The 57,671-nt window shown below is 68.6% G+C and carries 50 protein-coding genes (2 of these 50 cut by a window edge); 14 read left to right on the forward strand and 36 right to left on the reverse strand.

The genetic code is table 11. The annotated features are described in order from the left end of the window. From K338_RS0113945 to K338_RS22790, 7 genes are all read right to left on the reverse strand, one after another. On the reverse strand, positions 1 to 157 hold the 5' end (the start) of the coding sequence (locus K338_RS0113945; protein WP_022918788.1) for an SPW repeat protein. 218 nt of this gene lie to the left of the window's left edge; only the first 157 of its 375 coding nucleotides appear in the window; it begins with the start codon at positions 155 to 157; the stop codon falls past the left edge of the window. A gap of 285 nt (positions 158 to 442) precedes the next feature. Continuing rightward, entirely contained in the window at positions 443 to 3,037 is a 2,595-nt protein-coding gene (locus tag K338_RS0113950; RefSeq protein WP_022918789.1) for a polysaccharide lyase family 8 super-sandwich domain-containing protein, read from the reverse strand. 131 nt (positions 3,038 to 3,168) lie between these two features. After that, positions 3,169 to 5,613 carry a glycosyl hydrolase 53 family protein gene (locus K338_RS26445; protein WP_027286847.1) on the reverse strand — a complete coding sequence of 815 codons (2,445 nt, stop codon included), beginning with the start codon at positions 5,611 to 5,613 and terminating at the stop codon, positions 3,169 to 3,171. 155 nt (positions 5,614 to 5,768) lie between these two features. Continuing rightward, entirely contained in the window at positions 5,769 to 6,656 is an 888-nt protein-coding gene (locus K338_RS0113965; RefSeq protein ID WP_022918791.1) for a sugar ABC transporter permease, read from the reverse strand. Position 6,657: 1 nt separating this feature from the next. Further along, positions 6,658 to 8,157: an ABC transporter permease subunit gene (locus K338_RS0113970; protein WP_342662732.1), complete on the reverse strand. Its 1,500-nt coding sequence runs from the start codon at positions 8,155 to 8,157 to the stop codon at positions 6,658 to 6,660. 282 nt (positions 8,158 to 8,439) lie between these two features. Continuing rightward, the gene (locus tag K338_RS0113975; RefSeq protein WP_022918793.1) at positions 8,440 to 9,708 is read right to left on the reverse strand and encodes a sugar ABC transporter substrate-binding protein; all 1,269 of its coding nucleotides are present in this window, start codon (positions 9,706 to 9,708) and stop codon (positions 8,440 to 8,442) included. Next, a complete protein-coding gene (locus K338_RS22790) occupies positions 9,701 to 11,758 on the reverse strand; it encodes a beta-galactosidase (RefSeq protein WP_022918794.1) in 2,058 nt (685 codons plus the stop codon). The genes K338_RS0113975 and K338_RS22790 overlap by 8 nt, the downstream gene beginning before the upstream one ends. Before the next feature lie 269 nt (positions 11,759 to 12,027). On the opposite strand from K338_RS22790, the gene K338_RS0113985 reads away from it, so the two are divergent. Both K338_RS0113985 and K338_RS22795 read left to right on the forward strand, forming a co-directional pair. Beyond that, entirely contained in the window at positions 12,028 to 13,071 is a 1,044-nt protein-coding gene (locus tag K338_RS0113985; RefSeq protein WP_022918795.1) for a LacI family DNA-binding transcriptional regulator, read from the forward strand. A 119-nt stretch (positions 13,072 to 13,190) separates the two neighbouring features. After that, a complete protein-coding gene (locus K338_RS22795; RefSeq protein ID WP_245542972.1) occupies positions 13,191 to 13,868 on the forward strand; it encodes a GNAT family N-acetyltransferase in 678 nt (225 codons plus the stop codon). Here K338_RS22795 and K338_RS0113995 read toward each other — a convergent pair. Continuing rightward, the gene (locus tag K338_RS0113995; RefSeq protein WP_022918796.1) at positions 13,856 to 14,299 is read right to left on the reverse strand and encodes a CBS domain-containing protein; all 444 of its coding nucleotides are present in this window, start codon (positions 14,297 to 14,299) and stop codon (positions 13,856 to 13,858) included. The genes K338_RS22795 and K338_RS0113995 overlap by 13 nt on opposite strands. Before the next feature lie 204 nt (positions 14,300 to 14,503). Between K338_RS0113995 and K338_RS0114000 the strand changes: the two genes are divergently transcribed. From K338_RS0114000 to K338_RS0114025, 6 genes are all read left to right on the forward strand, one after another. Beyond that, the gene (locus K338_RS0114000) at positions 14,504 to 15,841 is read left to right on the forward strand and encodes an ABC transporter substrate-binding protein (protein WP_022918797.1); all 1,338 of its coding nucleotides are present in this window, start codon (positions 14,504 to 14,506) and stop codon (positions 15,839 to 15,841) included. Between the two features lie 75 nt (positions 15,842 to 15,916). After that, positions 15,917 to 17,275, forward strand: a complete 1,359-nt coding sequence (locus K338_RS0114005; RefSeq protein ID WP_022918798.1) for an ABC transporter permease — start codon at positions 15,917 to 15,919, stop codon at positions 17,273 to 17,275. After that, the gene (locus tag K338_RS0114010; protein ID WP_022918799.1) at positions 17,272 to 18,174 is read left to right on the forward strand and encodes a carbohydrate ABC transporter permease; all 903 of its coding nucleotides are present in this window, start codon (positions 17,272 to 17,274) and stop codon (positions 18,172 to 18,174) included. The genes K338_RS0114005 and K338_RS0114010 overlap by 4 nt, the downstream gene beginning before the upstream one ends. Positions 18,175 to 18,252: 78 nt before the next feature. Then, positions 18,253 to 19,668, forward strand: coding sequence for a flavin-containing monooxygenase (locus K338_RS22800; RefSeq protein ID WP_022918800.1), 1,416 nt, complete (start codon positions 18,253 to 18,255; stop codon positions 19,666 to 19,668). Beyond that, positions 19,658 to 20,650, forward strand: coding sequence for a bile acid:sodium symporter family protein (locus K338_RS22805; RefSeq protein ID WP_022918801.1), 993 nt, complete (start codon positions 19,658 to 19,660; stop codon positions 20,648 to 20,650). The genes K338_RS22800 and K338_RS22805 overlap by 11 nt, the downstream gene beginning before the upstream one ends. Continuing rightward, positions 20,651 to 21,610, forward strand: coding sequence for an SDR family oxidoreductase (locus K338_RS0114025; RefSeq protein ID WP_022918802.1), 960 nt, complete (start codon positions 20,651 to 20,653; stop codon positions 21,608 to 21,610). It begins immediately after the preceding gene. 116 nt (positions 21,611 to 21,726) lie between these two features. On the opposite strand, the gene K338_RS22810 is transcribed toward K338_RS0114025, so the two are convergent. The 5 genes from K338_RS22810 to K338_RS25665 form a co-directional block, all read right to left on the reverse strand. Continuing rightward, positions 21,727 to 23,193 (reverse strand): DHA2 family efflux MFS transporter permease subunit, encoded by a 1,467-nt coding sequence (locus K338_RS22810; RefSeq protein WP_245542973.1) that lies wholly within the window; start codon positions 23,191 to 23,193, stop codon positions 21,727 to 21,729. 237 nt (positions 23,194 to 23,430) lie between these two features. Then, positions 23,431 to 24,312 (reverse strand): polysaccharide deacetylase family protein, encoded by an 882-nt coding sequence (locus K338_RS0114035; protein WP_022918803.1) that lies wholly within the window; start codon positions 24,310 to 24,312, stop codon positions 23,431 to 23,433. Between the two features lie 14 nt (positions 24,313 to 24,326). Beyond that, positions 24,327 to 25,754 (reverse strand): purine-cytosine permease family protein, encoded by a 1,428-nt coding sequence (locus K338_RS22815; RefSeq protein WP_022918804.1) that lies wholly within the window; start codon positions 25,752 to 25,754, stop codon positions 24,327 to 24,329. 172 nt (positions 25,755 to 25,926) lie between these two features. Continuing rightward, positions 25,927 to 27,060 carry an FUSC family protein gene (locus K338_RS0114045; protein WP_022918805.1) on the reverse strand — a complete coding sequence of 378 codons (1,134 nt, stop codon included), beginning with the start codon at positions 27,058 to 27,060 and terminating at the stop codon, positions 25,927 to 25,929. A 115-nt stretch (positions 27,061 to 27,175) separates the two neighbouring features. Continuing rightward, the gene (locus tag K338_RS25665) at positions 27,176 to 27,841 is read right to left on the reverse strand and encodes an ANTAR domain-containing protein (RefSeq protein ID WP_022918806.1); all 666 of its coding nucleotides are present in this window, start codon (positions 27,839 to 27,841) and stop codon (positions 27,176 to 27,178) included. A 212-nt stretch (positions 27,842 to 28,053) separates the two neighbouring features. Here K338_RS25665 and K338_RS0114055 point away from each other — a divergent pair, with 212 nt between their 5' ends. Beyond that, positions 28,054 to 28,353 (forward strand): STAS domain-containing protein, encoded by a 300-nt coding sequence (locus K338_RS0114055; protein ID WP_169579557.1) that lies wholly within the window; start codon positions 28,054 to 28,056, stop codon positions 28,351 to 28,353. 27 nt (positions 28,354 to 28,380) lie between these two features. Here the strand turns inward: K338_RS0114055 and K338_RS22825 are convergent, their stop codons facing one another. Both K338_RS22825 and K338_RS22830 read right to left on the reverse strand, forming a co-directional pair. Then, positions 28,381 to 29,658, reverse strand: coding sequence for an NAD(P)/FAD-dependent oxidoreductase (locus K338_RS22825; protein ID WP_022918808.1), 1,278 nt, complete (start codon positions 29,656 to 29,658; stop codon positions 28,381 to 28,383). Positions 29,659 to 29,942: 284 nt separating this feature from the next. Continuing rightward, complete coding sequence (locus K338_RS22830; protein ID WP_211218239.1) at positions 29,943 to 30,968, reverse strand: Lrp/AsnC family transcriptional regulator; 1,026 nt, start codon at positions 30,966 to 30,968, stop codon at positions 29,943 to 29,945. A 115-nt stretch (positions 30,969 to 31,083) separates the two neighbouring features. Here K338_RS22830 and K338_RS0114070 point away from each other — a divergent pair, with 115 nt between their 5' ends. Together K338_RS0114070 and K338_RS0114075 are read left to right on the forward strand one after the other, a co-directional pair. Next, the gene (locus tag K338_RS0114070; RefSeq protein ID WP_027286851.1) at positions 31,084 to 32,445 is read left to right on the forward strand and encodes a Gfo/Idh/MocA family protein; all 1,362 of its coding nucleotides are present in this window, start codon (positions 31,084 to 31,086) and stop codon (positions 32,443 to 32,445) included. After that, positions 32,442 to 34,679 (forward strand): alpha-N-acetylglucosaminidase, encoded by a 2,238-nt coding sequence (locus tag K338_RS0114075; protein WP_022918811.1) that lies wholly within the window; start codon positions 32,442 to 32,444, stop codon positions 34,677 to 34,679. Before K338_RS0114070 ends, K338_RS0114075 begins: the two co-directional genes overlap by 4 nt. A gap of 27 nt (positions 34,680 to 34,706) precedes the next feature. On the opposite strand, the gene K338_RS0114080 is transcribed toward K338_RS0114075, so the two are convergent. The 11 genes from K338_RS0114080 to K338_RS0114130 form a co-directional block, all read right to left on the reverse strand. Then, positions 34,707 to 35,132, reverse strand: coding sequence for a type II toxin-antitoxin system VapC family toxin (locus tag K338_RS0114080; protein WP_022918812.1), 426 nt, complete (start codon positions 35,130 to 35,132; stop codon positions 34,707 to 34,709). Continuing rightward, positions 35,129 to 35,383 (reverse strand): type II toxin-antitoxin system Phd/YefM family antitoxin, encoded by a 255-nt coding sequence (locus K338_RS0114085; protein ID WP_022918813.1) that lies wholly within the window; start codon positions 35,381 to 35,383, stop codon positions 35,129 to 35,131. Before K338_RS0114085 ends, K338_RS0114080 begins: the two co-directional genes overlap by 4 nt. A gap of 114 nt (positions 35,384 to 35,497) precedes the next feature. Then, on the reverse strand, positions 35,498 to 35,806 hold the full coding sequence (locus K338_RS24600) for a HepT-like ribonuclease domain-containing protein (RefSeq protein ID WP_157612471.1): 309 nt from the start codon (positions 35,804 to 35,806) through the stop codon (positions 35,498 to 35,500). Positions 35,807 to 35,841: 35 nt separating this feature from the next. Further along, complete coding sequence (locus K338_RS0114095; RefSeq protein ID WP_022918815.1) at positions 35,842 to 36,258, reverse strand: XRE family transcriptional regulator; 417 nt, start codon at positions 36,256 to 36,258, stop codon at positions 35,842 to 35,844. A 71-nt stretch (positions 36,259 to 36,329) separates the two neighbouring features. Beyond that, entirely contained in the window at positions 36,330 to 37,217 is an 888-nt protein-coding gene (locus K338_RS0114100) for an N-acetylmuramic acid 6-phosphate etherase (RefSeq protein WP_022918816.1), read from the reverse strand. Positions 37,218 to 37,224: 7 nt separating this feature from the next. Then, on the reverse strand, positions 37,225 to 38,082 hold the full coding sequence (locus K338_RS0114105; protein WP_022918817.1) for a carbohydrate ABC transporter permease: 858 nt from the start codon (positions 38,080 to 38,082) through the stop codon (positions 37,225 to 37,227). After that, entirely contained in the window at positions 38,079 to 39,023 is a 945-nt protein-coding gene (locus tag K338_RS0114110; RefSeq protein ID WP_022918818.1) for a carbohydrate ABC transporter permease, read from the reverse strand. Before K338_RS0114110 ends, K338_RS0114105 begins: the two co-directional genes overlap by 4 nt. An 18-nt stretch (positions 39,024 to 39,041) precedes the next feature. Beyond that, entirely contained in the window at positions 39,042 to 40,421 is a 1,380-nt protein-coding gene (locus K338_RS22840) for an ABC transporter substrate-binding protein (RefSeq protein ID WP_022918819.1), read from the reverse strand. A gap of 48 nt (positions 40,422 to 40,469) precedes the next feature. After that, positions 40,470 to 41,885 (reverse strand): sulfatase family protein, encoded by a 1,416-nt coding sequence (locus K338_RS0114120; protein WP_022918820.1) that lies wholly within the window; start codon positions 41,883 to 41,885, stop codon positions 40,470 to 40,472. A 163-nt stretch (positions 41,886 to 42,048) separates the two neighbouring features. After that, on the reverse strand, positions 42,049 to 43,683 hold the full coding sequence (locus tag K338_RS22845) for an alpha-amylase family glycosyl hydrolase (RefSeq protein ID WP_022918821.1): 1,635 nt from the start codon (positions 43,681 to 43,683) through the stop codon (positions 42,049 to 42,051). Between the two features lie 30 nt (positions 43,684 to 43,713). Continuing rightward, on the reverse strand, positions 43,714 to 43,926 hold the full coding sequence (locus K338_RS0114130) for a hypervirulence associated TUDOR domain-containing protein (RefSeq protein ID WP_022918822.1): 213 nt from the start codon (positions 43,924 to 43,926) through the stop codon (positions 43,714 to 43,716). Between the two features lie 179 nt (positions 43,927 to 44,105). Here K338_RS0114130 and K338_RS22850 point away from each other — a divergent pair, with 179 nt between their 5' ends. The 3 genes from K338_RS22850 to K338_RS0114145 all read left to right on the forward strand — a co-directional run bounded on the left by K338_RS22850 (position 44,106) and on the right by K338_RS0114145 (position 48,870). Continuing rightward, positions 44,106 to 45,629, forward strand: a complete 1,524-nt coding sequence (locus K338_RS22850; RefSeq protein ID WP_022918823.1) for a xylulokinase — start codon at positions 44,106 to 44,108, stop codon at positions 45,627 to 45,629. Between the two features lie 332 nt (positions 45,630 to 45,961). Further along, a complete protein-coding gene (locus K338_RS0114140; protein ID WP_169579558.1) occupies positions 45,962 to 48,166 on the forward strand; it encodes an outer membrane protein assembly factor BamB family protein in 2,205 nt (734 codons plus the stop codon). Positions 48,167 to 48,207: 41 nt separating this feature from the next. Continuing rightward, positions 48,208 to 48,870: a hypothetical protein gene (locus tag K338_RS0114145; protein ID WP_022918825.1), complete on the forward strand. Its 663-nt coding sequence runs from the start codon at positions 48,208 to 48,210 to the stop codon at positions 48,868 to 48,870. 63 nt (positions 48,871 to 48,933) lie between these two features. Here K338_RS0114145 and K338_RS24605 read toward each other — a convergent pair whose 3' ends face one another. From K338_RS24605 to K338_RS0114195, 10 genes are all read right to left on the reverse strand, one after another. Beyond that, the gene (locus K338_RS24605; RefSeq protein WP_022918826.1) at positions 48,934 to 49,281 is read right to left on the reverse strand and encodes a HepT-like ribonuclease domain-containing protein; all 348 of its coding nucleotides are present in this window, start codon (positions 49,279 to 49,281) and stop codon (positions 48,934 to 48,936) included. Next, the gene (locus tag K338_RS25220) at positions 49,278 to 49,709 is read right to left on the reverse strand and encodes a helix-turn-helix domain-containing protein (protein ID WP_027286855.1); all 432 of its coding nucleotides are present in this window, start codon (positions 49,707 to 49,709) and stop codon (positions 49,278 to 49,280) included. The genes K338_RS24605 and K338_RS25220 overlap by 4 nt, the downstream gene beginning before the upstream one ends. 108 nt (positions 49,710 to 49,817) lie before the next feature. After that, positions 49,818 to 50,765: a hypothetical protein gene (locus tag K338_RS0114160; RefSeq protein WP_022918828.1), complete on the reverse strand. Its 948-nt coding sequence runs from the start codon at positions 50,763 to 50,765 to the stop codon at positions 49,818 to 49,820. Positions 50,766 to 50,927: 162 nt separating this feature from the next. After that, positions 50,928 to 51,650 carry a glycerophosphodiester phosphodiesterase gene (locus tag K338_RS24615; RefSeq protein ID WP_169579559.1) on the reverse strand — a complete coding sequence of 241 codons (723 nt, stop codon included), beginning with the start codon at positions 51,648 to 51,650 and terminating at the stop codon, positions 50,928 to 50,930. Between the two features lie 130 nt (positions 51,651 to 51,780). Continuing rightward, positions 51,781 to 53,175 carry an FAD-dependent oxidoreductase gene (locus tag K338_RS0114170; protein ID WP_022918830.1) on the reverse strand — a complete coding sequence of 465 codons (1,395 nt, stop codon included), beginning with the start codon at positions 53,173 to 53,175 and terminating at the stop codon, positions 51,781 to 51,783. 50 nt (positions 53,176 to 53,225) lie between these two features. Further along, a complete protein-coding gene (locus K338_RS25670; protein ID WP_157612473.1) occupies positions 53,226 to 53,993 on the reverse strand; it encodes an endonuclease/exonuclease/phosphatase family protein in 768 nt (255 codons plus the stop codon). A gap of 14 nt (positions 53,994 to 54,007) precedes the next feature. Next, positions 54,008 to 54,766, reverse strand: coding sequence for a histidine phosphatase family protein (locus K338_RS0114180; RefSeq protein WP_084481213.1), 759 nt, complete (start codon positions 54,764 to 54,766; stop codon positions 54,008 to 54,010). A gap of 96 nt (positions 54,767 to 54,862) precedes the next feature. Then, a complete protein-coding gene (locus tag K338_RS0114185; RefSeq protein ID WP_022918833.1) occupies positions 54,863 to 55,768 on the reverse strand; it encodes a carbohydrate ABC transporter permease in 906 nt (301 codons plus the stop codon). Then, positions 55,765 to 56,682 (reverse strand): carbohydrate ABC transporter permease, encoded by a 918-nt coding sequence (locus K338_RS0114190; protein ID WP_022918834.1) that lies wholly within the window; start codon positions 56,680 to 56,682, stop codon positions 55,765 to 55,767. Before K338_RS0114190 ends, K338_RS0114185 begins: the two co-directional genes overlap by 4 nt. A gap of 36 nt (positions 56,683 to 56,718) precedes the next feature. After that, a protein-coding gene (locus K338_RS0114195) for an extracellular solute-binding protein (RefSeq protein WP_022918835.1) crosses the window boundary here: on the reverse strand, positions 56,719 to 57,671 show its 3' portion. The gene runs 448 nt beyond the window's last position; 953 of the gene's 1,401 nt are visible here — the last part of the coding sequence; its start codon lies off the right edge, out of view; the stop codon is at positions 56,719 to 56,721.

The raw sequence follows: 57,671 nt of genomic DNA on the forward strand, positions 1-57,671 counted from the left end.
CCAGGCTCCACACCCCCGCAGCAGTCATCAGCACACCGAGCACGATGAGCAGGGAGATCGTCGCGCCCGTGCGTGGGATCGTCCAGATGCTCGCCAGCGCTGCGTACAGTCCGGCAGCTACTGCTACCCAGTCCTGCCAGCGTGTCCACCTCTTCATCGAACTCATCCTCCTTCTCATCAGATGGCTCCCGAATCGGGGGTCACTTCCCAGTATGAAACTGACTGACCGACCGACCGGTTAATTGCACCGATGCTGCTGCGAGTAGGGCCGGGCGGCGGCGCCGGAACGCAGCGCCAATGAGGCACTTTTCGAACTGTGAGGCAGCAAAACTCACCTCGAATGCCGAAAAGTGCCTCAGTCGGCGGAGAGTGCGCGAGACGGGTGGTGGGTGCTGCGGAGAGTGCGCGAGGTGGGTGGTGGGTGCCTCAGTGCGTCGCCCGGTCAGGCGATGCCGTGCCCCCGGATCGTGGCGGTGAACGTCTTGCCGTATGCCTCGTGGGTGGGGAACTCCAGCCGGGTGCCCCCGCGCACCCGTCGCACGGTCACACCGTCGTCGGTCTGAAGCACCGGGCGGCGTCCGCGGATGGTGATGGTCACCGTCTCTCGGGAGAACGTCGGGTCGGATACGGCGAGCACTGTGCGCCCGCGGTCAGCGTCCTGCACCAGCACTGAGGCCCGGCCGTGCACGGTGAGGTTGCCGATCCGGTGCTCGCCGTCGGTGAAGGAGTTCGCGCCGAGCAGTCCGAGCCCGGCATGCCGGACCGCATGCACCTCGTCGCCGTGCTCGAGTACCTCCGGCCCGGAACGGCGGTAGCCGGCCAGGGCGCGGCTGGTGGCGCCGGGGACGATGGCATAGGCGAGCGACCCGCTGCCGTTACCGGTCGGGTGCGTGTGTGACACGTCGAAGACCTGCTGGGTGATCGGGGTGTCACTGTTCGAGGTGCGCACGTAGCTAGGCGCTCGCTCCACCCGGTCCAACCGCACGTCGATGTCGCCCTCGGTGTAGAAGACGTACCCGATCGAGGTGCCACGGGTGCTGTTCTCGTAGTGCACCCACGCTGGGTCGTGCACGGTGCCGGTCTCCGTAACCGCCCGGCCATAGCGGTTCTGACCGGTCACCTGCACGGTGTCGCCCGGGTCGCAGGTGCGGGCGTCGATCGTGCTGATCACCGCGCGGTCGTGCTCGTCCCGGATACCGGAGGCGAGCACCACGATCTCGTCGTCGAACATGAACCACGACTTCGAGGAGCGGCAGTTCGGGTACGCCACGAAATCCTCTGGCAGCTCACCGGCCTGCTGCGCCACGTACGCGGCGTCGTCGGACTGCTGCATCCCCGCGACCGCATAGGTGCCCAGCGTGGTCCCGCCGGAGTAGCTGTTCGTGCCCAGCGGGAAGTACACGTACAGGTTCTGCTTGACCGAGGAGGAGGTGAAACCCGCGTCCGGGTTCTCGTAGTACGGCTGGCCGTACAGCTCGGGGATGGTCTGGCGCTCCTCGTCGGGTGCGCTCACCCCGGCGAGCCGGTTGGCGTCGACGGCGGTGAAGTAGTCGACCCCGAACGCGTCCGTCTGGTCATCGCCGGCCAGGTACAGGTAGTGCGCACCGTCGCCCTGGAACCAGGGCCGCAGGTTCTCCCCGTTCATGTACTCGTACTTGCTCACTCGCTCCGAGCTGCGGGCCAGGGCGAAGGTGTACTCGGCACGGTGGTGCACGTGCCGGTCCATGGCGTTGTAGGCGAAGGTGGCGGCCGAGGGCACCAGGTCCGCCGGGGTGATGTCCGGGCTGGCGATGATCTCGTCGTAGCGGACGATGTTCGCCGGGTCGGCGAACGAGGCCGGCGAGATGTCCATCTGCTCGATGCCGTGCAGGTAGGCGACGTAGGCCTCCAGGCCTGCGGCCGACTCCGGGGTGGTGTGCGCCGTCATTGCGACCACCGACTCCACCACGCTGGTGGCGTTCGTGTACCCGGTGGCGGTGCGAGAGACGGCGCGGCCCTTGACGATCTCCATCATCCAGCCCTCGACGATCACCGGAGCGAACGTGGTGGCCAGCCAGGTGTTGATCTGGTCGGTCAGCTCCGGGTCGGTCGCATGCTCGGTGCCGGCCAGCATGGCGATCGTGGTGGTGACCCGCTCCAGCAGGCCGATGCCGTAGCTGCCGGTGTAGGGCACCGAGGAGTGCATGATGAACGACCCGTCGGCGTAGAAGCCATCGGTGACACCGTGCTGCAGGTGGTAGGGGTCGATGATCTGGTAGACGGTGAGCTGGTCGGAGATGGCCTTGGTGATCCGGTCGGTGTCGCCGAGCACGGCGCCCTGCACGATCCGGTTGGTGGTGATGTCGGCGAGGTTCGCGCCGGTGTGGAACCGGGAGTCCAGGTCCACGTCGCCGTCCTTGCCCTCGCGCAGGTAGGCGTCCATGGACTGCACGTACTGCTCGGCCAGGTCCGGGTCGGCCTCGGCCACTGCGTCGCGCAGCAGCGCCAGAGTGCGGCTGACGTGCGTAGGGATGCCGATCTCCCAGTTGTACCAGTTGCCGTAGTAGCCGGACTCCTGGTCGGCGAAGTAGTGCTCATGCACCCAGCGCAGCGCGTCGATCACCTGCTCCTGCACTTCGGTGTTGCCGCTCAGGTCCGTGGGGACCGTGGCCCCGGCGGGCAGCGGCATGACGGTGGCGACGGCGATCTCGTAGAGCTTCTTGTAGGTCGTCTCCAAGTTGCTATCGCTGCTGCCCAACGGCCGGCCCGGGAACAGCTCAGTGGTGGGGTCGGCGATCAGGTCGGCGAGGTTCTTGGTGGCCTGTTCGTACAGGTCGCTCAGCTTGTCCTGGACGGCGGGGGCTGCGTTGGTCTGCTCCGTTCCGGCCAGGCTGCCGACGATGGTGGCGAGCAGGGCGTCGGCGCTGTCGGAGGGCTCCCGGCCGGCGGTGTGCGTGCCGGCGCTGGCGGCGGAGGCGATCTGTGGCCGAGGCAGTGCCGCGGCCACAGCAGTCACCCCTGCTGCGGTGAGGACGGTTCGGCGGCCGATGCTGCGCATGCGCACTCCTTCGTTGCTGCGTCACCCGGACTCGTACAGCCTACGCGACCCACCACCCCCCTTCTCCGGGTCGTCCTGCTGGGCGTGCGCTAGAGCGCACCCCTGGCAGGACGACCCGGAGAAGGGGGGGGTCAGGGGGTGGTGCGGCGTCGGAGGAGCAGGAGGATGGCACCAGCCGCCAGCAGCCCGCCGGCCACCAGTAGCCGGGCAGGCGGCAACGTTGCACCGGTGCGGCTGAGCTCGGCCGCACCGGCCGGGTCGTCTGCGGGCTCGCCGGTGCTCGTGGTCTCATCGGCCCCGGCGCCCGCCGCTGCTGTGCTCGGTGTGTCCGTCGGCGCGGCCCCGTCGGTCGGCTCCGGCGTTGGCGTGGGCTCAGCAGTAGGCGTAGGCGTCGGCTGCTCCACCAGCGCAGCCAGCGCCGCATCCAGCTCCTCGACCGCCGCGTCCACGCTGGCCTGCCCCGGCTCCGGCGACCCAAGCACGAACTGGGCGCGCACCAGCGCCGCGTCCACGGCCGCCAGCGAGGAGTCGGTGTACACCGCCCGGTCCAGGCCTTCGGCCCGGTCCACCAGGGCCGCCAGCTCGTCGGTGGAGACCTCCGACGAGGCGGCCACCGGCACCAGCTGCACCTCGTCCAACGTGCCCCACGCACCGGCGCTGAGCGTCAGCTCCGCCCGCACGGTCACCACCCCGTCTGCCGCCACGGTCAGCTCCGGGGTCTGCGGGTGCTGCCAGTTCCCGTAGCCCGCCAGCGTGAAGTCCGCGGTCATGGTGGAGATCCCGGACGCCGCGGAGATCTGCATCTCATCCGCAGCCCCGGCGTCGCCGCCCTGCACCTGCACCGAGAGCCGGTACTGCCCGGCCGGCACCCCGGTGAGGCGCTGCTCGATCGCGAACGAGTAGTCCTCCTCGGACCAGAAGTGCAGGGACCGCTCCCCGGCGTAGGGGTCCTCGGCCGAGCTGATCGTGTACCCGCTGCCGGTTCCGGTCCACGGCTCCACACCGTCCTCGAAGCCCGGGTTGACCACATAGTTCTGGTCGGAGTCCACCTCGCCCAGCACGGTCACCGTCGCGGTCGCGTCCAGACCGGCAGCCGTGCGACCGCGCACGGTGTAGGTGCCCGGCGCGAGGATCCAGTCCACCGAGTCCGACCAGGTCACGTCCTGGTCCTCGCTGGTGCCGTCGGTGTAGGACACCTGCACCTGCCCGGGCAGCTCGATCGGCTCACCGTCAGCCACGGTCACCGACGGGCTGGCCACCTGGTCCACCTCCCGCGGGCCGACGGCCCCGGTCTCGGCGTACTCATAGACCCGCAGCGACTCCAGCGGGGTGCCGTCGAAGGCGAACAGTGCCTGGTTGTCCCAGGCGGAGCCGCCGTACTCGTCCGCCCAGTCCTCACCGAGGGACCCGTCCGGGTCGTAGAACTCCTGCGAGTAGGTGCTCGCCCAACCGGAGCCGTGCTGCTGCCACAGGTCCCAGTTCGCCTCCGCCTGCTCCGGCGGTCCCACCGGCAGCCAGGCCGGCTCCCAGTAGAACGTGCCCAGCCCATGACCCTCGGAGACGTCCGCCACCGCCTGCATCACGTCCCGGACGGCCAGGGCCTGCCCCTGCACGGAGACCGAGTACTTCTCCTGTGCGCTGTCCACCGAGTTCTCGAACCCGTCGCCGTCCTCCAGGGTGTACGCCCACGAGGTCTCGGCCACCGCCACGTCCTTGTCGTAGGTGGTGGCCACCTCGTCCAGCACTGCGGTGAGGTTCTCCAGCGACCCGTGCCAGTACGGGTAGTAGGAGGAGAGGAACACGTCGTAGTCCACCCCGCGGGTGTCCAGCTCCCGCGCCACCGACGCATACTGTCCGGCGCGCTCGGGGTTGGTGAAGTGCACGGCGACCTGCACATCGGTACCGAGGGTCTCCCGCACCGCCGCCGAGCCTGCCTGGAACAGCTGCGCGGTATCGTCCCAGCCGCTCACCCCGGCGATCTCGCCGCCGGTGGTCTCGTTGCCGACCTGCACCATGCCGACGGCGACACCCGCCTGGTCCATCATCGTCAGCGTCTCGGCGGTGTAGTCGTGCAACGCCTGCGCGCGCTCGGTCACGTCCATACCGCGCCAGGCGCGGGGGGAGAGCTGCTGGCCGGGGTGGGCCCAGAAGTCGGAGTAGTGGAAGTCCACCAGCACCTGCATACCGGCCTCGGTGGCGCGCCGGCCGATCTCGGTGGCCCGCTCGGCGTCCACGTTGCCGCCGCCGTACCCGTGGCTGGGGTCGGCGGAGGAGTAGGGCTCGTTCCACACCCGCACCCGCACCCAGTTCACCCCGGACTCGGCGAGCACCTCGAACAGGTCCGCTGGCTGGCCGTCGAAGTCGCGGAACACCACGCCGGACTCCTCCAGGGACAGCACCGTGGAGACGTCCACCCCATGGATCCAGTCCTCGCCCATACCCTCCACCCGGGGCACGGTGATCCCGGCCTCGACCGGCTCGGGGTCGGCGGCCGCGGCCGGGGTGGTGGTCATCGCTCCTCCCAGGAGTGCGGTAGCCAGGGCCAGGGCGGTGGCGGAACGCCGGCGTGCAGTCATGATCATCCTCTCCTGACGATCGTCATCGATACGGACACGGGGGTGCTACGCACGGTGAGCCGGGCCGGGCCTGATGAGCTCCGCCGTCGGGAAACGAGAACGCCGAGGTGCGGGGCGTGGGCGCCGGGCACGCTGCAGTCGCGGGAGCTCGATGCTCAGCCCTTCACGGAACCGGAGGCCAGGCCGCCCACGATGTAGCGCTGCAGGGACAGGAACAGGGCCAGCACCGGCAGCGAGGCGATCATCGCCCCCGCCGCGAACAGCCCCCAGTTGGAGGTGAGCTGGTTGGACACCCACTGGTACATGCCCACCGCCAGGGTCCAGTTGGACTGCCCGGTGAGCACGATCTTCGCGAGGATGAAGTCGCCGAAGGCAGCGATGAACGCCAGCAGCCCCACCACGGCCAGGATCGGCACCACCAGCGGCATCACCAGGCGCCAGTAGATCTGTGCGTGCGAGGCGCCGTCGATCCGGGCGGCCTCGTCGATCTCGATCGGGATCGTGTTGAAGAACCCGTACATCAAGAACGTGTTCGCCCCGAGCGCCCCACCCAGGTACACGCAGATCAGCGCCAGCTTGGAGTTGATGCCCAGCAGCGGCACCGCCTCACCGAGGGTGATCAGCAGCAGGAACACCGCCACGAACGCCACTGTCTGCGGGAACATCTGCACGATCAGCAGCGTGGTCAGCGAGGCACGCCGCCCCCGGAACCGGAACCGGGAGAAGGCGTAGGCCGCGGCGGCGCCCATCAGCACCGCCCCGAGGGCCGCCGCACCTCCCACCAGCAGCGTGTTGCCCACCCAGGTCCAGAACAGCGTGTCCCCGAGAGCGCTGAAGTTGTTCAGGCTGACGGTGCGGAACAGCACCTCGGACCCGGACAGCGACCCTCGTTCGTCCAGCGCCGCAGACAGGGCGTAGACCAGCGGGAAGGCCGCGTAGAACACCACGACCAGCGCGACCGGGTACTTCCACCCGACCTCGGCGAGCCACCGACGGCGCCGGCTCGCGGTGCGGGCGCGGGTGGGACTGGGCAGCGTGGTCATGCTAGATCTCCTCAAGCTTGCGGGTCTGGCGGAACGCCAGCGCCGAGATGATTCCGATGACGATGAAGACGATGATCGACAGCGCGCTGGCCAGGCCGTAGTCGGCCCGCCCGCCGGAGACCCCGGAGATCTGGTAGATCGCCGAGATCAGGATGTCCGTGGCACCCAGCGGCACCGAGGCGCCCGGGAAGGCCGGGCCTCCGTTGGTGAGCATGAAGATGATGGTGAAGTTGTTGAAGTTGAACGCGAACGAGGCGATCGCCAACGGTGCTGTGGAGACCATCAGCAACGGCAGGCTGATCGAGGTGAACTGCCGCAACCGGCCGGCACCGTCGATCCGGGCCGCCTCCATCACGTCCGTGGGCAGCGCCTGCAGCGCCCCGGTGGAGACCAGGAACCAGTACGGGTAGCTCAGCCACAGGTTCACCCACAGGATCACGAACTTCGCCAGCCAGGGGTCGCCCAGCCAGTCCACGTTCGCGCCGAAGAAGAACCACTCGTTGATCACCCCGAACTCGGAGTTCAGCATCCCGCGCCACAGCAGCGCGGACATGAACGCCGGGAACGCGTACGGGAGGATGAAGATGGTGCGCAGCACCTTCTGCCCGCGCACCCTCTGGTCGTTGTAGATCATCGCCAGCACCAGGCCCAGGCCGAAGCTGGTGAGCACGGTCAGGATGCCGAAGCCGAACGTCCAGGCCGTCACCTGCAGCAGCGGCCCGGCGTAGGCGGTGTCGGTGAAGGCGCGCACGAAGTTGTCGAACCCGACCGGCACGTACCAGCCGGCCGCCAGCCGCTGGCCGTCGGAGCTGACGAAGTTCCCGCGGTCGTCGGGGGAGTAGACCGTGCCGGTCTCGGCGTCGGTGAGGGTCCTCGCTGCCGGGTCCCAGGTGAGGCTGGAGGAGTAGACGGCGCCGGTGGACCCCTCCCGGGTGCGGATGGAGCCGTCGGCGGCCTCGTCCGAGACCGGCACCCGCAGCTCGACCACCTGCTCCTGCAGCGCAGTGTCGGCGAACAGCTCGGCCCGGGGCACCACGTCCCAGCCGGGCACCTCGATCGGGGTGCCGGCCGTGTCGACGACGGCCCCAGCGACCGCCTCGAGCGGTTCCTCTTCGGTGCCCACCTGCACCACGCCGTCGTTGTTGATCGCGAAGCCGATCTCGCCGTCCTCGCGCACCACGGCCAGCGGGTAGCTGGGGGAGTCCTCCACCCGCTGCTCGGCCTGGATCAGGGCGGCGTCCACAGCTTGTTGCATCGAGCCGAGGTGGCCGGTGCCATAGTTCGTGAACGCCACGTACCCGGTGTAGGCGAGGGTGAACAGCTGGAACACCGCCAGGAACACCAGGCCCGGGTACAGGTACTTCAGCGGCAGCGTCCGGCGGGAGAAGTAGATCCAGTCCGCCAGCGCCAGCAGCACCACCAGCACGGTGAGCACCACCCAGGAGCCGGCGGCGTAGGCGGACATGATCGCCATCACGCCGATCGCGTTGATGACCATCATGATCAGCAGCTTGACGACGAAGCCCCACCCGGGGCCGGTCCACGCCCTGGCGTGGCTCTCACCCGGGCCGCCTGAGCCACGCGGGCGCCCACTGCGGGCGGGTCCACCACGCGCGGGTCGCGCGCCGCCCGTCGCCACAGCAGCATCGGGTGTGGCAGCGGCGTCCGGCGTGGCAGAGCTGTGCGGGTCGGTCTCAGACGGCCGGCTGGCGGACATCAGGTCTCCTCGGTGATGGGCAGGCCCCCGCCGGCGGTTCGGTGCCCGCCGACGGGGACGAGCGGTCTACTCGGCGATCGCGGACTCGATGTTGCTGACCATCTCCGGCCAGACCGTCTCCGGGTCCTCACCGTTGATCAGTGCGATCTGTACCGGGTTCCAGAAGTCCCACACCGCACCCATCTCCGGGATGTTCGGCATCGGCACACCGTTCTGCGCCGAGGCCAGGAAGCCGGCCTGGATCGGGTCGTCGGCCACGGACTCGGCCACAGCGGTCAGCGCCGGGATGCGCGGGTCGGCGTCGTACAGCGCCTGCTGCGCCTCGTCGGTGGCCATGTAGCCGGTGAGGAACTCGTTCGCCAGGAGCGCGTTGTCGGACTGGGCGGACAGGTAGAAGCCCTGCACACCCACGAACGGGGCCGCAGTCTCGTCACCGGCGGCGGGGATCGGACCCACGGCCACGTCGATGCCGGCGTCGGTGTAGGTCGGGATGGTCCACGGGCCCTGCACGATGAACGGGGACTCCCCGTCGGCGAACAGCTCGTTGCCGATGTCGTAGTCGATCGTGTCGGTGAAGTAGCCGGTGCCCGCCGAGCCGTTGTCGTACAGCCACTGCGCGAACTCCTGGCCGCCCTCGTCGCTCAGGCCCACCTCGGTGGTGTAGGAACCGTCGTCGGCCTGTTCGAAGATCGGTGCCCCGAACGAGGTCTGGAACCCGTAGGAGGTGTACATGTCCCCCTCGGACCCGTTGGTGTAGAGGATGAACGGGCGGTCCTCGAAGCCCGCGTCCTCGGCCATCTGGACCAGCTCGTCCCAGGTGGCCGGGGTCTCCTCGCCCACCAGCTCGGTGTTCTGGATCAGCGCCACCGCCTCCTGCGCGTAGGGCAGGGCGTAGAGCTGGCCGTCGTAGGTGAACGCATCGAGGGTGACCTCCTCGAAGTCTGCGGCCCGCTCGCCCAGGTCCACGGTGTTCACCACCCCGGACTCCACGAACTCCCCGAGCCAGTCGTGCGCGCCCACGGTCAGGTCCGGGCCCTCGCCGGTGGGTACCTGGGCGAGGAAGTCGGCGCGCAGGTCCTCGAAGTTCTTCTGCACCACGGTCACGGTGGCGCCGGTGTCCTCCTCGAACTGGGCGGCCGCGTTCTCGATGGCCTCGGCGCGCTCGGCGTCGGACCAGACCACCAGCTCGGCACCGGCGGCGGCACCACTGCCGGCGTCCTCGTTGGTCTGGGCCGTGGGTTCGCTTGTCTCGTCGGAGCCGGACCCGCCACCGCAGGCCGCCACCAGGGCGACCGAGGCGAGGAGGCTGACCCCGAGACCGAGGTACTTACGCATAGGTGTTCCTTACCTGTTGGGGCACAGCGTGTGCCGGGGTGATCACGTCGTCGCGATCGGGTGTGGGTGCGGTGCGTACCACGGCGACGCCTCCGCCGGGCACGGTGAGCTCGCCGTCGATCTCCTGACCAGAGAAGATCTCGGTACCGCTGAGCGCAACGTGGGCTGCGTCGTCGTGATGGTTCACGGCGACGGCGTAGTCCGCGCTCTCCCCGTGACGCACCATGAGCTCGAGGTGCTCGGGGAGGGCCGGCGGGGTGATGCCCGCGTCCGCATACGCGGCAGCGAGCACCGGGGCGAGGGAGTCGGTGTCCAGCCGGGTGCTCACGTACCAGCCGACCCCGGAGCCGAGCTCGTGCCGGGTGATCGCCGGAGCGCCGTCGGCCGGGCCGCCCAGGTAGCGGCCGCGCACCTGGGCACCGGTGAGCACCAGGTCCTCGGTCCACACGTCCGCGGCCAGGCGCTGCCCGCCGAAGTCCACGGTGCAGGTGTCTCCGGCGCGCAGCGGCAGGTACTCCTCGACCGTGACCCCCAGCGCCTCGGCCAGCGGGGCGCCGAAGCCGCCCTCGTGCACCGCGTCGTGCTCGTCGACCGCGGCCGCGAAGCAGGAGACCAGCAGCGTGCCGCCAGCGCGCACGAAGGCGGTGAGGTTGTCCGCAGCGATGGTGGTGAGCAGGTAGGAGGCCGGAGCCACGACCAGGGAGTAGCCGGACAGGTCCGCCTCGGGGTGGGCGAAGTCGACCGGCACGCTGTCGCGCCAGAGCCGCTCGTAGTAGCTGCGCATCCGCTCCCGGAACGCCAGGTCGTCGCTGGGCCGCCAGTCCAGGTCCTGCGCCCACAGCGACTCCCAGTCGTACAGCACCGCCACCTCGGCACGGACCTGGGAACCCTGCACCTCCCCGAGCTGGCGCAGCTGCTGGCCGAGGTCGGTGACCTCCCGGAACACCCGGCTCGAGGTCCCGGCGTGCGGCACCATCGCGGAGTGGAACTTCTCCGCCCCGCGCCGGGAGGCCCGCCACTGGAAGAACATGATCGCGTCCGCCCCGCGGCCCAGGTGGGTGAGCGCGTTGCGGCTCATCTCGCCCGGGCGTTTGGCGATGTTGCGGCCCTGCCAGTTCACCGCGGAGGTGGAGTGCTCCATCAGGATCCACGGCTTGCCGCCAGCCACCGAGCGGGTCAGGTCTGCGGACAGGGCCAGGGCCACGTGCGCATCCGGGTCCGGGGACCACAGGTAGTGGTCGTCGGAGACCACGTCCACCTCCCGGGCCCACTTCCACAGGTCGGTGTTCCAGGACTGGTGCGCCATGAAGTTCGTGGTCACCGGGCGGTCGGAGTGGGCCCGGATCGCGTCTCGCTCCAGGCGGAAGCACTCGCGGAGCATGTCGTCGGTGAACCGGGCCCAGTCCAGCTTCATCGCCGGGTTCACGGTGGTGGGGGTGCGCGCGGGGGCCACCACGTGCTCCCACGCACGGTAGGTCTGCCCCCAGAACGCCGTGCCCCAGGCCGCGTTCAGCGCCTCGATGCTGCCGTAGTGCTGCTGCAGCCAGCGGCGCCAGGAGGCCACGGAGCTGGCGGAGAAGTCCTCGCCCACGGGCACGCCGTACTCGTTGTGCACGTGCCAGAGCACCACCGCCGGGTGGTCGCCGTAGCGCTCGGCCAGCGCGCTGGCGACCCGCACGATCGCCTCCCGGTACTCCGGGGCAGAGTGGCCGGCCATGCCGCGGGAGCCGAAGCCCATCACGTGGCCGTCGGCGTCCACCGCGCGGGCGTGGGGGTAGGCGTGGAAGAACCAGGCCGGCGGGGACACGCTCGGGGTGGCCAGGTCCACCGCGATCCCGTTTGCGTGCAGCAGATCGAGCAGGTCGTCCAGCCAGGTGAAGTCGAAGACGCCTTCGCTGACCTCGAGCATCGCCCAGGAGAAGATCCCGACGCTGACCAGGTTCACCCCGGCCTGGCGCATCAGCGCCACGTCCTCGTCCCAGACGGCGCGGGGCCACTGCTCCGGGTTGTAGTCACCGCCGTAAGCGATCGCACCGGGCAGGGGCCACATCTCGCTGGACAATCTCACTCCGTGGAACAGGGGGACACGAACGCCGGCGGCACCGCCGCGTGCACACCGTCTCTGCCTACTGTGAACGTACACAGTCGGGGTTGTCAAGAACGTCGACAACTTGGCGAGCCAGCTGGTGTTTACCCTTCTGTGATCGTGCACAATAGTGGGTTGATGGCAGGGTCTGATCGGCGTCCTGGTCCGGCGTGCGAGCCGGCCCAGCCCGATCCGGCCCACGGCCAGGGAAGCGAGGCTTAAGATCCGTGACCATGAACGCCACGCCCGGCACGCCGGGCTCCGGGACCACTGAGGCGCCCAAGCGGCGCCCGACGATCAACGACGTCGCCGAGGCTGCCGGCGTGTCTCGCGGCACCGTGTCCCGGTACCTGAACGGCGGCAAGTGGGTCTCCCCGGACGCGCAGGAGGCCATCCACCGGGCGATCCGGCGCACCGGGTACCGGGCCAACCAGCATGCCCGCTCGCTGGTCACCGGGCGGGCGAACGCGCTGGCGTTCCTGCTCGCCGAGCCGCAGGACCGGCTGTTCGCCGACCCCACCTACACCCCCCTGCTGCGCGGTGCGGCCGAGGCGCTCACTCGGCGGCAGATGACGTTGAACCTGCTGGTCGCCTCCACCCCGGAAGAGCGGGAGAATGTGGTCGCCTACATGGCCGGCGGGCACGTGGACGGCGCCATGCTGATCTCCTCGCACGAAAACGACCCGCTGCTGGACCTGCTGCTCTCCCACGGCATCCCGGTGGTCTCCTGCGGCCTGCCGCTGGGCCGCACGGACACGGTGGCGTCGGTGTCGGTGGACGAGGCCGGCGGCGCTCGGGCGATGGTGGCGCACCTGCGTTCGCGCGGGCGACGGCGGATCGCGATGATCACCGGTCCGCTGGACCAGCCCGGTGGGCGGTACCGGCTGCAGGGCTACCGTGAGGAGCTCGGCGCCGACTTCGACGAGGCGCTGGTGGCCCACGGGGACTGGGGCCGGGAGTCCGGCAGCGCGGCGATGACCGAGCTGCTGGCGCGCGCCGGGGACATCGACGCGGTGTTCGCCGCCTCGGACGCGATGGCCGCCGGCGCGATGGCCACGCTGCGCCGCGCCGGGCTGCGGGTGCCCGACGACGTGGCGGTGGGCGGGTTCGACGACTCCCCGCTGGCGGTCAACCTGGACCCGCCGCTGACCACGATGCACCAACCGTTCGACCGGATCAGCGCCGAGATGGTCGCGCTGCTGCTGGAGACGGTGGCCGGTGGCGAGATCAAGTCGGTGATCTTGCCGGCCAGGCTGGTGGTGCGGGCGAGCACCTGACTACCAGTCGCGAACGCCCTGGTTCGCGGCCGATCCGCGCCGATCTGCCGCACACGGGGGCGTTCGCGACGGGGTGGGGACCCCTGGTGCCCGCCGGGGTGGCGTGATGGAATGAGCCGATGAGCTGGCAGACCCATCCGGTCACGCCGGACCGGTTCGAGGACTTCGCCGACATCGTCAACCGGAACCGCCGGGACAGACACTGCTGGTGCCTGTCCCACCGGCTGCCGGCCGCGGAGATCGCCGAGCTCGGCGACGGGAGCCGGGAGCAGGCGATGCGGCGGCTGTGCGAGCAGGAGCATCCGCCAGGCGTGGTGACCTACCGGGACGGGGAACCGGTCGGCTGGTGCAGCATCGGCCCACGCAAGGAGATCACGCTGCTGTCCCGGTCCAGGCTCATCCGGCCGATCGATGACGTGCCGGTGTGGAGCATCATCTGCGTGGTGGTGCGCCCGGGCCACCGACGGCAGGGCGTCACCACCCGGATGCTGTCCGACGCGGTGGACTATGCCGCCCACGGCGCACCCGCGGTGGAGGCCTACCCCGTGGACCCCCAGGGGCGGATGGACCTGACCATGGCGTTCGTCGGTACCCGGTCGATGTTCGAGAAGGTCGGGGTTCGACGTGGTCGGCAGCACCGATGCGGTCGCCGGACGGCTGCCGCGGCTGGTGATGCGCCGCACCCTGACCTGACCCGCAGGTGGCGCGAACGCTGGCTTGTGCGGCAGATCGGCGCGGATCTGCCGCACACCAGAGCGTTCGCGACTGGGAGGGGAGGGTGGGCTCAGCTGCCCTGACAGAACCCGGTCCGGTCGTGGTCGATGCACAGCAGTCCGCGCAGCGTGCGCCCGTCCTGGTCCAGCACCACCAGCCGGAGCAGGTCCTCACCCTTCATCAGCTCGACGGCGTCGCTCACCGGGCGATCGGGGGTGATCGTGGGTACGGCGGTACGTGCGTAGACCGCCACGGAGTCCGCGCCCGGCTCCCAGTCGGGCAGCGTGTCCCGGTCCAGCAGCCCGGCGAACTCCTCGCCCTCCACCAGCACTGCGGTGAGCACCTTGGGGTTGGTGAAGAACTCCCGCGCCTCGGCCACGCTGGCGTTCAGCGGCAGCGTCTTGGGTCGCTTGACCATCACCTCGCCCACGGTGCGGTCGCGTGCCTCGTCGTGACCGATCGAAGGGTTCTCACAGGTCTGGTCGGCTAGCGGCTGCGCGTCGTCGGTGGTCATCGTGGTCCTCGGGCTTCTCTGGTGGGGCTGGTTCCATTGTGCGCCGGAGTGCCGGTGCGGCGCAGCCCGGGCGGGCTCCAGTGGCGCGCTGCACCCCCCCGGCGGGCTGCGCGCTCGACCTGCCGGGCGGCCAGCACGGGCGTAACCTGCCGCCGAAGGCCCCGGCGAAGTCGCCGCCGCCTCCGTCACTTCGAGGAGGTAGCCATGGTCAATGTCAGGCGCAACCGCACACTCATCTCGGTCGCGACCATCACCACCCTGGGTCTGGCACTCGCCGGATGCAGCGGCGGAGCGGGAGGCAGCGGGGGAGAAGCCACCAGCGCCGGGGGCGGCTCGAGCCCCACCAGCGAGGACTTCAGCGGCGTCACCCTGGACGTCTCGGCCTCCTGGTCCGGCGCCGAGCAGAAGAACTTCGAGGCCGTGCTGGACAAGTTCGCCCAGGACACCGGCGCCACCGTGAACTACACCAGCTTCGGGGACAACGCCTCCACGATCCTGGGCACCCAGATCGAGGGTGGCAACCCACCGGACGTGGCCCTGCTGCCGCAGCCGGCGCTGCTGCAACAGTTCGCCTCCTCCGGTGACATCGTGCCGCTCTCGGACGCGGCCCAGTCGGAGGTGGCGCAGAACTACGGGCAGAGCTGGATCGACCTGGCCACGGTGGACGGCAAGGAGTACGGGGTCTGGTTCAAGGCCTCGAACAAGTCCACCGTCTGGTACAACAAGGACATCTACGACCAGGCCGGTGCCACCGTGCCGAAGACCTGGGACGAGTTCATGCAGCAGCTGCAGCTGATCCAGGACTCCGGGTACTCCGGGATCTCCATTGGCGCGGACGTGGGCTGGCCGATCACGGACTGGTTCGAGAACGTCTACCTGCGCACCGCCGGTGCGCAGAAGTACGACGAGCTCACCCAGCACAAGATCCCGTGGACCGACCCGTCGGTGACCAAGGCTCTGCAGGTGCTGGCGCAGCTGTTCAGCAGTGACGTGGTGGAGCCCGGTGCCGCTCAGCGCACGTTCCCCGAGTCGGTCACCGAGATGTTCGGTGCGGACCCGAATGCGGGGACCGTGTACGAGGGTGACTTCGTCGCCGGGAACATCACCGACGACGGCAACTCGACGGTCGGGCAGAACGCCCTGTTCTACGACTTCCCGTCCATCGACGGCTCCGCTCCGGCGGTGGTCGGTGGCGGTGACGTGGCTGTGGCGTTCAACGACGACCCGGCCACCGATGCGCTGATGCAGTACCTCGCCTCCCCGCAGGCTGCCGAGATCTGGATCCCGAACGGCGGGCTCACCTCACCGAACCAGGCCGTGGACACCTCGGTCTACCCGGACGACACCTCCCGGCAGATCGCCGAGGCACTGGTGAACGCCGAGACGTTCCGGTTCGACATGTCCGACCTGACCCCGAGCGCCTTCGGCGGCACCGAGGGCCAGGGCGAGTGGCAGATCATGATCCAGTTCCTCGAGGACCCGAGCGACATCCAGGGCACCCAGCAGGCGCTGGAGGATGCCGCCCAGGCCGCGTACAAGTAGCCCGGCGAGCACCGAGCACCCGGCCGGGCCTGCGCGGGCCGGCCGGGTGCCCGGGCCAGCCGTGAGTGGAGACCCGTGAGTACCGCAACGACCGGGGCACGGCCCCGAGCCGGCACGCCCCGGCGCGGAACCGGCCACCGCCGGCGCCGGTCCGTCCTGGTGGCGCTGGCGTTCCTGGCGCCCGCCCTGGTGTTCCTTGGCGCGATCCTGGTCTACCCCGTGGTCTACACGGTGATCAGGTCCTTCTACAGCGCCTCGGGCGATCAGTTCGTAGGCTGGTCGAACTACCTGGCCATGTTCACCAGCGACTCGACGTTCACCGCGATCCGCAACAACGTGATCTGGGTCGTGGTCGCCCCGTTCTCCTGTACCGCCCTCGGGCTGGTGTTCGCGGTGCTGATGGAGAAGATCAGCTGGGCGACCGCGTTCAAGCTGATCGTGTTCATGCCGATGGCGATCTCCATGCTCGCCGCCGGGGTGATCTTCCGCGGTATGTTCCAGCAGGACCCCGACCACGGGGTGGTGAACGCGGCGATCGTGGCCGTCACCGACGCGTTCGGCGGACCGCAGGCCTCGCTCCCGGGTGCCGGGCCACGCCAGGAGGTGGGTCTCTCCGCCTCCGACGGCGGCGCAATCAGCGCCGACCAGGCCGTGCAGGTGGGCACGGTGCAGGACTTCCCGCTGGTCGGTGTGCGCGCCGACGAGGTGCCCTCCGGCGCCGCACAGGCCGAGACGGCGCCCGCCCCAGGCCCGGACCAGATCACCGGCACCGTGTGGTTGGACGTGGTCCGCGGCGGCGGCGGCACGAACGGCCAGATCGACCCGGGCAAGCCCGGTCTGCCGGGCGTACGTGTGCAGGCGGTCGGCCCGGGCGGCCAGGTGGTGGCCAGCACCACGACCGACGACACCGGCCGATACACCCTCAGCGGCCTGGACCCTGGCCAGTACTCCGTGGTGCTGCCGGCCACCAACTTCGAGACCGGCTTCACCGGCATCAACTGGCTCGGCCCCTCGTTCATCACCGCGGTGGTGATCCTTTCCTTCGTGTGGATCTGGGCAGGTTTCGCGATGGTGATGATCGCCTCGGGCCTCTCCGCCATGGACCGCTCGCTGCAGGAAGCCGCGCGCATCGACGGCGCCAGCGAGTGGCAGGTGTTCACCCGGATCACCGCACCCTTGCTGATGCCGGTGCTGCTGGTGGTGTTCGTGACCCTGATCGTGAACGTGCTGAAGACCTTCGACCTGGTCTACGTGATCCCACCCGGCAACGCCAAGCCCGCGGCGAACGTGATCGCCGTGGAGATGTGGCGGGTCTCCTTCGGCGGCGGCAACGACCAAGGTCTGGGCAGTGCGCTGGCGATCTTGCTGCTTGTGCTCGTGCTGCCCTCGATGATCCTGAACATCCGTCGCTTCCGAGCAGACCGGCAACGATGAGCGCCGCCAGCACCGAGGCTCGCGAGGGCGCCACGGGAGTGCGCACCCGGCCTAGCGCCGCCTCACGCGTGGTCGGCTTCTTCACCTCGGGCATCGTGCACCTGGTGCTCATCGTGGTGGCGCTGTTCTGGTTGATACCGTCGCTCGGGCTGCTGCTCCTCTCCCTGCGCAGCTCCGGCGACAATGCCGCCAGCGGCTGGTGGACGGTGTTCACCAGGCCCGCCCAGCTCACCCTGGAGAACTACCAGAACCTGCTCGCCAACCCCACGATCACCGGATCGCTGTGGAACACGGTGATGATCGCGGTACCGGCCACGGCCGCGGTAGTGGTGATCGGCGCCCTGGCCGGGTACGCGTTCGCCTGGTTGACCTTCCCCGGCCGGGACTGGCTGCTGGTGGTGGTGATCGTGCTGCTGGCGGTGCCGATCCAGGTGGCGCTGATCCCGCTGGCGCGGCTGTTCGGCGACCTGGGCATCTTCGGCACCGTGTTCCGCGTGGTGCTGTTCCACACCGGGTTCGGGCTGCCGTTCGCGATCTTCCTGCTGCGCACCTTCTTCACCCAGATCCCCGGCGAGCTGCTCGAGGCCGCCCGGATCGACGGCGCAGGGGAGCTGCGCATCTTCGCCACCGTGATCATGCCGCTGGGCGGGCCGGCGATCGCCTCGCTGGCGATCTTCCAGTTCCTGTGGACCTGGAACGACATGCTGGTGGCGCTGATCTTCACCGACTCCCAGTCCCAGCCGCTGACCGTGGCGATCCAGAGCCAGCTGCGCCAGTTCGGGGCGAACATCGACGTGCTCTCCTCCGGCGCGTTCTTCTCCATGATCGTGCCCCTGATCGTGTTCTTCGCGTTCCAGCGCTACTTCGTGCAGGCGCTGCTGGCCGGCTCGCAGAAGTGAGGCCCGAACGTCCGGCGGCAGGAGTTGACGCCGCTAGACTCGGCGCGGACCGCGGAGTGAGGAGGCTCGCAGTTGACAGTGGCGATCATCGGTGCCGGACCGAGCGGGCTGGCCGCGGCCAGGGCCCTGCAGCGCGTGGGGATCCGCGCGGACGGCTACGAGGCCGGTCACGGCGTGGGCGGGCTGTGGGACATCAGCAACCCGCGCAGCACGATGTATTCCTCGGCGCACCTGATCTCCTCGCGCACCACCACCCAGTTCAGCGAGTTCCCGATGCGCTCCGGGGTCGACTACCCGGGACACGCGGCGATGCGGCAGTACTTCGCCGACTACGCCGCGGAGTTCGCCCTGACCGAGCTGTTCCGGTTCCGCACCGAGGTGACCCGGCTGCACCCGGCCACCGGTGGCGGGTGGGAACTGACAGCCCGGCCTGCGCCGGCCGGCCAGCAAGCCCGAGAGGTGCCCGCACGCGAAGCCGCCGCCCCGGACACAGCCGCGGAGCCGGTCACCCGGCACTACGACCACGTGGTGATCGCCAACGGCACGCTCGCCGAACCGAACATCCCCACCTTCCCGGGCGACTTCAGCGGCGAGCTGCGGCACACCAGCCGGTACAAGCACGCGAGCGAGCTCGCCGGCAAGCGGGTGCTGATCGTCGGTGCCGGCAACTCCGGCTGCGACATCGCCGTGGACGCGGTGCACCACGCCACCGCCGTGGACCTGAGCGTGCGGCGCGGCTACTACTTCGTGCCCCGGTACCTGTTCGGTCGGCCCAGCGACACGCTGAACCGCGGCAAGGGCCTGCCGCGGCCGATCAAGCAGCTCGTGGACAAGTGGGTGCTGCGCGCGTTCACCGGGAACCCGGCCCGGTTCGGCTTCCCGGAACCGCAGTATCGGATCTACGAGTCGCACCCGGTGGTGAACACCACGGTGCTCTCCCACCTTGGTCAGGGGGACCTGCAGGTGCGACCGGACATCGACCACTTCGACGGCTCCACGGTGCACTTCACCGACGGCAGCACTGGCGACTACGACCTGGTGCTGCTGGCCACCGGCTACCGGCTCGACTACCCGTTCGTGGACCGGGCCGAGCTGAACTGGCACAGTGCGGCCCCCGAGCTGTTCCTGAACATGGTGCCGCCCCAGGTCAACGGCCTGTTCGTGGTGGGCATGGTGGAAGCCTCCGGCCTCGGCTGGCAGGGCCGCTACGAGCAGGCCGAGCTGGTGGCCGCCTACCTGGCCGCCGAACGGGACGATCCCGGGCGAGCCGAGCGAATGCGCGCCCGCATCGCCGCGGAGCCCTGGCCGGACCTGACCGGTGGGTACCGCTACCTGGGCCTGGACCGGATGTCCTACTACGTGGACAAGCACACCTACCGCACCGCCCTGCGCCGGGAGCTGGAAGCGCTACAGCGCCCCCTCGATGCCCGCCCGCCCGGGCGCGATGGCTCGACCAGGGCGAGCTCCGCCGTCGGGAGCCGTGATGGACGTTGACGAGGTGGTGCTGAACTTCACCCCGGGCACCCTGATGATCCTGAACGTGGTGCTGGCGATGATCATGTTCGGGATCGCCCTGGACGTGGCGCCGCGCGACTTCAAGCAGGTGGCCAAGCACCCTCGCCCGTTCCTGGTGGCGATCGCCGCCCAGCTGGTGGTGCTGCCCGCGGTGACCTTCGGGCTGACGTTCCTGCTGCCGATCGGGCCGTCGATGGCGCTCGGGCTGATCCTGGTGGCCTGCTGCCCGCCGGGGAACATCTCCCAGGTGCTCACCCACCGGGCCGGGGGGAACGTGGCGCTGTCGGTGTCGATGACCGCCGTGGGCAACCTGCTCTATCTGCTCGTGATGCCGCTGAGCCTCGCGTTCTGGGGGTCGCTGCACCCGACGGCGAGCGTGCTGCTGCGGGACGTGGCGCTGGACCCGTGGGAGATGCTGCTGCAGATCTTCCTCATCATCGGGCTGCCGTTCCTGGTCGGGCTGAGCCTGCGGGCGCAGGCCCACACGTTCGCGCAGCGTGTGCAGCCGGTGGTGAAGTGGTTCAGCCTGATCGCGCTGCTCGGCTTCATCGTGGGGGCGCTGGCCGGGAACTGGTCGGTGTTCGTGACCTACCTCGGCCTGATCGTGCTGGTGGTGGCGGTGCACGACGCCGTGTCGTTGGCGATCGGGTACAGCACCGCCGTGGTCGGCCGGCTCGGCACCCCGGAGCGCAAGGCGATGACCTTCGAGGTGGGCATCCGCAACGCCGGGCTCGGGCTAGGGCTGGTGTTCGCGTTCTTCGGCGGCCTCGGCGGGATGGCGATCGTGGCCGGCTGGTGGGGAGTGTGGGACCTCATCGCCGGACTGGTCCTGGCCAGCCTGTGGGCCCGGCACACCAAGCGGCGCAGCGGCACCAGCAAGGGCGACCCCACCGGGCGAAGCCTGCCGACTGCGGCACCGGCCGACCTTGCCGGGGGCACCCGCACGGCAGGGGTGGAGTAGGTGGCCCGGGTGCTGGTGACCGGGGGAGCAGGCTTCCTCGGCAGCGCGGTGGTGGCGAACCTGGCCACGCGGGAGGACGTGCCGGCCGTGGTGTGCACCGACCTGCACCCACCGGGCGAGCTGCCCGCCGGCGTGGAGTTCACCCGCTGCGACGTGAGCGATCCCGGGGCGCTGGAACCGATCTTGCGCGCGCACCGGGTGGACACGGTGGTGCACCTGGCCGCGATCGTCTCGCCAGGGCGGGACGTGGCCGCGGAGTACCGGGTGGACGTGCAGGGCACGGCGAACGTGCTCGCCGCGTGCGTGGCGGCCAGGGTGCGGCGGATCGTGGTGTCCAGCTCGGGGGCGGCCTACGGGTACCACCGGGACAACCCGGCCTGGATCACCGAGGAGCACCCGCTGCGCGGCAACGAGGAGTTCTCCTACTCCCGGCACAAGCGCCTGGTGGAGGAGATGCTCGCCGCCTATCGCCGGGAGCATCCGGAGCTGACCCAGACGGTGCTGCGGATCGGCACGATCCTCGGCCCGGCGGTGGCGAACCAGATCACCGCGCTCTGGGACGGGCGGCGGATCCTGCGGATCGCCGGGTCGGACTCACCGTTCGTGTTCGTGTGGGTGGACGACGTTGCCGAGGTGCTCGCGCGGGCGGCGGCGGGCGGCCCGGCGGGCATCTTCAACGTGGCCGGCCAGGGCAGCCTCACCGTGCCGCAGATCGCCCGGAGGCTGGGCAAACCGCTGCTCACCCTGCCGGCCTGGGTGCTGCGGGCACTGCTCTGGGCCGGCCACCGGCTGCACCTGACCGAGCACGGTCCGGCGCAGGTGAACTTCCTGCGCTACCGGCCGGTGCTGGCCAGCGCGAGGCTCACCGAGGAGTTCGGTTACACCCCGGCCCGCACCTCGGCCGAGGCGTTCGAGGAGTACCTGGTTCACCATCCCGAGGTGCTGGCGCGGCGCCGGTGAGGGCCATCCGCGCGAGCGCGCGGTGCCGTTGAGCCGCGGCGCCCCCGGGGGCCGACCGCACCGGGCCGCTGAACCCCCGCGCCCCGGGGGACCGGACGCCCGGGGAGCCGACCTGATCAGCCCTCGCGACCGCCGTCGACCACCGGCGCCGGCTCGACCGGCCGCACCCCGGGCCGCTTGAACAGCAACGAGACCACGATCCCCAGCGCGCCGATACCGGCCGCCACGAAGAACGCCACCCGCAGCCCGGCCGCGTCCGGCGTGCCGGCCGGGTGCAGGCTGGCCAGCGCGGCCACGGAGACGAACACGGCACCGCCCAGCGCGCCGGCCACCTGCTGCAGCGTGGCCAGCAGCGCCGAACCGTGGGAGTACAGGTCGTCGGAGAGTGAGCCGAGCGCGTCGGTCATCAGCGGCGTCATCATCATCCCGAGGGAGGACATCAGCAGCACGTGCGTGGCGATCACCGCCCCCAGCGGCGCACTGGCACCGAGGACCGCGAGCAGCGTGAGCGCGCCGGTCATCCCCACCGCCCCCGGGATCACCAGCGGCCGGGCGCCGATCCGGTCGTAGAGCATGCCCACCGGCCGGGCGATCGCGGCCATCGTCAGCCCGCCTGGCAACAGGGCCAGCCCGGCCGCCAGGGTGCCGTGGCCGAGCACGTTCTGCAGATAGATCGGCAGCAGGATCGCACCCGCACCCAGGAGCGCCATGAACACCAGCAGGGAGAGGATCAGCGCCAGCCGGTACCGGGCCTGGTTCAGCGTGCGCAGGTCCAGCAGCGGCCGGTTCTCGGCCTGCAGACGGCGCTGGCGCCAGACGAACACGCACAGGCTGGCCACGCCGATCGCGATCGAGGCCCACGGGGGCAGGATGCCGCCACCCTGCCCGATCGAGGACAGGCCGTAGACGAAACCGGCAAAGCCGACCGCGGACAGACCCACGGAGAGCAGGTCGAGCGGGGTCTTGCGCGTCGTCGTCGGTACGTGCAGCCGCGCGATGCCGAAGCCCAGCAGTGCCACCGCGAGGACGAGCACCAGCCAGAACATCCACCGCCAGCCCAGCAGCGCGAGCACCGCACCGCCGACGGTCGGCCCGATCGCCGGCGCCACGCCGATCACGATCGAGATGGTGCCCATCATCGCCCCGCGCCGGTCGGCCGGGATGAGCTTCATCACCGAGGTCATCACCAGCGGGATCATCACCGCGGTGCCGCAGGCCTGCACCATCCGCCCGATGAGCAGCGCCGGGAACCCCATGGACACAGCGGCCAGCAGCGTGCCGGCGGCGAACGAGGAGATCGCGACCAGGAAGACTTGCCGTGGGGTGAACCGCTCGAGCAGGAACCCGGTGGTGGGGATGACCACGGCCATCGTCACCAGGAAGCCGCTGATCAGCCACTGCACGGTGGTGGTGTCCACGTCCATCTCCCGCGCCAGGTGCGGCAAGGCGATGGAGACGATGGTCTCGTTCAGGATCATCACGAACGCCGCGACCACCATCACGCCGATGATCAGTCCCGGGCTGGACGGCATCGCGGTCCGGCGGCCGGTGTGGTCGCTGGTCGGCCCGGCTGTCTCGGACACGCTCACTCCTTCGCTGGCCGCGGCAGGGTCGGGGGCCCGGCTGGTGGGTGCACAGGTCCAGCTCGGGGCGGCGGGTCGGGGGAGATGTGCAACCCGCAGGGGAGCGCGCGGCCTGGCGGAAACGATACCCGCGAGGGCGGCGCGGGCCGAATCTCATTTCGGTGTGGGACAGGCCACACCCGAGCAATCTGGGACGGCAGAGCTGGGCTCCCGCCCGATGGGAACCGGCTTGAGCTGTCAGCCGGGGAACGGCACCCGCGTGCGGAAGTCGTCGGCCACCTGCTCGAAGGTCATCCACTCGACGCCCTCGTGGCTGCCGATGTAGTCGAAGATGCGCTCGAGCATCAGCAGCACCTGGGGGCGACCGGACACGTCCGGGTGGATGGTGAACGGGAACACGCCGTAGTCCATCTCCCGGTAGACCCAGTCGAACTGGTCCTTCCAGAGCTGTTCGACCACCTGCGGGGAGACGAACCCGTGCGAGTTCGCGTTCGCCTTGATGAACATCATCGGCGGCAGGTCGTCGACGTACCAGTTGGCCGCGATCTCCACCAGATCCACCTGGTGCCCGCGCACGAGCGGCTTCATCCACTCCTCGGCCCGCTTGCTGTAGTCGATGTTCGTCCAGGTGTCGCCGACCCGGGCGTAGAAGGGGGTGAAGTCGTCGTAGGACTGGGAGTTGTCATAGGTGAAGCCGTGCTGGAGCAGTAGCTGGGCGGTCCGTTCGCTCATCTCCCACCACGGGGCGACGAACCCTCGTGGCGCACTACCGGTGAGGTCTGTGACGAGCTCCACGCTCTTGGCCAGCACGTCCGACTCCTGCTCGGCCGACATCGCCACCGGGTTCTCGTGGCTGTAGCCGTGGCAACCGATCTCGAAGCCGGCGCTGGCCACTTCACCGATCTGCTCCGGGAAGGTCTCGATCGAGTGCCCGGGCACGAACCACGTGGCAGGCAGCCCGCGGCGCTCGAACAGCCGCCGCAGCCGGGGCACTCCGACCTCGCCGGCGAACATTCCCCGCTGGATGTCGTTCGGTGAGTCCTGACCACCGTACGAACCCAACCATCCCGCCACGGCGTCCACGTGGACGCCGATGCAGACCTTGATCTCCTTGGGCATCGGTGCAGCTCCTCCTAGTTGTTGACCGGTTCGGTGGTTGTCTGGCTGCGGGTGCCGGCGAGCAGGTGCAGCACCACGTGCACGACAAAGGCGATGACCAGCGCCGCGAGACTGGCGGAGAAGTCTCCGGGCAACGGCCACACGTACTGGAACAGCAGGCCGCAGCCAGCTCCGACGATGAAGGAGACGACCGCGAACCAGCGCACCGGTGGCTGCTCGCGGTAGCTGGTGGGCGTGAACGCGCCCCGGCGGAGCAGGAAGTAGTCAGCGATGATCGGGGAGACGAGGGGCACGAACGCGGCGCCGAGCACAGTGATGAAGTCGTTGAAGAACAGCTGGTAGAACGCAAGCGAGCCGAGGATCGTGCCGACCACGCCCACGATCAGCACCAGGCTCTTGCGCTTCACGCCGACACCGAAGCCGTGCAGCACCGGCCCGGTGTACAGCGAGTTGGAGTAGAGCTCGGAGTTCTCCGTCGTCCACAGCGAGGTGGTCCAGACGATCACGCCGATGATCGTGAGCACGAGGCCCTTGGTGTACATCCAGTTGACGAAGTTGGAGTCCCCGGTGGCGATCGAGCCGATGTAGCCGACCACGTTCAGCAGCGGGTTGGTGAGGATGAACGCGGCTGCCGCACCGATGACCACCGCGCGGGTGTTCTTCGCGAACCGCATGATGTCGGCGCCCATCACCGCGCCGGCGATCCAGGCGCCGACCACGATGGTGATGCCGGTGCCGATCGGCAGACCGCCGCGGGTCGAGGCCTCCTGGACCATCGCGTCCCAGCCGCCGTTGTCGTTGAGCATGCCCACACCTGCGTACAGCGCCACCACGAGCAGCAGCGGGGCGATCGGTAGCGCCACCTTCTCGATCGCGGAGATCCCGCGGTAGGCGGTCCAGGTGAACAGGGCGCCGAAGGCGACACAGGTGAGCACCACCTCCAGGGAGACCGGTGCGACGTCCGGGCGTCCGAAGGCAGCCGGGTCGATCACGGTGATGCCGGTGGGATTGCCGAGCAGAACACCCCAGATCTCGCCGATCATCCCCAGGATCGAGGCGAACCAGCCGAGGGTGAGCAGCGCCATGAAGACCATCGGCAGGATGAAGCCGCGGTCGCCGTAGGAGACCTTGGACAGCAGCGCGAGGTTGAAACCGGTGCGCATCGCCGGGATGCCGAGCAGCACGGTCAGGCTGAACAGCACCAGCTCGCCGATGGCGATGGTCCCGACCGCGCCGCCGAGGGTCATGCCCGGCTGGTCGCCTTGGCCCGCGAGCTGCCCGCCCACGATCAGGCCGGTGACGACGAACCCGAACCCGACCCAGATCGCGGCGATGCCGATCGTCTTCCGCCGGGCCGAGCGGGGGACCGGCTCGAGCATGTACTCCTCGTGCTCGTACCCGAGGTCTTCCTCGGTGCGCTGTGTCTCGCTAGCCGGGCTCATCGCTCCTCCATCCCGCTGCGACCGGTGGACGTCGGTACCGCAGCGGCTCGATCGGGCTCTGCCTGCGCACACCTTAATGAGCCTTCGACGGTTTCTGCGGGTGCCGCGCCGTCACGCCGGTCAGGCACACGTCGTGGTGGGGCGGGAGCAGGGCGATGCCGTGAGCCAGCTGTTACGCCTGCGGATTGGGCTGGGACGGATCACGCGCCCCCTGCGCGGAAGCGACGTCGTCGACGATCGCAGCGATGCGGTGCAGCTCGGTGATCAGCGCACGGTAGACCGGCCAGTCCACCCCAGGCGGCAGCCCGCCGGACTGGGACATGCGCCCGGCGAGGCCGTCCAGGCGGTCCTGCACCGGTTCCACCTCCGCATGCGGGTCATGGATGGAGCGCCCGGCATCACGCAGGATCCCGACCCACTGGTCCCGGAAGTACTCGTCCCACCGGCCCTCGGCATGGGTGGACTCCCGGACCGTCAGCGCCAGGTTGCGCAGCGTGGCGATCCCTTCCCCGAGACGAGCGAAGATCTCCTCGTAGTCCACCGGGCCCGCGTTGGCCACCTGTCGGCTCTGCTGTGCCCGCTCCGAGGTCAGATGCGGCCAATGGGTGCTGTCCCGAGGATTCAGCCGTGCACTCTCCCGAGCCACCTGGACCGCCTGTCCCACCGAGGACAACCTCCTGCTGAGCGCCTCGGTCTCCTGCACCCACACCTCGGCACGGTCGGTGTCCCAGGAGCTCTCCAGCTCGTCGGCCATCTCGATGAGGATCTCGCCCATCCGCCGGTTCACCCCGTCCACGTGCCGGGCGGCCTGCCGTTTGCGCAGCGGCGGTGCGATCAGCAGGTTCACAGCCAGCGCGACCGCAACACCGAGCGCAGCCTCCAGCAGCCGGTTGTTCAGCAACGGCTCCTGGGTGCCGAACCCGCTGCCGAGCACGAAGATCGCCGTGGTCGCGATCGCCACTCCCTCGGTCCGCAGCCGGGGGATGCGCGCCCCCAGCAGGCCGACGAAGACGGCGAGGGCGAAGGTCCACAGGTTCACCCCGAGGAAGGTGCCGACCAGGTATGCCACACCCCCCCCGAGCGCACTGGCCACCCAGATCTGCACCCCGCTACGCACCGACCGGTACACCGTGACCTGGACGGTCAGCAGCGCGATCCACGGGGCGAGGAAGGGTAGCTCGGAGTGCAGCACCCACACCGAGATCCACCAGGCCAGGGTCGCTGCGAGCACGCTCTTGAGGACCTGCACCAGGTCGGTGAGCAGGTCGCGGGAGCGCCACCGGTCCGCCAGGCGGCTGGTGAACACTGGTCCTCCTGGGTCGGCTGCGGATGGTGCGCCCTGGTGAACACTGTGCGCCCTCGTGGCCCCACCGGCCAGCCGAACCGGTCGGTCTGGGTGCGCTGCGCGCGGCGTGCTCGCCCTAGTGCGCAGCGCGCGCCTGCTGGCGCAGGTCCTCGATCACCGTGGCGACCCGTTCGGCGGCTCGTGGGGTGACGTAGCCGGTCAGGGCGCCGACCAGCTGCTCGGCGATGGCCCGGACCTTCAGGTTCGTGTCCTGGGAGACCCGGCGGAGCAGCGCGAAGGCTTCGTCGGGGGTGAGGCCGAAGTTGTGCATGAGGATCCCCTTGGCCTGCTCGATGGCCGGCTGCCCGGCGAGCTGCTCGCGCCGTTGGTCGAGCTCGCTGCGCAGCCGTTGCACCTCGGTCAGCTCCGGGGCCAATGCCGCCTCGGGGGTGTGGAACAGGGGGAGCGGCGCGGTGCTGTGGTGGGCCTGCAGCACTGTGAAGGCAGCGTGCGGGGCAGCGACCAGCCGCAGGTCGAGCCGATCGGGCTGGCTGGGGGAGATCAGGATCGCCAGCGCGGACACGGTCAGGTCGTACACCTGGCGCAGGTCCAGGACGATCGCACCCTCCTGGCCCGGCCGCTCCTGCACCCAGGTCTCGACGTGTGCGCGCACCCGGGCGGCGCCGCTGTCGTCGAGGCACCCGGCCAGGGTGAGGATGCCCACCTGCCCGTGCTGGGAGGTGGTCCACGTCAGGTCCGGATCCTCCCCACGCTCGACGACGTGGGCCGACGGTGGGGTCATTGGTCCATCGTCTGTCTGCCCGCCGAAACCCGCAACCGCGCGACCGCCGCCGGCCACATGGTCGTTTCTTTGCGTTCCGCTTGCGTACCGGCAAGAAAGTTCTACAGTCGGGAAGGGATGCGGCACGCTGTGCCGGCATGCAGGGGAACCCATCACCACGACGTCCATCGGGGGACACTGTGACACCGCTCGACCCTGACCCCATCGGAACCGTGCGTCTTCTTCCGGGCTACCCACCGAGCCGGCTGGAGGTGTCCGGGTCGGTGGACGTGAGCCTGTCCGGTGATCTCGCCGAGCTGGTGCGGGAGATCGACGTGCGCGGCGGGCCGGTGGACGTGGACGCCTCGACGGTCACGTTCATGGACTCGGCCGTGCTGGCGCTGCTCGCGCACCTGGCCTACCGGCACCAGGTGCGCCTGTTCAGCCCGCCGGAGGCGGTGTGCTTCCTGCTGGAGACCACCCGGCTGGTGGAGCTCCTCGAGGTGGTGCACTCACCAGCAGCCAGCGCCTGAGACCGGCGCGCCGGCCGGGGCCGGGGGCTACTCCTCGGGGACCCGCACCCGGTGCCGGGTCTCACCGACGATGGCGTTGTGGTTGCCTCCCCAGAACAGGTACTTGGCGCCGAGGTTGATCATGGAGGCGATCCGGTTGCGGTTGCCGAGCAGCTGGGAGAGGTGCACCGCCATCCAGACCAACCAGGCGGGCAGGCCGGTGACCGACGGCAGGTGCGGGATCTGCGCCACGGCAGCCGTGCGGCCGATCGTGGCCATCGTGCCCAGATCACGGTAGGAGAACCGGCCCACGTCAGCTCCGCCGTCGATCTTCGCAGCGAGCAGGCTGCCCACGTACCTGCCGGTCTGCATCGCGGGCTGGGCGAGCTGCGGCAGGGCGCGGTCGCCGTTCTCCACGGCCACGTCCCCGACCGCCCACACCCGGTCCAGGCCCTGGACCTGCAGGTGGTCGTCCACGCTGATGCGGTGCCCCCGGCCCTGCGGCAGGCCCCACTGGGCCACCACGTCGTGCGGCCGCACGCCGGAGGCCCAGATGATCACCCCGGCCGGGATGAGCTCCTCCTCCTTGTCGCCGACCACCACACCGTCGGGGCGTACCTGCTTGACGGCGGTGCCCAGGCGCAGGTCGACGCCTCGCCTCTCCAGGGCGTGCTTGGCGTAGGCCTGGATGTCGTCCCGGAACGGGCCGAGCACGGCGGGCATCATCTCCACCAGGGTGATGTGGGTGCGGCTGGCGTCCAGCTCGGGGTAGGTGACCGGCATGTCGGTGTTGCGCAGCTCGGCCAGGGCGCCGGCGGTCTCCACCCCGGTGGCCCCGCCGCCGACCACCACCACGCGCAGGTCCCCGCTCTGCCCGGCGCTGGCGACCTGCTCCAACCGGGTGAAGATCGCATCACGTAGCGCGATCGCCTGGTTGCGGGTGTACAGCGGCATCGCGTGCTCGGCAGCGCCCTCGATGCCGAAGTAGTTCGCGGTGACGCCGGTGGCGATGACCAGGTAGTCGTAGGACAGCTCGCGGCCGCTGGCCAGGGTGACGGTGCGGGCGTCGTGGTCCATCGCCGTGACGGTGCCGTTGACGAACCGCACCTGTGGGCGCCGGGTGCGCACCGAACGCAGGAAGTAGGTGATGTCGCCAGGGTTCAACGTGGCGGTGGCGACCTGGTAGAGCAGCGGCTGGAAGGTGCTGTAGGCGTGCCGGTCGACCAGTGTGATCCGCGCGCGGGTCGTGCGCAGTGCCTTGAGCACGCTCATCCCGGCGAAGCCGCCGCCCACCACGACGATGTGTGGTGTGCTCCCGGTACTCATCTGTCCACGGTAGGGCGGAAAGAGGCTTGGCGCCGTTCAGGAGGAAGAACGCCGGTGCAGAACGCCGGTGCGAGCGGCGGCTGCCAGGATTACGTACGGAACGTACTTGACGTACGTGAGCGGCGGTAGAGATCATGAGTGTATGGCGTCGAACCGTGGTCCTCGGCACTTTGCCTCCTACACCCAGGCACGTGACCGCTGGTCGCACATCCTCCGGGACCAGCTGGATGTCACCGAGGTGGGTTCTGAGCTCGACCGGCGGAGGCGTGATCGGAGAGAGCGACCTACCCGGCCCGCACCTCGTCGCCGATGCGTTCGGGATGCTCCGTATCGAAGATCAGGGACGCCCGTTTGATCACCTGCAGCCCGTCGGAGACGTCCACCGCAGCGACACCGGGTAGCCGGCCGACCTCGTCGGTGAGGAAGGAGTAGAGCGCGTCGTCGTCGGGCACGGCGATCTCGCCGCTGAGGTTGGTCAGCCCGGTGGTAGCGGCGATGTTCAGCACGTTCGGGTGCGCGGCGAGGGTGCGGCCGACCGCCTCCAGGCGGGCCGGGGTCACCCGCAGCCACAACGAGGCCACCACCGGCTGCCCGATCACCGCCGGCTGGACCACGGTGCGCAGCCGCAGCAGACCGGAAGTCATCAGTGTCTCCACGCGTCGCCGGGCGGTCGCTGGCTGGATTCCCAGCCGCGCACCGAGGTCCCGCCAGGTGCGCCGCCCGTCGTGGGCGAGCAGGTCCACCAGTGCCTGGTCCAGCTCGTCCAGCCCGCGCTGCTGCACCTGACCGTCCTCGGTCCAGTGGTCCAGTCGTTCCGACCGGAGGGAGGCCAGCGCGCCGTCCGGGACCAGGCCGCCGTACCAGCCGTGCGGAGTGGAGTAGCGCCGGATGATCTTCGACGTCGAGCTGCTAATCACCCCGCGCACTGTCGTCAACCGGTCGTTCAGCAACGACATCAGGTGCTTCGTGGAACCCACGTGGAGCTGGGCGGTGCAGTCCAGATCACCGCCCACCACAGAGACGTAACCCGACTCTGGCCACTGCGCCACTGCCCGCGCCACGTCCCCGCTTGCCCCCGGCACGCAGCGCAACCGCAGGAACACGGCGAACCCGTACCCGGCGCGCTGCTGGTCGATCACAGAGACCACCCGGATCCGCTGCTGCTCGAACAGTGCGGACAGCCGCCGGGAGACGGTCGGTGCGCTGGTCCCCACTGCCGCGGCCAAGGCACTGACCCGGCAGCGTGGGTGCGCCAGCAGCGCCGCGACAACCCTCCTGTCCAGCGGTTCGAGTGCAGGTGTTTCCTTCATGATGAGCATGAACACTAGCACTATCGTTCACGCAGCTCGGTTCTCTTGCATTCACTCTCGGGACAGATCAAGCATGCAGCCAGAGAGACCGACTGGCGGATCCGAGGGTGGCTTCATGAGTGCAGTGACGTTGAGCCTGGTGGGTGCCGGGCACCGGGGCGCGGAGTCCTACGGCGACTACTGCCTGCGCTTCCCTGAGCGCGCCCGGGTGGTCGCAGTCGCCGAACCCGACCCGGTGCGGATGCAGCAGTTCGTGGACGCCCACCGCATCCCGCCCGAGGGCCAGTTCCGCACCTGGGAGGACCTGCTTGCCCAGCCGCGCCTCTCCGACGCCCTGGTGGTGGCCACCCCGGACCAGCTCCGCGACGGACCGGTGGTCACCGGCGCCCGGAAGGGGTATGCGCTCCTGGTGGAGAAGCCGTTCGCTCCCACCGAGGACCAGCTCGATGCGATGTCCGCAGCCATCACTGACAGCGGTGCGTTCGTGGGCGTGGCGCACGTGCTCCGATACACCCCGTTCTACCGCACCGTGAAGGACCTGATCGATCAGGGCACAGTGGGCCGCCTCATCCACATCGACCAGACCGAGGACATCGGCTACTGGCACTTCGCACACAGCTACGTGCGTGGCAACTGGCGCCGGCAGGACGAGACCACCCCGATGCTGCTGGCCAAGTCCTGCCACGACCTGGACCTGCTGACCTGGCTCATCGACGAACCGGCCACCTCGGTCTCCTCCGCCGGCAGCCTGACCCACTTCACCCGCCAGCACGCTCCCGCGGGAGCACCGGCGCGCTGCACCGACGGGTGCCCCGCGGCCGAGAGCTGCCCGTTCTTCGCCCCCCGCCTGTACCTGGACCGGATGAAGAACCACCCGATCTGGCCGGTCACCGCCGTCACCCGGGACACCAGTCCGGAGGCTCGGCTGCGGGCGCTGCAGGAGGGCCCGTACGGTCGGTGCGTGTACCACTGCGACAACACCCAGCCGGATCACCAGGTGGTCACCATCAACTTCCCCGGCGGTGTGATCGCCACCCTGCGCATCGGGGCGTTCACCGGCTCGAACACCCGGACCATCCGCCTGCTCGGCTCGCACGGGGAGATCAGCGGCCGCTTGGACACCGGCGAGATCGAGGTGCGGCGCTTCCTGCCCGCCGCCGGAAGCGGGGTGCAGGACTGGCCTCGCTGGGACCGGGACGCCCTCGGCCGCTCCGGTATGCCCGACGACGAGACGTGGACCATCTCCGCCGGCCCGGGCACCGACCCGGACGAGGCGGCGACCGGCAGGGAGAGCGACGGGCACGCCGGCGGCGACGACGGATTGATGCACGAGTTCGTCGAGCAGGTGCAGCAGTGGAAGGCCGGCCGGGGAGCGGCACTGCCCACCGAGCTCCGCGACGCTGAGCGCAGCCACCGGATCGCCTTCGCCGCCGAACGCTCCCGGCACTCCGGCCAGACCGTGGGGCTGACCCGGTGAGCGGGCCCGACGGTGCGGCGGTGCTCCGGCTTGCTGAACGTGTGCTCGGCCAGGCCGAGCAGATCGAAATCGCAGCGTTCGACGGCGACACCTCGCCTGCCCAGCCCACCCTCCCGGCGTATCAGTACAGCGCAGCCGGGGGAGTGCTCCGGGTGCTGGCCACCGACACGGTCGCCGCCTGCGCCGGCCTGTACGCCTACGTCAAGGACGTCCTCGGCGCGCAGGTCAGCTGGGACACGGCGCTGCCGCTGCGGCCGAGCACGCCCTGGCCGGTCGCGGATCCGGTGCGGCGCAGCACCCCGGCCGAGCACCGCTACTACCTGAACGTGGTGGCCACCGGCTACTCCGCTCCGTACTGGGACTGGCAACGGTGGGCGCGGGAGATCGACTGGATGGCGCTGCACGGCATCACCACCCCGCTGATGATGGTCGGCCACGAGGCCATCCTCGCCCGCGCGTTCACCGACCACGGTGCGGACCCGGCCCAGGTGCGCACCTGGCTCGGTTCCGCCGCGCACCTGCCCTGGACGCTGATGGGCTGCACGAACAGCTTCGGTGGCCCGCTGCCGGAGGACTGGTTCGAGGATCGTCTCGACCTCGCCGGGAAGATCCTCAGGCGGATGCGCGAGCTCGGGATGCGTGCGGTGCTGCCCGCGTTCGGCGGCCACGTGCCCGACGCCATCGCCAGCCCGGACACCGACCGCACCACCTGGCAGGGATTTTCCACCGCCTTGCTGGATCCGCAGGAGCCCCGGTTCGGGCAGATCGCCGAGTCGGTGGCGACCGTCCAGGCTGAGCTGCTCGGTACTGACCACCTCTACAGCGCCGACCCGTTCATCGAGTCGATCCCGCCCAGCGGTGACCTGGCCGACCTGGCCGAGCACAGCCGCACCGTCTACGCCGGTATGACCGCTGCTGACCCGGACGCCGTGTGGGTGATGCAGGCCTGGCCGTTCCACTACCACCGTCAGTTCTGGACCACCGAACGGATCGCGGCCGTCACCAGTGCTGTGCCCGACGGCCGGCTGCTGCTGCTCGACCTGTGGGCCGAGCATGCGCCCGTGTGGGACGACGGGCGCGGTATCACGAGCACGCCCTGGTTGTGGTCGGTGGTGCACAACTTCGGTGGCCGGTTCTCCGTGCACGGAGACCTGCACGGCCTGACCCGCGACCTGGGCGGGGTGCTGGACACTGCCCGAGCCGCGGGGACCGCGGATGCGCCTGGCGACGGAGTGGGCCGACTGGTCGGCACCGGGCTGGCCATGGAAGCGATCGAGAACAACCCGGTGTTCTACGAGCTGGCCACCGACCTGACCTGGCGGACCCCGGACCTGGAGGCCTGGGTGCACGACTACGTCCGGCAACGCTACGGCCTGAGCCAGGCTGCGCCGTCGACCATCGGTGCCGCGACCCGCGCCTGGGAGCTGTTGCTGACCACGCTGTACCGACCGGGAGCGAGTCGCTCCACCCCCTCTCCGCTGATCGCCCGGCCGTGGGAGGTGGCCCCGCCGTTCGCCCGCCAGCGTAGCGCCGGGGAGTTCCTGGACCCGGACGCGCCGGTGATCATCTCCGCCAACATCGACGCCGAGTCCGACCCGCGCGTGGAGGGCGACCTGCCCGCCATCGCCGACGCCGCCACGCACCTGCTCGAGGCCGCCCGCGCCCGACCGGGCCCAGAGGTTGCCCACGACCTCGTGGACCTGCTCACCCATCTCATGGCCCAGCGCAGCCGCGCGGTGATCCGCGCCGCCTCCGCCGCCGCTCAGGCAGGAGAGGTCGACGGCGTTGCTCACCAGGGCGAGATCCTCGCCCGGGCCGTGGCTGATTTGGACCGACTGGCTGCCACCCAGCGCGACCGGTTGCTGGGCACCTGGCTCACCCAGGCAGCCCGTTGGGGCCGCGACGAGAGCGAGCGGGCCACGCTCGTGCGCGATGCCCGCCGGCTGCTGACGGTCTGGGCCCGCCAGGACTCCGGCCTGCACGACTACTCCGGCAGGCACTGGTCCGGACTGCTCGCCGACTTCTACACGCCGCGCTGGCAGCTGTGGATCGACTACCTGGCCCAGGTGGCCACCCACGGGGCCGACACCGACCCTGGCCAGTTCCGCTCCGCCGTCGTGCAGCTCGAGGAGGATTGGGTAGACGAGCCGAGCCTCGGGGAGACCGAACCACGTGGCGACCTCGTCGCGATCGCCACCGAGCTGCTGGACCGGTACCGGGAGCCGCTCGACTGACGGTGGTCCGCCTGGTGGCGCGCCAGGTCAGGGTGTGGTGTCGAGTGTGGCGAGCCCTGAGTCCATCCAGGCTGCGATCAGCCGTTGGTCTGCGGACACTGCGACGAGATCGTCGTCCCGGGCCGAGTACGCCGCAGCGTAGTGCACCGCGTCGTAGCCTCGGAGGTCGTAGTGTCCCGCCGCCCACGCCGCATGCTTCATGAGGGATTCGTCAACCTCGAGAACGTCGATCGACTGCCACAGCTGCTCCAGGACGTCCTGCGCCGCCAGCCTCGAGTTCGCATCGATCCGCCCGGTGCGAACCGCCATGGCGAGCGCGGCTGTGGCCTCCACATAGACCAGGCGAGTGCCAAGAACCCGGTTGGCCTTCTCCCACACCTCGGTGCACGTGGCACTCGATGGTTCCTGGACCAGGAGCGGAACCACGGCAGAGGTATCGAGATAGATGATCACCGCCGCTGCTCGGCGACCAGGTCGCTCACCACGGCACCAGCGTCGACCGGACTGGGGAGCTTGCCCTTCCTGCGGCGTGCCGGGGTGACCTTGCCGTCGGCGATGAGCTGCTCGAGCACTGTGGGCGCTCCGGCCGGCACGATCCTGGCGATGACCTTGCCATGGTCGGTGACGACGACCGTGTGCCCCTCCTTCACGCGGGCGAGCTGCTTGCTGAGGTTGTCCCGTAGTTCCCGGACGCCGAGGTTCATGACCGCCCTCCATATGTGGCGCTTTCGCGACAGGTATATGTGGCCATTATTGCCTATGGTCAAGACTCGCTCAACCGGCAACGACCCCGGCGCAGACGCATCGATGCGCCGTGCTCAGGGCACGAGGCGGCGAATGGCTGCGACGTCCTGCGGTAGAGAGACGGAGAGAGCCCGCCAGAAGATCCGATGGTCGATGAACCCGTACTCGTGAGCGACGATGTTCGGCATCGCCTTGATCTTTGCCCACTCAATCTCGGGATGGTCCTGGATGAAGGTGGGCGAGTCGCGGTCCAGTCGTGACACCGCCTCACCCAGGCGGTGCAGCAGCGCCTCGGCCACCAGCTGCGTGGGCCGATCGGTGTAGAAGTTCTGCTCGCCGCGCGCGGTGACGTACTCCTCGATCTCGGCGGCGAACCATAGCATGTCAGCGAGGGCCCGCTGCGTGCGGCCGCTGTGACTCACAGGGTCGCTACGTCCTGGATCCGGTCGACTCCCGGGGCACCGTCGGAGATCACGTCGACGGCGATGCCGAGAAGCTCCTCAAGCTCCTGTGTGAGACCTACCTGGTCGTAGAGGCTCGCGTCGTCGCTGAAGCGGACGAGCAGATCGAGGCCCGAGTCGGTACTGTCCGTGGCGGTGGCGGCGGAGCCGAACACGCGGACGGTGCTGGCCTTGTGTCGGGCGACCACGGCAGCGATATCGCTCCGCATGGTGGCGACCAGCTCCGACGGGCGGACCCGGGTGGCCGCTTCGACGCGCGCGAGTGTGGCAGCACTCGGTGTCAGGCGCCCCGACTCGTAGGCAGAGATGTTCGGCTGGGCGATCCCGGTACGCGCGGCCAGCTCTCGTTGCGAGATCCCGGCACGTTGACGCATGCGCCGCAGATCCAGACGAACATGAGATCAGCGCTTATATCGCGGTTGCCCGGCTGCTCGATGGACGGCCGTCAGCCGCTCAATGTCCCGACCGCGGCGCGGATGCTCCCGGTGGCGGCCAGCGCGTCCCGGGCTGCGGAGGCCCCCGCGCCGGTGAGCATCGCGGTCAGCGCCACCGGGAGGTCGACGTCGGCGGCGCTGAGCGCGGCGCGGCACTCCTCCTCCGACGCATCGGTGGCCATCACCAGCACGCGGACGGCACGTTCGTCGAGCTTGGTGTTGGTGGCGACCAGGTGGGTCATCAGGTTGGACCAGGTGCGCCCCGCGCGGATCATCAGCGCGGTGGAGAAGGCGTTGATCAGTACCTTGGTGGCCGTGCCGGCCTTCAGCCGCGTCGATCCGGTGAGCGCTTCCGCACCGGTGGCAGCCTCGATCGGCAGGTCCACCTCGCTGCTCAGCGCGGCACCGGACTGGTTGGTGATCAACGCGGTGAACGCCCCGCGCCGGCGGGCCTCGGCCAGGGCGCCGCGTACATAGCCGGTGGACCCTGAGGCGGTCACCCCGATCGCCACGTCGTCGGGTGCCACGGCGGCGGCGTCGAGACCACCTGCGGTACCGGCGTCCTCGGCGTCGATGGTCGAGTCCAGCAGCGCTGCCTCTCCGCCGGGAAAGTGCGCGGTGAACAGGTCCGGCGGGTTGCCGAACGTAGGTCGGGACTCGGTCGCGTCCAGGAACGCCAACCGCCCGGAGGCACCGGCACCGAAATAGTGGATCCGGCCACCGGCCTGCAGCCGCTCATGGGCGGCCTCCACCAGGTCGGCAAGTCGGTCGGCCACCTGCACGGCAGCCTGCACACCGTGGGCATCCTCAGCGAGGATCGCCTCGATCGCCCGCTGCGTGGGCCACGTGTCGATGTCCACGGTTGCCGGGTTGCGGTCCTCTGTCGACGGTTCACTCATCCGATCCTCACTTCTCGGCTCCGGTCGCCAGCCCGCTGATCAGCAGCCGCTGGGCGAACATGAACAGCAGCACGACCGGCACGGTGACCACAACCGAGCCGGCAAGCAGGATCGTCACCGGCGTGTCGAACTCGGTCAGCTGCGCGATCCCCAACGGTGCCGTCCACAGCGACCGCTCCTGCACCAGGAACAGCAGGGCGTACAGGTACTCGTTCCACGCGATCATGAACATGTACATCGCTGTGGCCGCGATCCCGGGCAGCGCGATCGGCAGCACGATGCGCCAGATCACTCCCATCAGGGAACAGCCGTCGATCAGGGCCGCGTCCTCGATCGAGCTCGGCAGCGCGATGAAGTAGTTGCGCAGCATGTACAGCGACACCGGCACGGTCAGCGCCACGTACACGATCACCAGCCCCACCAGCGTTCCGGTGAGCCCGGCCCGGGAGAGCAGCACGAACAACGGGACGGCCAGCACCACCCCGGGGAACATGTAGACCGCCACGATGATCGCGTTGCCCACGGACCGTCCGGAGAACCGGATACGGGCGGTGGCATACGCCCCCAGGATGGACACCAAGATCGAGGCGAGCACCGTGCCTACTGCCAGGATGAGCGAGTTCACCAAGAACCCGCCCAGCCCATATCCGCCGTCAGCCGCGGAACGCATCGCCTGGGAGTAGGCCTCGAAGCTGATCTCACCGATCGCGGGGACGATGTCCAGCGGGTCGTTCAGCACCGCAGCGAAGGGGCGCAGCGACAGCAGGACCCCATAGAGCACGGGCCCGATCGCCAGCACCATGGTGATCACGATGATCACCGCGCGCAGCGCCTTCACCCCGTTCGACTCCCGCAGGCTGCTCACATCGCCTCCTTGCGCCGGTTCACCAGTGCCCAGCCGATCCCGAAGACCAGCAGGATCACGGTCATGCACAATCCGTAGGCAGCGGCGCTGCCCACGTCCGCGCGCACGGTCAGCTCCTTGAACACCTTCACTGCCATCACCTCGGTGCCGCCGGCACCCTGGGTGAGCAGGTAGATGTCGTTGAAGTTCTGGAACGACCAGATGAACCGCAGCAGCAACAGCACCATCACCACCGTGCGCAGCTGCGGCAGCACGATGTGGGTGAGCCGCTGCCGGGCGTTCGCCCCGTCGATCGCGGCGGCATCCTCTAGCTCGGCCGGCACGTTCTGCAGCCGGGCGGTGACGAACAGGAACGTGAACGGCGCCGACTTCCAGATCTCGAACAGGATCACCACGGTCAACGCCATCGGGATCCCCACGCTGCCCACCTGGAACGTCTTGGTGGTCAGGAACGCGATCGGTGTCTCCCAACCGAGCACCTGGGTGCCGAACGCGTTGAGGAACCCGTACTGCGGGTTGAGCATGGTGCGCCAGATCGTGGTGCCGGCGATCACCGGGAGCACGTACGGCACCAGGAACAGCGCCCGCACCACAGTCTGCCCGGGGAAGGGGCGGCGCATCGCCAGCGCGACGACCACCCCGCCGCCGATCACCCCGATGGTGGTGAACACGGCGTAGGCGACCGTGGTGCCCAGCGCACCCCAGAAGGTCCCAGAGCTCAGCGCCTTGGCGAAGTTCGCCAACGACCAGTCGATGGTGCCCAGGGTCATCTGCTGGATGTCGATCAGCCGGAAGTCGGCGAACGCGAAGATCACCACCGCACAGAACGGGATGAGGATGACCAGCGTGACCGCCAGGTAGGACGGTGCGGAGAGCAGGTATCCGTGCAGGTTGGCGCGCTGGCCCCGGCTGAGCCGGGACCCGCGCGCCGCCCTCGTCATCGATGCCTCTGTCATCTACTAGCCGAGGTCGTCCTGCAGGGACTGGACGTCTGCTGCCATGTCCGAGACCACCTGCTGCGGGTCGGTGCCGGAGTAGAGGGCGTCCAGGTGCTCGGCGAGGACGTTCTGCGCGAACGTCTCACCCGCCAGGACCGCATCGTCGGTGCCGAAGCCCCACCGGGAGACGGCGTTCATCCCCTCACCGAGCGAGGTCACCAGATCCTCGCCGTAGAGGTCACCCACGGACTGGTCCGAGCCACCCATCGGCAGCGTGCCCCACTCGTCCAGGTACTGGGTCGGGTCGTCCGCGTTGCCCGGACGCAGCGGGATGCGGCCCTCCGGGGCGGTGCCGAGCATGGTGGCGTACCCGTCGGAGAGCATGTACTCCACGAACTGCTGGGCCGCTTCGGTGTTGGCCCCGGTCGGGATCACGTAGTTCAGCGTGGTGCCGTACTGGGCGGGGTTGTTCTCGTCCAGCACGGTGATGAAGTCGGAGTTCTCCACGAAGAAGTCCTCGTTGTCGCCGCACTCCGCACAGGTGAGCGGGTTGTCGTCGTCCAGGCCGGCGAGCTCGTCCAAGACGTGGGTGGAGAACAGGAAGAACGCGGCCTTGCCGTCCAGGTAGGTGGAGCGGGCGCTGTCCACGTCGAACTGTCCGGCGGCGGAGGAGTCGGCCAGGGTGGCGAAGTCTCCGGCCGCCTGCGCGCACTCGGCTGAGTCGATCTGCACTGTGCCGTCGGTGACCAGCTGGCAGCCGGTCTGCTGGAAGATCGACTCCACCGCCTCGGTGGCCGACGGCGTGCCCACCTGGGTGCCCATCGCCATCCCGGTGATGCCCTCCTCCTGGCGGATGGTCTCGGCCGCATCGGCGAGCTCGTCCAGCGAGGTGGGCACCTCCAGCCCGGCCTCCTCCAGCAGGTCGGTGCGGTAGACGATCAGGTGCACCCACCCGTCGGACGGGATCGCCTGGTAGGCGCCGTCGATGTTGATGATGTCCAGCGCCTGGGCGTTGAACGTGTCCGCACCGAGGTTCTCGATGACGGCCGTGGCCGCATCGGAGTCGACCAGGCCCTGGGTCTGCCAGGCGGACAGGTCCGGGGCGTGCAGGACCACGTCGGGAACGTCCCCGGACGCGGCACCGGTGACCAGGGCCTGGTCCTGGTCCGCCCCGGCCATGGCGACCACCTCCACCTCGATCCCGGTCTCCTCGGTGAACTCATCGGCGATGTCCTGCTGGGCGGCCATCCGCTCCGGCTGCACGTGCGGGGTCCAGAAGGTGATCGGGCCGGAGGCCTCGCCTCCGTCCCCGTCGTCGCCGCCACCTGAGCAGGCAGCCAGGGCCAGGGCGGCGGTGAGCGTGAGGCCCACTGCGGAGGTGATCCGTCGGTTCACTTGCATCGTTCTGCTCCTTTGCATCGTGGTTCGGGACGTTGCTGGGGTGACCCGCTAGGACGCGAGCGGGTCCAGAGACGGGGGAGGTACGTCGTCGGCGTCCTCGATAGCCGACAGCAGCAGCGTGGTGAGCTCCGCGCGGACCTGGGTATAGGCGGGATCGTCGTGCACCGAGTGCAGCTCCAGCGGGTCGGACTCCAGGTCGAACAGCTCCCACTCCGGGGTGCGCGGGTCGTCGATCGCGCCGGTGACCCCGAGCGCTTGTCCGTAGTAGTGGATGAGCTTGTAGCGGTGGGTGCGTACCCCCACGTGCGCCCCGACGCCGGCCTTGAGGTGCTCCCAGTACCGGTAGTAGATGTGCTCCCGCCAGCCTTGTGGCGACTCGCCGCGGGCGAGCGGGCGCAGGCTGGCCCCCTGCATCCGCTCCGGCGCCGGAACTCCGGCGTAGTCCAGGAACGTCTGCGCCAGGTCCAGGTTCAGCGCAAGGTCATCGGTGACCGTGCCGGCGGGGATCTCGGTCGGGTAGCGCATCACCAGCGGGATACGCAACGAGTCGGTGTACATGAACCGCTTGTCGAAGTAGCCGTGGTCACCGAGGAAGAAGCCCTGGTCGCTGGCATAGGTGACCAGCGTGTGCTCGGTCTGCCCGGTCTGGTCCAGGTGGTCCAGCAGGCGGCCGGTGGTGCGGTCGATCCCGGCCACGCAACGCAGGTAGTCGGTGATGTAGCGCTGGTAGAACCAGGAGGTGCGCTCCTCCGGGCTGTCGAACTGCGGGATCGTCGTCTTCACGTCCAGCTCGTCCAGGTCGCGGCCCACCCGGATCGCGGCCTCCGCGGCGGCCGACGAGCGGTGGGCGTAGTCGTCGAACAGCGTCTCCGGCTCGGGGAACGTCGCCCCTTCGTAGAGGTGCTGCTCCTGCGGGCCGGGGAACCAGCGCCGGTGCGGGGCCTTGTGCCAGAGCAGCAGCAGCCAGGGTTGGTCGTCGGGTTGCTCGGCGAGCCAGTCCAGCGCGAGGTCGGTGAGGATGTCGGTGACGTATCCGGTGTGCTGTGTGCGGCCGTCGGGACCGATGAGCTCGGGGTCGTCGTAGTCGCCCTGCCCGTCGAGCACCTGCCACTCGTCGAACCCGACCGGGTCGTGCCCGTCGCCGTGGCCCAGGTGCCACTTGCCGAACAGCGCGGTGCGGTACCCGGAGGCCTGCAGCAGCGCCGGGAACGTGGGCTGGGCGGAGTCGAAGCTGGTGGTCAGCGTCATCATGCCGTTGCGGTGGCTGTGCGCGCCGGTGAGGATGGCCGCGCGGCTCGGGGCACACAGCGCGTTGGTGCAGTCCGCCTGGTCGAACCGGACGCCCTCGGTGGCGATCCGGTCCAGGTGCGGGGTCCGGTTGATCGTGCTGCCGTAGCAGCTCATTGCATGCGCAGCGTGGTCATCGCTGAGGATGAACAGGATGTTCGGGCGGTGATCAGGCACAGCGGGCACCTCCGACGGTCAACGGCGTTGGCCCGAGAGTAGGCAGATCCCCGTGCTGGAGTCGCGGATCAGCGGGCGGATGAAACAGGCCGTGGGTCATTCCCCTGTGGTTGAAGAAAAGCGATACTTGCCGGGGAGTGCGGCGCTGGTTCGAGGACGGGGTCTACCGTGCTGGCGCGGGCGGACGAGACCAGATCGTCTCCTCGGCGCGGAGTGTCTGCGGTGAGCCGTGCGGTCGGGAGCGCCAGAGGATCTCGGTGCCTTCCGGGAGGTGCAGCGGGAGTGGGCCGGGGCCGGCGTTGGTCTGCACGGTCAGGTCACCACGGCGGAGGATGAGCAGGTTGCCCTCCGATACGACGGCGCAGCTCGGCGGGAGTGCGTCACGGAGCCCGGCCCAGGTGTTCAGCAGGGCGCGCCACCGGTTCAGCTGGCTCTCCGGGTCGTGGTGCTGGGTGGTGGCTGAGCCGTGCTCGGGCAGCGGGCCGTGGGCGAGCCACGGCTCGGTGCTGGGCCAGCCGCGGTCGGGCTGGTCGGTCCACGGGATGGGGGAGCGGGCCCGGTCCCGGCTGACGTCCAGCTCACCGGCACGGCGGGCGATCGGGTCGCGGGCGGTGTCCGGGTCGATCTCCAGGTCGATCATGCCGAGCTCTTCGCCCTGGTAGAGGAGGTACGGGCCGGGCATGGCCAGCACTGCGGCCGCGATCGCCAGCGCGCGGTCGGCGCTGCCCAGTCGCGAGGCCGGTCGGGCACGGTCGTGGTTGGACAGGAACCATCCGAACCGTCCGCTCGTGCCGCTGCTTGGGGTGCGCAGCACGCGTGCGACCTCGGCAGCGTCGAAGGGGACCCGGTCGGTGCCGAACCACATCGCCGCATCCAGGCGGCCAGTCTGGATGTAGCGCTCCACCCGGTCCGGGTTGTCCAGCACCGTCTCGCCGAGCAGGAACGGTTCCTCGCCGGAGCGGGTGCGAGGGAGCCGCGCACGCAGATGGGCATAGAGGTCGACCACGTCGTCCTGGTCCATGTCATAGATCCGGGCGAGACCCCGGGCGGACCGTACTCGGCCGGCCGGGACATCTTGTCGGGCGGCGGCCTCGAGTACAGGGTTGTCCGGCAGGTCCGGGTGCTTGAGCAGGTTGTGCGCCACATCGATGCGGAACCCGTCCGCACCCAGGTCGAGCCAGTGGCTGAGGATGTCCACCCACTCATCGAGCACGTGCGGGTTGCGCCAGTTCAGGTCCGGCTGCTCCGGCAGGTAGGAGTGGTGGTAATACTGCTGCGAGTGCGGCTCCCACTCCCACGCCGAGCCACCGAAGTTGGCGACCCAGTTGTTCGGCGGGCCGCCGTCGTCCGCAGGATCGGCCCACAGGTAGTAGTCGCGGTAGTGGCTGCCCTCCCGCCCCTCGGCCAGCGCTGCTTGGAACCACGGGTGCTCGTGCGAGGTGTGGTTCGGCACCACATCGACCAGCAGCCGGATACCGCGCTGGTGCAGCTCATCGACCAGGCGCTGGAAGGTGCCGGTGTCCCCGAAGGCGGGATCGATGCCGCGGAAGTCGCTGACGTCATAGCCGTGATCATGGCCAGGCGAGGGGAAGAACGGGGTGATCCAAACAGCGTCCACACCAAGCCCCTGGATGTGGTCCAGGCGGTCGATGATGCCCTGCAGGTCGCCGGTCCCGTCGCCATCGGAGTCGGCGAAGGACCGGATGTAGACCTCGTAGATGACCGCGTCCGCCCACCAGGGCGGGGTCGAGGGTCGGCGGTCGGATGCTCGGGCGGTGGGTGCGTCGTGCTGGCGCACATGCTCTCCTGAAGCAGGCTGCAGGTGGTCCTAGTCAGTCTTGCGCAGGGCAGACCCCTTGTGCGCTGCGACATGGTCGGTCTTGTCGCTGCGGATCTCGTACTGGGGCTCCTCCGTGTTCGCCCGCCGGGTGTGCCCCTTGTACTCGAAGTCGCTGGTGTGCACCTTGATGATCGTGCCGGAGACGTGGCCTGCCTCGGAGTTCCAGGTCACGTGGTCTCCGACCGAGAATTTCGTGCTCATCGTGGTCCTCCTGCCGATCTGGTGTGCCCACCATTGTGTCCGGCGTCGCACGGGCGCGCAGGGTCGGCGAAGGTGCCTGGGAAGGTGCGCAGGCTGACCCGCCGCCGATAGCCTGGCCGTTCACAGCGCCGCGCCCGCGGGGGACGGGCGCGAATCCGGCTCCGTCCAGCGAGGTTCCCATGCCCAGCTCACCGCTCGTCATCGCGGTCGACTCCTCGACGACCAGCACGAAGGCGATCATCGTCGATGCCGCCGGCCGGGTGCTGGCCCAGCACCGCTGCGACCTGGCGATGCACACCCCGCAGGTGCACTGCTACGAGCAGGACCCCAGAGACTGGTGGCACAGCACCGACCGTGCAGTAGCCGGGGCAGTAGCCGCGCTCTCCAGCGCGGACCGGGCGCGGGTGAGCCATCTGTGCGCGACCGTGCAGCGGCAGTCCTTCGCCCTGGTCACCGATTCCGGCGAGCCGCTGCGGCCAGGAATCCTCTGGCTGGACGGGCGCGCCGAGGAGCAGGTCCGGCGCCTCGGCACCGAGGAGATCCACGCCCTGTCCGGGTTCCAGCCGGACGTCACGCCCTCGCTGTACAAGCTTGCCTGGCTCGCCGACCACGAACCCGAGACGCTCCACCGCGCGGACAAGGTCGTGGGCGTGCACGGCTACCTGGTGCACGAGCTGACCGGCCGCTGGACCGACTCCGTGGCCACCGCCGACAGCCTCGGTCTGCTGGACATGGCCGCGAACACCTACTCCGACCACCTGGTCGCCCTGGCCGGTCTCCAGGCCTCACAGCTGGCCGAGCTGGTCCCCGCCGGGTCGGTCATCGACACCGTGCGCCCCGAGATCACCCAGACCTGGGGCCTGCCGGGCCCGGTCGAGCTCGTGGCAGCCTGTGGTGACGGACAGGCCGCGGCACTCGGCGTCGGCGCCATCGAGATCGACGAGGCCTACCTGAACCTGGGCACCGCACTGGTGGCCGGAGTGCACTCCCCGCAGTACCGGTACGCCGGCGCTTTCCGCACCGATGCGGCGGGCATCCCGGGCCAGTACGTCCTGGAGATCGTGCAGAACTCCGGCGCCTACCTCGCCGGCTGGTTCCGCACCGAGCTGGGCGACCCACGGCTCGCCGGACGCCCCGACCCGCAGCTGGAGGAAGCCGCCGCCCAGGTGACTCCCGGATGCGGGGGACTGGTGACGTTGCCCTACTGGAACGCCGTGCAGAGCCCGCACTGGGATCCCACCGCCCTGGGAGCCGTCGTCGGCCTGGCCGGCGCCTACGGGCGCCCGGAGATGTACCGCTCGGTGCTCGAAGGCCTCAGCATCGAGATGGCCGGCAACCTCGCCGGCCTGCAGGCCGCCACCGGGGTCCCGCTGAGGTCGATACGGGTGGTCGGCGGCGGGCAGCGGTCGGTGCTGTGGCGCCAGATCATGACCGACGCCGTGGGTCTGCCGCTCACGGAGTCGCCACAGGAGGAGGTCTCCGCGATGGGCGCCGCCGTGCTGGCCATGACCGCTGCGGGCGCGCACCCCTCGATCGCAGCCGCGGCCCGGGCGATGGCCCACCTCGGCACCTCGACCGAACCGGACCCGACCACACACGAGCTCTACCGTGAGCTCGGCGAGATCCAGGCGGGGCTGTACCCGGCGCTACGGGAGACGTTCGCACGGCAGCGCCGCTTCGCTGCCGACCACCCGATGCGGTGAGGGAGCCAGAGTCTCCACACAGTACGCCCGCTCGCGTTGGCGAGTTCTCCTGCCCGACGGCGGAGCTCACCAGGGGTGCGTGCGCGCACCGGGCGTAGCTGCGTGGGCGGGTGCGCCCTGCGCCTGCACAGATGCCCACGGGCCTGCGGGCCGGGCCAGATTGCCCCGGCGCGGCGGTGCACGTTTGCTCAGGACCGGTCGATCGGGTTGTCCGGTCGCGACCGGCTCGACACACTCAACGGTGCCGCAGCGAGGGCAGGTCGCCCGCGAGGGTCGCCTGCGCTCGCTCCAGCAGCACGAGCGCAATGACATGCCCACCGTGAGGAGCAATGGTGCCGAGTCGTCGAGAGTTCCTGGCCACGTCCGGACTAGCGGTAGCAGGAGGTGGCGCCTCTGGTCTCCTCGGCCCCAGCACCCGGCCCAGGCACGCTGCATCGGAACCGCTCGCCGAGGCGCCGGCACGGTTCGCGGTGCTGACCGATACGCACCAGAACGCCGACATCCCCGAACGCGTCGACATGCTGGCACGGGTGATGGACCACATCGCAGCTCGCGACCCGCACTTCGTCCTCAACTGCGGGGACATCACCGACTACGGCGTGGACGAGGACTTCGCCACCTACCGCTCCACCATCCCCGCAGCCCTGACCGACCGGGTGCACCACGTGCCCGGCAATCACGAGACCCAGTGGAATGCCGACGCCTGGGAGGCCTACCGCACGCACTTCGGCCCCACCCGGCACAGCTTCGATGCGGCCGGACTGCACCTGGTCGGGATGGACCCGTTGTGGCCGCAGCAGTGGGAACCCTGGGCCTTCACCGACGAGCTCCTCGACTTCCTCCGCGAGGACCTGGCCGCGGTGCCGCCCGAGGTGCCGATCGTGGTGTTCAACCACTTCCCACTGAATGCCGGCTACCCGTTCGTGAACAACCGGGACGACTTCTGGGACGTGGTGGAGCCCTACCGGGTGCGGGTCGCCTTCGCGGGGCACACCCACGGCTTGAAGCTGTGGACCTACAACGGGATCACCCAGCTGGTCGGACGCCCGGCCAAAGACCTGCCGCTCTACTACTGGGCCGAGCGCGAGACCGGCGATGACGGGGACCTGCTCGCGATCACGGAGGTCCGGGTGCCTGAGGACGGTCCTGCTACCGAGCAGCTCATCGCCCGCGCACCTTTGGACGAGCACGGCCCGGGCGCAGACCTGCCACCGCTGGCCATCTCTGCGACACCGGAGGAGGGCAGCGTCGCCGTGGAGGTGACCACCCAACTGAGCGCAACCAACATCGAGGTGCGTGCCCGCCGTCACCCGCAGGGCACACCAGAAGCGGACGTGCCCTGGAACGACCTGAGCCCGCAGGGCACGCACTGGTCCGGCAACCTCCAGAGCGGGGAGTTCACGCCCGGCCCGCACCGGATCCAGGTCCGGGTGGACACCGGTGAGGAGATCGTCTGGGAAGGTATGCACGAGATCGAGGTGCCCGCCACCGGACCCAGCATCGGCTGGACGCACGCGCTGGGTGAACCCGTCGTCGGCGACCTCGCCTGCGATGGCTCCACGGTGCTGGTGGCCACCATGACCGGGACGCTCACTGCGCTGGAGGTCACCGCCCGCGGGGCCCGCCGCCGCTGGACCAAGCGCCTCGGCGACCTCTACCGCGGACCGGTGCTGGCACCCGACGGTCAGCTCGCCGTCGTCGGCTCGGCCGACCACCAGCTCACCGCACTGGACTGGACCAGGCATGGCGCCACCAGGTGGCAGCAGGACCTCCAGGCGCCGGTCATGTCCGAGGTGACCATCACTGGAGACGGCGACGGCGCCCGCATCCTTGCCGCGGCCGGGACGAGCCTGTGGTGCTTCGACCTCGCCGGGGCCGTGCAGTGGCGCTCAGACCTGAACGGCACGTTCATCGGCCGGGCTGCCGTGGTCGATGACCGGGTGTTCGCCGGCAGCAGCGACGGCGACCTGCACGCCTACGATCTCGACTCCGGGGAGGAGCTGTGGTCCACCTCGTGCACCGATTCCACCTCGACGTACCACCGCACGATCTACGGCCCGCAGCAGGCCAAGCTGGCCGTGCTCGACGACGGTGGAGTGCTCGTGCCCTGTCATACCGACCTGTTGGTCATCGAGCAGGCCTCCGGCGCGGTGCGGTGGTCGCGGGACGACTTCGCGCGGGTGGGAGCGACCGCTCCGATCGTGACCGAGCGTGGAGTGTGGGTGGTGCACGGGAAGTTCGGGACCATCCACCAGATCGATCTCGCCACCGGTGCCGACCTGTGGATCGACGACACTCTGCCCACGAGCTGGGGCTCATCGCCCATCCCCACCAGCGACCCGGACCACTGGTGGTTCCCCTCGCACACCGGGCGGTTGGTCCGCCTCGATCTCACCGGGCCCAGCGTGACGCCGGTGCTGCAGGTGGCCACGGCCTACAGCACCTCCACGGCGGTGCTCACCGATGCTGACTCGCCGGTCCTGGTGAGCGCGGACGTGACCGGTGTGGTCCGAGGGGTGGTGGGCCTGGAAGCCTGACGCGGACCGCCACGCCGGCCCCGCTTGCTAGCCTCACTGCCGTGTGGCAGAGCTGGAAGCGCAACCGCGCGGCGCGGCGGGTCAAACCAGGCGACGGGCGCCGGCTGCAGCGGTATCGCTGGTGGCAGCCCTTCACCCGCACCCTGTTCCACCTCCGGCTCCCGGACGACGACGGCGAGCAGCGCACCTGGTCGGTGGACGTGCGGCTGTGGGGCGACTCCGACGGTGAGGTACGTGCACAGCTCTACCGGGACGGGCACCAGCACGCCGTCTCCACGCTGCCGGCAGCGTTCCTGGTGCCGGGCGGCACGGTCGAGGTGGCAACCAGCACGTTCGGGCTGCGCCGCTGCCACTTCGTGACCGACACGGGCCGGGAGCGTCAGCTGCGGCCGGACCCGGCGTCCGCCGAGGGCTGGCGGTTGCGGCTGGAGCGGACCAGGCCACGCCTCGGTCGCGCGCTGGGTATCACGTCGGTCGTGGTGCTCGTCGTGGCCCTGCTCCTGGGACTGCCGCAGCTCGCTGAGCAGATCACCTCCATCCCTCCGGTTGCCGAACGGGTAGGGACGTTCGAGTCGCCGATCGCCCTGCCGTCCTGGCTGAACATCGGCCTCCTGGTCACGACCGTCCTGGCGAGCACCGAGCGCGCGCTGCGGCTGCGCTACCACTGGCTCCTCGACGGCGGCCTCTTCGAAGGCGAGGACTGAGCAGCACAGGAGCGGGGGAACCTCACCGGCCCCGGTTGTGCCATCCACGTAGCCCGGGGGCAGTCATGTCATCAGTCGGCGGATGGCTGCCAAGTCCTTTGGGAGAGTGACAGATAGTGTCCGCCAGACGATCCGGTAGTCGATGAAGCCGTACTCGTGCGCGACGATGTTTCGCATGGCCTTGATCTTCCTCCACTCGATCTCGGGATGCGCCCGGACAAAGGCGGGGGAGTCGCGATCGAGCCTTGAGACCGCCTCGCCCATCCGGTGCAGCAGTGCTTCGGCCACCAGCTGCGTCGGACGGTCGGCGTAGAAGTTCTGCTCGCCGAGAGCGGTCACGTACTGCTCGATCTCCACGCCGAACCGAACCATGTCGACCAGGGCCCGTTGCGTGCGGTCCGCGTCACTCACAGGGCGACGACGTCCTGGAGTCGGTCGATTCCCGCGGCGCCGTCGGAGATCACATCGACACGGACTCCGAGGAGCTCCTCTAGGTCGTGCGTCAGACCCACTTGGTCATAGAGACTCGCGTCGTCGCTGAAGTGGACGAGCAGATCAAGATCGGAGCTTGTGGTGTCGGCCCCGATGGCAGCGGAGCCAAACACACGTACATGGCTGGCTTTGTGTCGGGCAGCTACTGCGGCGATCTCGCGACGCATCGTGGCGGCGAGTTCCGACGGGCGGCTCCTGGTCGCAGCATCGATGCGCGCCAGCGTCGTGGCACTAGGGCTCAGGCGCCCGGATTCGTAGGCCGAGATGTTCGGTTGTGCGATCCCAGTGCGAGCGGCTAGCTCCCGCTGCGAGAGTCCCGCTCGATGACGCATCTGCCGCACATTCACACAATCATGATATCAGAGCTTATATCGCACGTGGCGGCGGTCGCTCGAGGGGAGGGCTGCGGTGTGCTGGCGCCCCGCCGAGTCATCGACGGCGAGAGCCAGCGGGCCTCAGTCTGCGGTGAAGTCCTTGAAGGCGTGCACGCCGTCGTGGTTGCCGTCCGAGCTGGACTTGGCGCGGTTGGTGTTGAAGTACAAGGTGCCAGCGCTGATGCCGAGGCTCTCGATCTCGAACAGGTCCGGGTAGGCCGATGACGTGATGCGGAAGGAGATGTCCGGGTCGGAGCTGACGGTGCCGGAGGTGTCCATGGTGATGTTCCGGTAGACCAGCACGATGCTGCGGTTCTTCTTCGTCAACGGGTAGAACAGGTCCTTCGTAGCGGGGTGGTAGAGGAATCCCTGGTTGGTGAAGTCCTCCAGGTCGGGGACGGGTTCGCCGTTGACCGGCGCGCCGGCGACCTTCAGGTCGAAGGCGTCGGTGAGCGTGATCGTGCCGGACTCGTCCCGCAGCCCCATGCTGCCGCGATAGACGTTGCGCCCGCTCTTGAAGAAGAAGTGCAACGTGCTGTCGGTCTGGGAGATCTTGCTGACGCCTGAGACGGCCTTGGGAGCGCCGTCGAGATGGATGTTGTACGAACCGACCTTGTAATAGGTGGCGCCGGAGTATCGGAGCTTGACCAGCTGGGCGCCCTCGGTCGTCATGGTGACCACGAACAGGTGGTACTCGCCGTCGATCGTGACCAGCGTCATGTCGTTGGCGTGCCCGAGCCAGGAGTTGTACGGCAGGTCATCGGTGCCGTTGGTCATGATCACCGTGGAGCCGGTGTTCTTGTTGGTGCGGTAGATCAACGATCGGGTGTCGTCCAAGCCGATCTTGACTGAGTACAGGTAGGTGCTTCCGGCAGCGAACCCCTGGGCTGCCGTGCACTCGTGTGCGGACGGGATGCCCGCAACCGTCTCGTACTGGTTGTAATACGCTGCCTGCGCACTGGTGGCCGGAACCGCGAAGAGTCCCACCCCTGCGGCCAGTACCAGCGCGGACCGCCTGCTGATCTTCATCGGAGTATCCCCCTCCACCGCCAGTCTGCTGTGACGGCTCGATGTGACGAGCCCCCGACAGTAGGCAATGTGGGCGTGGAGGTCAATGGGTGTCGACGGCGTGGGCTGTCTAGGACTCCACCCATGTGGGACTACCGAACGCCCACTGGTTCCCAGTCGCGTTCATCCAGTCGTTGCCCTCGAGCTGGAGAGCGGGTTCGCAGCGTGCATCGTGTTGGTGGGCACGTAATCGAGCCCGAGATGCTGCATCTGCGTGACAGTTCCCCAGCTGTCTGCAGCCCGAAGGCACATCCGCAAGCCCATCTCGTGTACGTCGGCAACCTGTGCCAGTGTCAGATCGGCCGGGTCACGAATATTCCATGAGATGCCGGCGTTGCCGAGCTCGGCGAGCCGATGCATCGAGGGTTCGTCGGAGAATATGTGGTGCAGGAAGACTTCCGGCGCAGCATCTCTGGTCTGGGTCAACCAGGACAGGTGAAATGTACTCACGATGACCTGGCTCTCAGCGAAACCACTCTGGCGCACTGCATCCATGACCCGTTCTCCCACAGGGACCTTCAGCTCGATGAAGGGCACCGAACCGAACGCACGGCAGATCTGCAGATAGTCCGAGAAGAGGGGCATCCGAAGCTCCTCTTCGGCAAAGCAGTCGAGCCGACTGCCGCGGCGTAGCCGGAGGCGAGAGAGTTCCGCCCAGGTCATATCGGCGATAGCGCCCGTGCCGTCGTACATCGCATCGACGGTCTCGTCGTGGCAACAGACAAGGACACCATCTCGGGTGAGGTGTACATCTGTCTCGATAGCCCACTGTCCTAGGAGGCCGGCATAGGCAAAGCCTGGTAGGGAGTTCTCGGGCGCCATCGGCGTGTAGCCCCGGTGGCTCACGTATCGGGGGACGCTGCTGTGGTCCTGCGATCGGAACAGGTCTGTCTCTGGGTGTCTCATCTCTATTCCTGCGTGCTTGACTCCGGAGGCGGAGGTGAGCTGACCCTCGGTCGCCCACCTCCGCCGGACCTCATGCCGTCTGCAGCGCCGACTGGGGCAGGATGGCACCGCGTTCAACAAGCTGCGCTTGCAGTGTCGGCACATCCACTTCGCGGACTGAGGTGTTGTGCCTCAACGCTAGTGCGGCGGCCGTCCCCGCGGCCTCCCCGATCGCCATGCACGTACCCATCACCCGCGCGGAGGCGAAGACCCGCGAGTCGACCGAGATGGTGCGTCCGGAGAGCAGCAGCCCGTCCACGCCTTGGGGAACGAGGCATCCGTACGGAATGCCAAAGGCCTCGTCCACCACCTCGAGCTCGATGCCGTCACCGGTGCCGGAGTGGATGTCGATGTTGTAGCCGGACAGCGCTACTGCGTCGTGCTCGGCTGCCTTGGTGTCCACATCTTCGAAGGTGAGGCGGTAGTCCCCGACGAAGTGGCGTGTCTCTCGTACTCCTAGCGCGGGTGCGATCTGGGAGAGTTCGGCACTCTCAAAGCCGGGGACGTAGGTGCGCATGAACTGCAACAGCTCGAGCACCTGCAAGTATCCCCGTTCCAGACCGTCCGAGAGCTCAATCGGGTCCGAGGAGTCGATGCGTGTCAGGCGCGAGGTGTTGATGGCAAGGTGACGGTCAGACGGCGTGCTGATCGTGATGAACTGATTGCGTGGAATGGTGAAATCGCCGTCCGCCTGAGCCTGCGCAACCAGATCGGTGAGTCCGATGAAACAGTGGCCACGGTGCTTGCGCAAGAAGTCTACGTTGTAACCCGCGGCGTAGTCCTCCTTGATGCCCATTGCTGCCGGATTGTCATCCAGGTAGGTGAAGAACTTATCGAGGTCGTGACCGGTCACTGTGAACATGAGAGTGCTTGGCTGCATCTCTCCGGTCCCCTCCTGGCCGCTCTCGAAACGTGCGCCAGCAGCAAATGCGAGATCACCATCGCCCGTTCCGTCGATGAACGTTCGTGCCTGGATCCGGGTAGTGGTGAGTTTGCCGAACACGGTGATGGCCTGAACAGTTCCGTCAACAACCTCGGCATCCATCATGCTGTTGTTGAAGAGGATGTCGACGCCTGCCTCGCGACACATCTGGACGGCCACGATCTTCACCATGTCTGGTGAGACGGGTGAGATGGAGTTGTGCACCGGACAGGGGAAATGGCCGATCGCGCCGCCGACAGCAGCGAGCCGGTCCATGAACTCCTGTGCGAAGCCACCGAGCGCTCGGTTGCCTTGCCGGTCGAGGAAACCAAGCACGCCGAGGCCCGAGGCGGCAGCGCCGCCGAGAGCGGCCGTGGCTTCGACAAGCAGGGTTCGCGCGCCGCCGCGAGCGGCCGCGATGGCGGCTGGTAGTCCGCCGGGGCCGCCGCCGACCACGACCACGTCGTAGGTCTTCTCATGATGGCGCAGCTTCGACGAGCTCATAGTAATCTCCAGGTGATTTCAGTGGGTGTTACTGCCTGTGGCAGTTGGGGTCAAGAATGCTGAGTGAATGTCGTCACGACTGGTTTGTGATCGCTGGGTGCCACATTGTCGAGGAAGAAGTCGACCACCTCAGCACAGCGTGGGCGAAGTTCTCCGATGAAGAGATGCCAGTCGAGGACTTTCTCTACGACGTGGACTCCCTCCCACCGCATCGGACGATCAAAGCGCGGTGTGACGGGGAACGTGAAGGGACAGGTGCGTCCGAGCGTGCCGAACGGGTCGCGGAATCCGGCGTCATACATTGCCCAGAGCGGGCGGGCATAGTCGTTAGCATCTAGGCACAAGATGGCGGTGCCGTCGCTGGCGATCTCCTGCAGCGCCGTCGCTGCAGCGCGGGCTTGGTCCGTTCGGGGACTGCGCTCGGTACGAAGTTCATCTGGATTACCGGGGAAAGTCAGGTGTGCAGTCGCAAGCACGAGTGGTGCCAGGGTGGCGTGATGGCGGTGCTTGAGCTTGACCCAGAAGAGTCCCCGGTAGCGTTCTTGATGACCGATATCGACGAATCCGTGCTCTATGGCCTCGAACAGGTCGGTGTTCCACCAGAGGTTTCCTTCTTCGAGCCAGCCTCCATCGCTGTGCACTCGCTCGTGATGGGGCAGCGCTGCGTCGATGACCTCCGCAGACTGCGGGCAGAGCTCCTGGACGCCGAGCAGGTCGGGTTCACGCAGACTCATCATCCGTGCCAGGGAGTCGCGTCGACGTGCGAAGTCCCAGTCGCCCCATAGGTTGAGTGTCATCGACGTGAAGGTGTGTGCCATCGTTCTTGCTTCTCCTAGTTCACCGGAACTGGCCTGGCATGGAGGGCGCTGGCGCCCCCAAGGCCGACAGCCAAGTGTTGAGCGGAGTTGTACCCCAGGAGACGGGCGATTGGAACGGTGCCATCCGGGGGGACCCAGTACTCGATCTCGGTGATGGCCGTGTTGGTGGAGTGGCCGAGGAGTCTTACCGCGGTGCCCGGTAGACCCAGCGCCGCTAGCGCAGCCAGGCGGATGGGGCCACCATGACCGAATGCGATCGCCCACCGGTCCGCGGGGTCCTCACGTGCGAGCTCTGCAGTGATCTCGGTACAGAAGTCGCCGATTCGGGCTTGCGCCTCGCTGAGGGACTCGCCGCCGCCGCGGCGGAGGTCTTCACCGTTGCGGATCCGGAGGATATAGCTCGCCTCGGCAGCTGCGACATCGGCGGCAAGCCGCCCGCTCCAGCCTCCGTTGTCGACTTCGCGGAGCCGGTCATCGAGCCGAAGCTCGTTGGCCGGGCCGTGATGCTGCATGTAGATCTGAGCTGTCTGCACAGATCGGTGCAGATCGCTGGTGAACACCAAGCTGGGTGCTGGATACGCGCGGCAGAGGTATTCCGCGGCAGCTTGAGCCTGAGCCTTCCCGGTGCTGGTGAGCCCCCCGCCCTGGTGCCCTTGAATACGTGACTGCGCGTTCCATTCCGACTCACCATGGCGGACGAAGACGACACCTACCCGAACTGAGCCGTCCGGTACTGCCGGGTCGTCTAGGTTCCAACTGGCTGCCAACGTCATCTCCTCACTAGCGCGGGACCGGTCGTCAAGACCGGTCCCTCCGGATTCGCTTCACCTTGAGCGGGGGGGGGGGGGATCGTGCTTCGTCCTCTGCGGTCAGCCCTTCACAGCGCCCGCTAGACCTCCGACGATCCTCTTCTGTGCGATGAAGAACAGGATCAACATCGGCGCTACGACGGTTACCGCACCTGCCATGACTGCGCCCCAGTCTCCGCCGCCTTCCTGGTCCTGCAGGAACAGGAGCCCGATCGGAAGGGTGCGCATCTCAGTGGTACTTGTCGAGATCAGCGGCCAGATGAAGTCGTTCCACTTGCTCGTCATCGTGATCAGTGTGGCGGTCACGATCATCGCCCGGGACATCGGAAGCACGACGCTCACGAGACGCCGAACGTGCCCTGCACCATCGATCCGCGCTGCATCAATCACGTCTTTGGGTAGCATCCGCATCTGCTGGTAGATCAAGAACATGGCGAATGCACTCCCGATGCTCGGGAGAATGAGTCCTTGATACGTGTTCAGCCATCCCAAGTTTCCGATGGTGATGTAGTTGACCAGCAGTGTCACATGGCCCGGCAGCATCATGGACCCGATGATGAGTAGCAGCACCGGTGTCTTCCAGCGGAACCGGACCATGGCGAACGCATAGGCGCTGAGGAGTGCCAGCGTGATCTCGAGGGCTGTACCCACCCCGGTCGTGATGATGGAGTTCATGAAGAAGCGACCGAACGGAGCTACCCGCCATGCCTCAAGAAAGTTCTCCAGATGGAGCGAGGTCGGAATCCACTGCAAAGGGTAGGTATAGATGTCGGAGTCTGGCTTCACAGCAGACGAGAACAGCCAGTAGATCGGTATGACGAATACTGCGACTGCCGCCGCTTGGAACAGGTAGAGCACCGCGCGAAGCGGGGATCGACGTTTGCGGCGCCGGTGGATCTGCGTGGGCTCGGCGCTCCGAACGGCGTCACGGCGCCGGCTGGACATCGAGGTTGCGCTGGCGGTCATGAGTAGTGCACCTTCTTGCCGGTAGTGCGGGCCTGGATGAGCGTGACTCCCGCCAGGAGGAGGAAGAGCACTGTCGCTGTCGTCGCAGACCTACCGACATCGAAGTCGATGAACGCCTCTCGGTACACCATCCAGGTCAAGGTAGAACTTGACGTGCCCGGCCCTCCGTTGGTGAGCGTCGCGATGATGTCGAAGGCCTGCGCCGAGCTCACGATGCCGGTGATGATGAGAAAGAACGTCACGGGGGACAGCAGGGGCAGGGCTACGGAACGCGCGAGGCGCAGCCCTGTCGCCCCATCCATCTTGGCTGCTTCCAGCACCTCCGTAGGTAGCTCCTGTATCGCCGAGTAGTAGATGATGGCGACGAAACCGAGCCGTTGCCACGCGTAGGCGATAGTGATCGCCCAAATCGACCAGTCGGAAGTCGTCGTCCACTGTGGAGAATCCAGACCGACCAGTGAGAAGAGCCAGCGACTCAGACCGTATCGGGGATCGAACATGAAGAGCCACAGAATTCCCACCGCAGCGCCCGGCAGCATGTGCGGGGCAAACGCCATGGTGCGCGTGAACCCACTGAACCGAAGCCGTTGAGACAGGAGCGTCCCGATCGCCAGTCCGCCAACGAGGGTTGCCACCAGCGCGACACCCACAAAGATGATCGTGTTCCATAGGACGCCGTAGAACTGTTGGCTGTTGAAAACGTTGATGTAGTTCCTCAGGCCCACCCACTCCGGCCGCGGCGTGAGAAAGTCCCAGTTGCTGAAGCTGAGGATGAAGTTGTAGATCGCAGGGTAGTAGGCGAAGATCACGATCACGGCGACGTTCGGCAAGACCAGCAGCACGAACAGCAGGGGTTCGCGCCACTGGCCGGAACGGCGCACCTTCGGGGGAGACGACAGATCAACAGTCGACATGATGCGACCCCTCGATCATCGTGCGAGCGGCAAGGGTTAGGATGACAGGACCTCTTCGAGTTCGTCGCGGTGGTCCTCCACGACCTCGACCATGATGGTCTCCAGCTCGTCGAGGACCTCGGCGACATCCGCGTTGTCGCCGTATACCCGTGCCAACGCCTCGGCGACCGCCACTGTCGAGGTGTCATACCAACCGGCTTCGTCGGCGGTCTGGGCATTCGCCAGCTGGTCGACTGCGACGCCGAAGTTCGGCTTCTCTTCCCGGAGGGCGAGCACCTCCTCTGACTCCAGCGCTTCGTTCACGATGGGCAGATATCCAGTCTCCACGTGCCAGGTGGCAGCATTCTCCGGCTCGGCGAGGAACCGCATGAGTTCCGCCGCCGCGTTCTGGCGTTCCTCTGACTCGGACTTCACGATCGCAAGGCCGCCGCCGCCGGTGGGCACCTTGGTCGTATCCTCGACCTTCCCCAGGAGGAACGCGGCGCCGAGGTCGAAGTCGACCGATGACTCGAATCCCATGAGGGAGCCGGTGGACCCGTGGCAGCCGGCTGTGACTCCTGCCTGGAAGTCCGTTCCAGGCTCTTGGGCCATGTAGGCGAAGTTGTCGTCGTGGATGAACTTGGCCTGCCAGTTCAGCCAGTCATGGATGGGATCTTCATTGATGGTCACGTCCAGACCCTCAGAGAAGGCACCTCCCCATGCCCACGCCTCGGCCTGCCCAAACCAGTTGTCGACCGGTCCGAAGGCAAACGACATCAACGGCTTGCCGGATACATCGATCGTCTGAAGCTCAGGTGCAAACTCGGCGAGGTCGTCCCACGTAGTCGGGCCCTCTTCGGGGAGGCCTAGCTCGGTGTATCGGCTCTTGTTGTAGTAGAAGAGGGGTGTTGATCTCGCAAAAGGCACGACGTACGTCTTGCCCGCAGCGACGCCTTCCTTCACAAAGTTCTGGACGTATACGTCCAATGACCACTCGTCGTCGAAGAATC

Source organism: Ruania albidiflava DSM 18029 (genome assembly GCF_000421225.1).
GTDB classification, from domain to species: Bacteria; Actinomycetota; Actinomycetes; order Actinomycetales; family Beutenbergiaceae; genus Ruania; species Ruania albidiflava.

Coding starts and splice junctions, on each gene's coding strand:
- K338_RS0113950 (WP_022918789.1), bottom strand. CDS start 3,037: ATGCGCAGCATCGGCCGCCGAACCGTCCTCACCGCAGCAGGGGTGACT.
- K338_RS26445 (WP_027286847.1), bottom strand. CDS start 5,613: ATGACTGCACGCCGGCGTTCCGCCACCGCCCTGGCCCTGGCTACCGCA.
- K338_RS0113965 (WP_022918791.1), bottom strand. CDS start 6,656: ATGACCACGCTGCCCAGTCCCACCCGCGCCCGCACCGCGAGCCGGCGC.
- K338_RS0113970 (WP_342662732.1), bottom strand. CDS start 8,157: ATGATGGTCATCAACGCGATCGGCGTGATGGCGATCATGTCCGCCTAC.
- K338_RS0113975 (WP_022918793.1), bottom strand. CDS start 9,708: ATGCGTAAGTACCTCGGTCTCGGGGTCAGCCTCCTCGCCTCGGTCGCC.
- K338_RS22790 (WP_022918794.1), bottom strand. CDS start 11,758: ATGTGGCCCCTGCCCGGTGCGATCGCTTACGGCGGTGACTACAACCCG.
- K338_RS0113985 (WP_022918795.1), top strand. CDS start 12,028: ATGAACGCCACGCCCGGCACGCCGGGCTCCGGGACCACTGAGGCGCCC.
- K338_RS22795 (WP_245542972.1), top strand. CDS start 13,191: ATGAGCTGGCAGACCCATCCGGTCACGCCGGACCGGTTCGAGGACTTC.
- K338_RS0113995 (WP_022918796.1), bottom strand. CDS start 14,299: ATGACCACCGACGACGCGCAGCCGCTAGCCGACCAGACCTGTGAGAAC.
- K338_RS0114000 (WP_022918797.1), top strand. CDS start 14,504: ATGGTCAATGTCAGGCGCAACCGCACACTCATCTCGGTCGCGACCATC.
- K338_RS0114010 (WP_022918799.1), top strand. CDS start 17,272: ATGAGCGCCGCCAGCACCGAGGCTCGCGAGGGCGCCACGGGAGTGCGC.
- K338_RS22805 (WP_022918801.1), top strand. CDS start 19,658: ATGGACGTTGACGAGGTGGTGCTGAACTTCACCCCGGGCACCCTGATG.
- K338_RS0114035 (WP_022918803.1), bottom strand. CDS start 24,312: ATGCCCAAGGAGATCAAGGTCTGCATCGGCGTCCACGTGGACGCCGTG.
- K338_RS22815 (WP_022918804.1), bottom strand. CDS start 25,754: ATGAGCCCGGCTAGCGAGACACAGCGCACCGAGGAAGACCTCGGGTAC.
- K338_RS25665 (WP_022918806.1), bottom strand. CDS start 27,841: ATGACCCCACCGTCGGCCCACGTCGTCGAGCGTGGGGAGGATCCGGAC.
- K338_RS22825 (WP_022918808.1), bottom strand. CDS start 29,658: ATGAGTACCGGGAGCACACCACACATCGTCGTGGTGGGCGGCGGCTTC.
- K338_RS22830 (WP_211218239.1), bottom strand. CDS start 30,968: ATGAAGGAAACACCTGCACTCGAACCGCTGGACAGGAGGGTTGTCGCG.
- K338_RS0114070 (WP_027286851.1), top strand. CDS start 31,084: ATGAGTGCAGTGACGTTGAGCCTGGTGGGTGCCGGGCACCGGGGCGCG.
- K338_RS0114085 (WP_022918813.1), bottom strand. CDS start 35,383: ATGAACCTCGGCGTCCGGGAACTACGGGACAACCTCAGCAAGCAGCTC.
- K338_RS24600 (WP_157612471.1), bottom strand. CDS start 35,806: ATGCTATGGTTCGCCGCCGAGATCGAGGAGTACGTCACCGCGCGCGGC.
- K338_RS0114095 (WP_022918815.1), bottom strand. CDS start 36,258: ATGCGTCAACGTGCCGGGATCTCGCAACGAGAGCTGGCCGCGCGTACC.
- K338_RS0114100 (WP_022918816.1), bottom strand. CDS start 37,217: ATGAGTGAACCGTCGACAGAGGACCGCAACCCGGCAACCGTGGACATC.
- K338_RS0114110 (WP_022918818.1), bottom strand. CDS start 39,023: ATGACGAGGGCGGCGCGCGGGTCCCGGCTCAGCCGGGGCCAGCGCGCC.
- K338_RS22840 (WP_022918819.1), bottom strand. CDS start 40,421: ATGCAAGTGAACCGACGGATCACCTCCGCAGTGGGCCTCACGCTCACC.
- K338_RS0114130 (WP_022918822.1), bottom strand. CDS start 43,926: ATGAGCACGAAATTCTCGGTCGGAGACCACGTGACCTGGAACTCCGAG.
- K338_RS22850 (WP_022918823.1), top strand. CDS start 44,106: ATGCCCAGCTCACCGCTCGTCATCGCGGTCGACTCCTCGACGACCAGC.
- K338_RS0114160 (WP_022918828.1), bottom strand. CDS start 50,765: ATGAAGATCAGCAGGCGGTCCGCGCTGGTACTGGCCGCAGGGGTGGGA.
- K338_RS0114170 (WP_022918830.1), bottom strand. CDS start 53,175: ATGAGCTCGTCGAAGCTGCGCCATCATGAGAAGACCTACGACGTGGTC.
- K338_RS25670 (WP_157612473.1), bottom strand. CDS start 53,993: ATGGCACACACCTTCACGTCGATGACACTCAACCTATGGGGCGACTGG.
- K338_RS0114180 (WP_084481213.1), bottom strand. CDS start 54,766: ATGACGTTGGCAGCCAGTTGGAACCTAGACGACCCGGCAGTACCGGAC.
- K338_RS0114185 (WP_022918833.1), bottom strand. CDS start 55,768: ATGACCGCCAGCGCAACCTCGATGTCCAGCCGGCGCCGTGACGCCGTT.
- K338_RS0114190 (WP_022918834.1), bottom strand. CDS start 56,682: ATGTCGACTGTTGATCTGTCGTCTCCCCCGAAGGTGCGCCGTTCCGGC.